General features: G+C 43.7%; 58 protein-coding genes, 1 tRNA gene and 3 pseudogenes (1 of these 62 running past the window's edge). 26 read left to right on the forward strand and 36 right to left on the reverse strand.

Annotated features, from left to right (window positions below):
• Window positions 1-28: 28 nt before the first annotated feature.
• The 5 genes from Aso01_RS11160 to rplM form a co-directional block, all read right to left on the reverse strand.
• The gene (locus Aso01_RS11160; protein WP_004941282.1) at window positions 29-685 is read right to left on the reverse strand and encodes a hypothetical protein; all 657 of its coding nucleotides are present in this window, start codon (window positions 683-685) and stop codon (window positions 29-31) included.
• Window positions 686-703: 18 nt separating this feature from the next.
• Window positions 704-1,138: a ClpXP protease specificity-enhancing factor gene (locus tag Aso01_RS11165; RefSeq protein ID WP_004941278.1), complete on the reverse strand. Its 435-nt coding sequence runs from the start codon at window positions 1,136-1,138 to the stop codon at window positions 704-706.
• An 11-nt stretch (window positions 1,139-1,149) separates the two neighbouring features.
• Window positions 1,150-1,800 (reverse strand): glutathione S-transferase N-terminal domain-containing protein, encoded by a 651-nt coding sequence (locus Aso01_RS11170; RefSeq protein WP_004941276.1) that lies wholly within the window; start codon window positions 1,798-1,800, stop codon window positions 1,150-1,152.
• A 195-nt stretch (window positions 1,801-1,995) separates the two neighbouring features.
• Window positions 1,996-2,382, reverse strand: a complete 387-nt coding sequence (gene rpsI, locus Aso01_RS11175) for a 30S ribosomal protein S9 (protein WP_002048725.1) — start codon at window positions 2,380-2,382, stop codon at window positions 1,996-1,998.
• A gap of 12 nt (window positions 2,383-2,394) precedes the next feature.
• Window positions 2,395-2,823: a 50S ribosomal protein L13 gene (gene rplM, locus Aso01_RS11180; protein ID WP_002117832.1), complete on the reverse strand. Its 429-nt coding sequence runs from the start codon at window positions 2,821-2,823 to the stop codon at window positions 2,395-2,397.
• Window positions 2,824-3,125: 302 nt separating this feature from the next.
• On the opposite strand from rplM, the gene pdxA reads away from it, so the two are divergent.
• Genes pdxA through Aso01_RS11195 form a run of 3 tightly spaced genes read left to right on the forward strand, consistent with a single transcriptional unit; the run spans window position 3,126 to window position 5,780 of the window.
• Window positions 3,126-4,094, forward strand: coding sequence for a 4-hydroxythreonine-4-phosphate dehydrogenase PdxA (gene pdxA / locus Aso01_RS11185; RefSeq protein ID WP_004941272.1), 969 nt, complete (start codon window positions 3,126-3,128; stop codon window positions 4,092-4,094).
• Between the two features lie 22 nt (window positions 4,095-4,116).
• Window positions 4,117-4,929: a 16S rRNA (adenine(1518)-N(6)/adenine(1519)-N(6))-dimethyltransferase RsmA gene (rsmA, locus tag Aso01_RS11190; RefSeq protein ID WP_004941269.1), complete on the forward strand. Its 813-nt coding sequence runs from the start codon at window positions 4,117-4,119 to the stop codon at window positions 4,927-4,929.
• Window positions 4,930-4,931: 2 nt separating this feature from the next.
• Complete coding sequence (locus Aso01_RS11195; RefSeq protein WP_004941267.1) at window positions 4,932-5,780, forward strand: symmetrical bis(5'-nucleosyl)-tetraphosphatase; 849 nt, start codon at window positions 4,932-4,934, stop codon at window positions 5,778-5,780.
• Between the two features lie 60 nt (window positions 5,781-5,840).
• On the opposite strand, the gene Aso01_RS11200 is transcribed toward Aso01_RS11195, so the two are convergent.
• From Aso01_RS11200 to Aso01_RS16035, 4 genes are all read right to left on the reverse strand, one after another.
• Window positions 5,841-6,512, reverse strand: coding sequence for an LrgB family protein (locus tag Aso01_RS11200; RefSeq protein WP_004941264.1), 672 nt, complete (start codon window positions 6,510-6,512; stop codon window positions 5,841-5,843).
• A gap of 15 nt (window positions 6,513-6,527) precedes the next feature.
• A complete protein-coding gene (locus Aso01_RS11205; protein ID WP_004941262.1) occupies window positions 6,528-6,899 on the reverse strand; it encodes a hypothetical protein in 372 nt (123 codons plus the stop codon).
• Between the two features lie 43 nt (window positions 6,900-6,942).
• Window positions 6,943-8,274, reverse strand: coding sequence for a ribosome rescue GTPase HflX (gene hflX, locus Aso01_RS11210; protein WP_004941259.1), 1,332 nt, complete (start codon window positions 8,272-8,274; stop codon window positions 6,943-6,945).
• A 96-nt stretch (window positions 8,275-8,370) separates the two neighbouring features.
• The gene (locus tag Aso01_RS16035; protein WP_004941256.1) at window positions 8,371-8,505 is read right to left on the reverse strand and encodes a hypothetical protein; all 135 of its coding nucleotides are present in this window, start codon (window positions 8,503-8,505) and stop codon (window positions 8,371-8,373) included.
• A gap of 162 nt (window positions 8,506-8,667) precedes the next feature.
• Here Aso01_RS16035 and Aso01_RS11215 point away from each other — a divergent pair, with 162 nt between their 5' ends.
• Complete coding sequence (locus Aso01_RS11215; protein ID WP_025094414.1) at window positions 8,668-9,486, forward strand: lysophospholipid acyltransferase family protein; 819 nt, start codon at window positions 8,668-8,670, stop codon at window positions 9,484-9,486.
• Here Aso01_RS11215 and Aso01_RS11220 read toward each other — a convergent pair.
• On the reverse strand, window positions 9,479-11,038 hold the full coding sequence (locus Aso01_RS11220) for a phospholipase D family protein (RefSeq protein WP_370685151.1): 1,560 nt from the start codon (window positions 11,036-11,038) through the stop codon (window positions 9,479-9,481). The genes Aso01_RS11215 and Aso01_RS11220 overlap by 8 nt on opposite strands.
• Window positions 11,039-11,218: 180 nt before the next feature.
• Here Aso01_RS11220 and Aso01_RS11225 point away from each other — a divergent pair, with 180 nt between their 5' ends.
• Window positions 11,219-12,229, forward strand: coding sequence for a metallophosphoesterase (locus Aso01_RS11225; RefSeq protein WP_004941247.1), 1,011 nt, complete (start codon window positions 11,219-11,221; stop codon window positions 12,227-12,229).
• A gap of 18 nt (window positions 12,230-12,247) precedes the next feature.
• Here Aso01_RS11225 and Aso01_RS11230 read toward each other — a convergent pair whose 3' ends face one another.
• The 3 genes from Aso01_RS11230 to trhA all read right to left on the reverse strand — a co-directional run bounded on the left by Aso01_RS11230 (window position 12,248) and on the right by trhA (window position 15,245).
• Entirely contained in the window at window positions 12,248-13,027 is a 780-nt protein-coding gene (locus tag Aso01_RS11230; RefSeq protein ID WP_004941244.1) for a hypothetical protein, read from the reverse strand.
• A 122-nt stretch (window positions 13,028-13,149) separates the two neighbouring features.
• The gene (locus Aso01_RS11235; RefSeq protein ID WP_004941241.1) at window positions 13,150-14,460 is read right to left on the reverse strand and encodes an MFS transporter; all 1,311 of its coding nucleotides are present in this window, start codon (window positions 14,458-14,460) and stop codon (window positions 13,150-13,152) included.
• A 143-nt stretch (window positions 14,461-14,603) separates the two neighbouring features.
• Window positions 14,604-15,245 carry a PAQR family membrane homeostasis protein TrhA gene (trhA, locus tag Aso01_RS11240; protein WP_004941239.1) on the reverse strand — a complete coding sequence of 214 codons (642 nt, stop codon included), beginning with the start codon at window positions 15,243-15,245 and terminating at the stop codon, window positions 14,604-14,606.
• Window positions 15,246-15,347: 102 nt separating this feature from the next.
• On the opposite strand from trhA, the gene Aso01_RS11245 reads away from it, so the two are divergent.
• Both Aso01_RS11245 and Aso01_RS11250 read left to right on the forward strand, forming a co-directional pair.
• Window positions 15,348-16,571, forward strand: coding sequence for a class I SAM-dependent methyltransferase (locus tag Aso01_RS11245; protein WP_004941237.1), 1,224 nt, complete (start codon window positions 15,348-15,350; stop codon window positions 16,569-16,571).
• A complete protein-coding gene (locus Aso01_RS11250) occupies window positions 16,572-17,021 on the forward strand; it encodes a GNAT family N-acetyltransferase (protein ID WP_004941233.1) in 450 nt (149 codons plus the stop codon). It abuts the gene before it with no gap.
• 145 nt (window positions 17,022-17,166) lie between these two features.
• On the opposite strand, the gene Aso01_RS11255 is transcribed toward Aso01_RS11250, so the two are convergent.
• The 5 genes from Aso01_RS11255 to Aso01_RS11275 all read right to left on the reverse strand — a co-directional run bounded on the left by Aso01_RS11255 (window position 17,167) and on the right by Aso01_RS11275 (window position 22,975).
• Window positions 17,167-18,024: a patatin-like phospholipase family protein gene (locus Aso01_RS11255; RefSeq protein WP_004941232.1), complete on the reverse strand. Its 858-nt coding sequence runs from the start codon at window positions 18,022-18,024 to the stop codon at window positions 17,167-17,169.
• A 16-nt stretch (window positions 18,025-18,040) separates the two neighbouring features.
• Window positions 18,041-18,271 (reverse strand): hypothetical protein, encoded by a 231-nt coding sequence (locus tag Aso01_RS11260; protein ID WP_004941230.1) that lies wholly within the window; start codon window positions 18,269-18,271, stop codon window positions 18,041-18,043.
• 141 nt (window positions 18,272-18,412) lie between these two features.
• Window positions 18,413-20,548: a 3-hydroxyacyl-CoA dehydrogenase NAD-binding domain-containing protein gene (locus Aso01_RS11265; RefSeq protein ID WP_004941228.1), complete on the reverse strand. Its 2,136-nt coding sequence runs from the start codon at window positions 20,546-20,548 to the stop codon at window positions 18,413-18,415.
• A gap of 10 nt (window positions 20,549-20,558) precedes the next feature.
• Window positions 20,559-21,764 carry an acetyl-CoA C-acetyltransferase gene (locus tag Aso01_RS11270; protein ID WP_004941226.1) on the reverse strand — a complete coding sequence of 402 codons (1,206 nt, stop codon included), beginning with the start codon at window positions 21,762-21,764 and terminating at the stop codon, window positions 20,559-20,561.
• 170 nt (window positions 21,765-21,934) lie between these two features.
• The gene (locus Aso01_RS11275) at window positions 21,935-22,975 is read right to left on the reverse strand and encodes an AraC family transcriptional regulator (protein WP_004941225.1); all 1,041 of its coding nucleotides are present in this window, start codon (window positions 22,973-22,975) and stop codon (window positions 21,935-21,937) included.
• 180 nt (window positions 22,976-23,155) lie between these two features.
• Between Aso01_RS11275 and Aso01_RS11280 the strand changes: the two genes are divergently transcribed.
• From Aso01_RS11280 to Aso01_RS11290, 3 genes are all read left to right on the forward strand, one after another.
• On the forward strand, window positions 23,156-24,277 hold the full coding sequence (locus Aso01_RS11280; RefSeq protein ID WP_004941223.1) for a CaiB/BaiF CoA transferase family protein: 1,122 nt from the start codon (window positions 23,156-23,158) through the stop codon (window positions 24,275-24,277).
• Between the two features lie 138 nt (window positions 24,278-24,415).
• Entirely contained in the window at window positions 24,416-25,660 is a 1,245-nt protein-coding gene (locus Aso01_RS11285; RefSeq protein ID WP_004941221.1) for a carbohydrate porin, read from the forward strand.
• Window positions 25,661-25,799: 139 nt separating this feature from the next.
• The gene (locus Aso01_RS11290) at window positions 25,800-28,202 is read left to right on the forward strand and encodes a glucose/quinate/shikimate family membrane-bound PQQ-dependent dehydrogenase (RefSeq protein ID WP_004941219.1); all 2,403 of its coding nucleotides are present in this window, start codon (window positions 25,800-25,802) and stop codon (window positions 28,200-28,202) included.
• 175 nt (window positions 28,203-28,377) lie between these two features.
• On the opposite strand, the gene Aso01_RS11295 is transcribed toward Aso01_RS11290, so the two are convergent.
• Genes Aso01_RS11295 through Aso01_RS11310 form a run of 4 tightly spaced genes read right to left on the reverse strand, consistent with a single transcriptional unit; the run spans window position 28,378 to window position 31,665 of the window.
• The gene (locus tag Aso01_RS11295) at window positions 28,378-29,259 is read right to left on the reverse strand and encodes a hypothetical protein (protein ID WP_004941217.1); all 882 of its coding nucleotides are present in this window, start codon (window positions 29,257-29,259) and stop codon (window positions 28,378-28,380) included.
• A gap of 24 nt (window positions 29,260-29,283) precedes the next feature.
• A complete protein-coding gene (locus Aso01_RS11300; protein WP_004941213.1) occupies window positions 29,284-30,174 on the reverse strand; it encodes a hypothetical protein in 891 nt (296 codons plus the stop codon).
• The gene (locus Aso01_RS11305; protein WP_004941212.1) at window positions 30,158-31,312 is read right to left on the reverse strand and encodes a DUF2515 family protein; all 1,155 of its coding nucleotides are present in this window, start codon (window positions 31,310-31,312) and stop codon (window positions 30,158-30,160) included. Before Aso01_RS11305 ends, Aso01_RS11300 begins: the two co-directional genes overlap by 17 nt.
• A gap of 5 nt (window positions 31,313-31,317) precedes the next feature.
• Window positions 31,318-31,665 (reverse strand): hypothetical protein, encoded by a 348-nt coding sequence (locus tag Aso01_RS11310; protein ID WP_004941209.1) that lies wholly within the window; start codon window positions 31,663-31,665, stop codon window positions 31,318-31,320.
• Between the two features lie 85 nt (window positions 31,666-31,750).
• Here Aso01_RS11310 and Aso01_RS11315 point away from each other — a divergent pair, with 85 nt between their 5' ends.
• From Aso01_RS11315 to Aso01_RS11325, 3 genes are all read left to right on the forward strand, one after another.
• Complete coding sequence (locus Aso01_RS11315; RefSeq protein ID WP_004941206.1) at window positions 31,751-32,455, forward strand: hypothetical protein; 705 nt, start codon at window positions 31,751-31,753, stop codon at window positions 32,453-32,455.
• 204 nt (window positions 32,456-32,659) lie between these two features.
• Window positions 32,660-34,303: a nitrite/sulfite reductase gene (locus Aso01_RS11320; protein ID WP_004941201.1), complete on the forward strand. Its 1,644-nt coding sequence runs from the start codon at window positions 32,660-32,662 to the stop codon at window positions 34,301-34,303.
• Window positions 34,296-34,781 (forward strand): DUF934 domain-containing protein, encoded by a 486-nt coding sequence (locus Aso01_RS11325; protein WP_004941198.1) that lies wholly within the window; start codon window positions 34,296-34,298, stop codon window positions 34,779-34,781. Before Aso01_RS11320 ends, Aso01_RS11325 begins: the two co-directional genes overlap by 8 nt.
• Window positions 34,782-34,898: 117 nt before the next feature.
• On the opposite strand, the gene Aso01_RS11330 is transcribed toward Aso01_RS11325, so the two are convergent.
• Window positions 34,899-35,528: a LysE family translocator gene (locus tag Aso01_RS11330; protein WP_004941195.1), complete on the reverse strand. Its 630-nt coding sequence runs from the start codon at window positions 35,526-35,528 to the stop codon at window positions 34,899-34,901.
• 137 nt (window positions 35,529-35,665) lie between these two features.
• Between Aso01_RS11330 and Aso01_RS11335 the strand changes: the two genes are divergently transcribed.
• The 8 genes and pseudogenes from Aso01_RS11335 (at window position 35,666) to Aso01_RS11365 (ending at window position 44,453) form a co-directional block, all read left to right on the forward strand.
• Window positions 35,666-36,118, forward strand: coding sequence for an Lrp/AsnC family transcriptional regulator (locus Aso01_RS11335; RefSeq protein ID WP_004929605.1), 453 nt, complete (start codon window positions 35,666-35,668; stop codon window positions 36,116-36,118).
• 210 nt (window positions 36,119-36,328) lie between these two features.
• Window positions 36,329-38,026, forward strand: coding sequence for a potassium-transporting ATPase subunit KdpA (gene kdpA, locus Aso01_RS11340; protein WP_212749827.1), 1,698 nt, complete (start codon window positions 36,329-36,331; stop codon window positions 38,024-38,026).
• A gap of 16 nt (window positions 38,027-38,042) precedes the next feature.
• Window positions 38,043-40,058 carry a potassium-transporting ATPase subunit KdpB gene (kdpB, locus tag Aso01_RS11345; protein ID WP_004929602.1) on the forward strand — a complete coding sequence of 672 codons (2,016 nt, stop codon included), beginning with the start codon at window positions 38,043-38,045 and terminating at the stop codon, window positions 40,056-40,058.
• A gap of 9 nt (window positions 40,059-40,067) precedes the next feature.
• On the forward strand, window positions 40,068-40,697 hold the full coding sequence (kdpC, locus tag Aso01_RS11350; RefSeq protein WP_004941189.1) for a potassium-transporting ATPase subunit KdpC: 630 nt from the start codon (window positions 40,068-40,070) through the stop codon (window positions 40,695-40,697).
• A gap of 10 nt (window positions 40,698-40,707) precedes the next feature.
• A pseudogene (locus Aso01_RS16160) lies at window positions 40,708-41,833 on the forward strand (histidine kinase); the annotation flags it as partial.
• A gap of 56 nt (window positions 41,834-41,889) precedes the next feature.
• Window positions 41,890-43,350 (forward strand): annotated as a pseudogene (locus Aso01_RS16165) (sensor histidine kinase); the annotation flags it as partial.
• Between the two features lie 9 nt (window positions 43,351-43,359).
• The gene (locus Aso01_RS11360; protein ID WP_004941182.1) at window positions 43,360-44,073 is read left to right on the forward strand and encodes a response regulator; all 714 of its coding nucleotides are present in this window, start codon (window positions 43,360-43,362) and stop codon (window positions 44,071-44,073) included.
• A gap of 116 nt (window positions 44,074-44,189) precedes the next feature.
• Complete coding sequence (locus Aso01_RS11365) at window positions 44,190-44,453, forward strand: TIGR03643 family protein (RefSeq protein ID WP_004941177.1); 264 nt, start codon at window positions 44,190-44,192, stop codon at window positions 44,451-44,453.
• Between the two features lie 9 nt (window positions 44,454-44,462).
• Here the strand turns inward: Aso01_RS11365 and Aso01_RS11370 are convergent, their stop codons facing one another.
• From Aso01_RS11370 to Aso01_RS11385, 4 genes are all read right to left on the reverse strand, one after another.
• Window positions 44,463-44,624 (reverse strand): DUF2256 domain-containing protein, encoded by a 162-nt coding sequence (locus Aso01_RS11370; protein ID WP_081401063.1) that lies wholly within the window; start codon window positions 44,622-44,624, stop codon window positions 44,463-44,465.
• A gap of 3 nt (window positions 44,625-44,627) precedes the next feature.
• The gene (locus Aso01_RS11375; RefSeq protein WP_004941175.1) at window positions 44,628-46,151 is read right to left on the reverse strand and encodes a cryptochrome/photolyase family protein; all 1,524 of its coding nucleotides are present in this window, start codon (window positions 46,149-46,151) and stop codon (window positions 44,628-44,630) included.
• 80 nt (window positions 46,152-46,231) lie between these two features.
• A complete protein-coding gene (locus tag Aso01_RS11380; RefSeq protein ID WP_004941170.1) occupies window positions 46,232-47,605 on the reverse strand; it encodes a heavy metal sensor histidine kinase in 1,374 nt (457 codons plus the stop codon).
• 1 nt (window position 47,606) lies between these two features.
• Complete coding sequence (locus Aso01_RS11385; RefSeq protein ID WP_039910149.1) at window positions 47,607-48,281, reverse strand: heavy metal response regulator transcription factor; 675 nt, start codon at window positions 48,279-48,281, stop codon at window positions 47,607-47,609.
• 102 nt (window positions 48,282-48,383) lie between these two features.
• Here Aso01_RS11385 and Aso01_RS11390 point away from each other — a divergent pair, with 102 nt between their 5' ends.
• The 4 genes from Aso01_RS11390 to Aso01_RS15880 all read left to right on the forward strand — a co-directional run bounded on the left by Aso01_RS11390 (window position 48,384) and on the right by Aso01_RS15880 (window position 50,249).
• Entirely contained in the window at window positions 48,384-48,869 is a 486-nt protein-coding gene (locus tag Aso01_RS11390; RefSeq protein WP_004941165.1) for a GlcG/HbpS family heme-binding protein, read from the forward strand.
• A 19-nt stretch (window positions 48,870-48,888) separates the two neighbouring features.
• Window positions 48,889-49,290, forward strand: a complete 402-nt coding sequence (gene uraH / locus Aso01_RS11395) for a hydroxyisourate hydrolase (RefSeq protein ID WP_004941162.1) — start codon at window positions 48,889-48,891, stop codon at window positions 49,288-49,290.
• Between the two features lie 186 nt (window positions 49,291-49,476).
• Complete coding sequence (locus Aso01_RS11400) at window positions 49,477-50,022, forward strand: GNAT family N-acetyltransferase (protein WP_004941159.1); 546 nt, start codon at window positions 49,477-49,479, stop codon at window positions 50,020-50,022.
• 83 nt (window positions 50,023-50,105) lie between these two features.
• The gene (locus tag Aso01_RS15880) at window positions 50,106-50,249 is read left to right on the forward strand and encodes a hypothetical protein (RefSeq protein ID WP_004941155.1); all 144 of its coding nucleotides are present in this window, start codon (window positions 50,106-50,108) and stop codon (window positions 50,247-50,249) included.
• On the opposite strand, the pseudogene Aso01_RS16170 reads toward Aso01_RS15880, so the two are convergent.
• The 6 genes and pseudogenes from Aso01_RS16170 to Aso01_RS11430 form a co-directional block, all read right to left on the reverse strand.
• Window positions 50,242-50,530 (reverse strand): annotated as a pseudogene (locus Aso01_RS16170) (transposase); the annotation flags it as partial. The gene Aso01_RS15880 and the pseudogene Aso01_RS16170 overlap by 8 nt on opposite strands.
• A gap of 227 nt (window positions 50,531-50,757) precedes the next feature.
• A complete protein-coding gene (locus tag Aso01_RS11410) occupies window positions 50,758-51,798 on the reverse strand; it encodes a hypothetical protein (protein ID WP_228128004.1) in 1,041 nt (346 codons plus the stop codon).
• Between the two features lie 46 nt (window positions 51,799-51,844).
• Window positions 51,845-52,057, reverse strand: a complete 213-nt coding sequence (locus Aso01_RS11415) for a hypothetical protein (RefSeq protein WP_039910142.1) — start codon at window positions 52,055-52,057, stop codon at window positions 51,845-51,847.
• 93 nt (window positions 52,058-52,150) lie between these two features.
• Entirely contained in the window at window positions 52,151-52,513 is a 363-nt protein-coding gene (locus Aso01_RS11420) for an amidase domain-containing protein (protein WP_162179355.1), read from the reverse strand.
• A 636-nt stretch (window positions 52,514-53,149) separates the two neighbouring features.
• Window positions 53,150-53,225 (reverse strand) — tRNA-Arg (locus Aso01_RS11425).
• A 73-nt stretch (window positions 53,226-53,298) separates the two neighbouring features.
• A complete protein-coding gene (locus Aso01_RS11430; protein WP_034440327.1) occupies window positions 53,299-54,657 on the reverse strand; it encodes an amino acid permease in 1,359 nt (452 codons plus the stop codon).
• A 286-nt stretch (window positions 54,658-54,943) separates the two neighbouring features.
• Here Aso01_RS11430 and Aso01_RS11435 point away from each other — a divergent pair, with 286 nt between their 5' ends.
• Complete coding sequence (locus tag Aso01_RS11435; protein ID WP_004941145.1) at window positions 54,944-55,852, forward strand: polyprenyl synthetase family protein; 909 nt, start codon at window positions 54,944-54,946, stop codon at window positions 55,850-55,852.
• 70 nt (window positions 55,853-55,922) lie between these two features.
• Here the strand turns inward: Aso01_RS11435 and Aso01_RS11440 are convergent, their stop codons facing one another.
• From Aso01_RS11440 to Aso01_RS11450, 3 genes are all read right to left on the reverse strand, one after another.
• Window positions 55,923-56,780, reverse strand: coding sequence for an SPFH domain-containing protein (locus Aso01_RS11440; RefSeq protein ID WP_004941142.1), 858 nt, complete (start codon window positions 56,778-56,780; stop codon window positions 55,923-55,925).
• A gap of 14 nt (window positions 56,781-56,794) precedes the next feature.
• Complete coding sequence (locus Aso01_RS11445; RefSeq protein WP_004941138.1) at window positions 56,795-57,262, reverse strand: NfeD family protein; 468 nt, start codon at window positions 57,260-57,262, stop codon at window positions 56,795-56,797.
• Window positions 57,263-57,360: 98 nt separating this feature from the next.
• A protein-coding gene (locus tag Aso01_RS11450; RefSeq protein WP_004941135.1) for a patatin-like phospholipase family protein crosses the window boundary here: on the reverse strand, window positions 57,361-57,671 show its 3' portion. 607 nt of this gene lie beyond the right edge of the window; only the last 311 of its 918 coding nucleotides appear in the window; its start codon lies off the right edge, out of view — the gene reads right to left on this strand; it ends in the stop codon at window positions 57,361-57,363.

Raw genomic sequence — 57,671 nt, forward strand, 5'->3', positions numbered from 1 at the left:
CTTTAACACTTAAATTTTAACAGCAAATTTAACCCACCAAATGTCCATATTGCACATAAAGAAAGATTAAAACAGCTAAAGCAACAAGTGGTGCTACGATTTTTGACCACGTTGGCACAACATCATGCACGACTTCGTTTACATCATGTTTGTCCGTGTCGTGGTGAGCAGTATGAACCATTTGATTGAATTCCTTCATTGTTTCGTCTAATGATACATCTTCTTCAATACTAGGTTTAGATCCTATCAATTCTGTTAGTTGGTTTGTTGACCAAACCCAATCATCGGCTTGCCCAGAAAGATGGTCAATTTGTCCGATCATCAGCTCATTTAAGCCTATTTTACCTAAATGACCCGTTTGCTCTAACTGTTTAAGCTCTGAAAGCTGTAATGCTAGAATTTCGCTGAGACTACTTTCAAGCTGTTGTTTAGACAATGTCGATTGGTTTTTAGGAGATGTTGTAAGATGCCTTGCAATCTCTTGAATATAAAGCGGGTTTTGATCCTGTATTTCAGTATAGAGCTTGTCACTATCCTTGCGCCACAATTGAATTAGCTTACCTAGTACCAATGCGTTCAATTCAAAAACTTGTTGTTGACGCGTTTGAACTGTACTGCCATTAAGTAAATTTGGGGATTGAAGCAAACTTTGTTCAGCAAAATAATGCACTAAATCAAACGCCATCTTACACTCCGTGATGATCTAATCTAAAAGTCTTAAATTTGGTTTCTTCTTGCTTGTTTCAGGTTCAGTTTTTTCTTGCTCTTCCGATTCTAGAGCATTTTCTGGCATCTGGATATTTGAATATTCACTAGGATCAAAGAAAAGTCCTTGTCCATTTTCACGTGCATATATGCCAACGACCGCGTAGATCGGTACATATATGTCACGTGAAACGCCACCAAAACGTGCTGAAAAGGTGATGGCATCATTGGTCATCTGAAACTGATGCACGGCATGTGGTGCAATATTTAATACGATTTGTCCATCTTGAATGAATTGTTCTGGAACAGAGGTGTAAGGCTGTGTCGCATCGACCAAGAGATAGGGTGTCAGCTGGTTATCGCAGATCCATTCATAAATTGCACGAGCCATATATGGGCGAGTTGGACTTAACGGTATTTCAGTTTCAGACATTGTGTACTCATCTATAGGTTAATTAAATTACTATAACGACTTTTTTCCTGCGCAGTCATCGATTTAACAAAAGCAGGACGACTAAAAACACGATTACAATACAACGTAATCGGGCGACTGCTGGTTTTAGGCAGCTCTACCCCCATGAGAGATAAGCGTATAAACATTGGGGCAAGCATGCAATCAAGAATGCTAAATGTTTCAGACATAAAATAGGGGAAATGTTGAAAGAGTGGCACTAGCGATAGCAGCGTATTGCGTAATTCTTTTTGTGCCTTCTGCTGTTGTTCAGGCTGCAATGTATCTGAATGGCGTAGCATGATGTCTGCGAGCTTAAACCAGTCATTTTCAAAACGCCAGATATATTGTCTTTGTTCTGCCCGTGCTGCTGGAGAATCGGCATAGAGCTTGTTTTGACGATATCGATCGTCGATGTATTCTGCAATAATCGAAGCTGAAAACAACTTTAAGTTATTTTCTAGCAGCATTGGCAGTTGATTGTAAGGGTTTAGACTGGCCAGATCTTCATCTTCATAATCAACGAAAACCGGATGATATTTGATTTGTTTCTCGGCCAATAAGAAGCGGATCCAGTGTGACCTGAAATCATCTGCATGACTGTACAATGTGATTCCTTGGACAGATGGATTTTCAACTGGCATAGCTTAAGATACTAAAAATTCTAAAGGTTGTAGGATACTAAACTTGGGTCTAAAAAGATAATGGCACGCGTATTAGTTATTTATTTTATAGCATAAAGCCTTCATTATTTTAACCCAAACTGTAATGATAGATGCTGCAAATAATCATAAAAAAACCTCGGAAATCCGAGGTTTTTTGTCCAATTCGTAAACGAATTAACGTTTAGAGAATTGAGGACGTTTACGAGCTTTACGTAAACCAAGTTTCTTACGTTCAACTTCACGAGCATCACGAGTAACGAAACCAGCTTGACGTAGAACAGGTTTTAAAGTTTCGTCAGCAGCGATGAGTGCACGAGTAATACCGTGACGGATCGCGCCAGCTTGACCACCGATACCACCACCTTTAACAGTGATGTAAAGGTCAAACTTTTCAGTAACTTCTAAAAGTTCTAAAGGTTGACGAACAACCATACGAGCAGTTTCACGACCGAAATATTGCTCTAAAGTACGGTTGTTAATAACGAGTTTGCCTGTACCAGCTGACAAGAAAACACGTGCAGTTGCGGTCTTACGGCGACCTGTACCATAATTAGTAGCCATGTGCTGTATCCCTTAGATGTCCAAAACTTGTGGCTGTTGAGCAGCATGCGGATGCTCAGTACCAGCGTACACTTTCATTTTTTTGATCATTGCATAACCAAGAGGACCTTTTGGTAACATGCCTTTAACTGCTTTTTCAAGAACAGCTTCAGGCTTGTGAGCGATTAACTTTTCGAAGTTAGTCTCACGGATACCACCAGGGAAACCAGTATGGCGATAGTATTTCTTATCAAGTGATTTTTTACCAGTCACTTGAACTTGTTCAGCATTAATCACAACGATGTAATCGCCAGTGTCAACGTGAGGAGTATAAGAAGTTTTATGCTTACCGCGTAAACGACGAGCGATTTCAGTCGCAAGGCGACCTAAAGTTTTGCCAGAAGCATCAACAACATACCAGTCGTGTTGAACTTCAGCTGGCTTAGCGCTGAGAGTTTTCATTAAACCACTACCTATTATAGTTGGTTTGGACTATGGAATCTGTCCAAACAAAAGGAGTGCAAATTCTATATGAATTTGGGTGGAATCACAATCAAAAAGTTCGCCAAAACCGAGAATTTCAGACTGTTTGCATACAAAATTGATCAAATGGCAGTTTAAGAAAAGTGATGTAGATGTAATCTTTCGCTTTCATTTTTTTAATTACACAGCCATGCATTGATATTTAATACAAATCCACTCAAATGGCTGTGTTGTCTGAGGCATCCATAGGTATACTCAGAGCTTAGCGGAGGATAAATACCATGATGCCCTTATATGTAACCTCAGGAGAGCCTGCAGGCATTGGCCCAGATATTTGCTTGAGTTTGAGTCGCCATCGGTTTGAACGACCTGTTGTGGTCTTGGCAGATCGATCGCTATTACAATCTCGCGCAACACAGCTCGGATATGAGGTTGAGTTACTAGATTATACAGGTCAGCCTGAAGCTGCGATGTCTGGACAGCTTTATGTGGAACATGTTCCGTTATTTAAACCTGTTCAAGCCGGACAGCTTGACTCTGCTAATGCAGCGTATGTGATTGAACAATTGACGCGCTCAGCCCGCTACGCAATCGAGCAAAAGAGTGTCGGCGTTGCAACAGCTCCCGTACAAAAATCGGTCATTAATGATGCTGGGATTGCATTTAGTGGGCATACTGAGTTTTATCAAGAAATGGCAGGGGTTCCACGCGTGGTCATGATGCTGGCAACGCATAGTTTGCGTGTTGCGCTGGCGACTACACATCTGGCTTTACGAGATGTTCCCGATGCCATTACTCAAGCGCGCTTGATTCAGGTGATTGATATCTTGCTGCACGATCTTCGTCGTAAATTTAAAATTGCCACACCACGAATTTTAGTCTGTGGTTTGAATCCTCATGCGGGCGAAGATGGTTATTTAGGCCGTGAAGAGATTGAAATTATCAATCCGGTTTTACAAGCCTACCGAGATCGAGGGATCGATTTAAGTTTGAGTCTGCCTGCCGATACTTTATTTACACCCGAATATTTAAAAGATGCAGATGCCGTGCTGGCGATGTATCACGATCAGGGATTGCCTGTGTTAAAATCACAAGGCTTTGGTGAAGCAGTGAACATTACACTCGGTTTGCCTTTTATTCGCACATCGGTTGATCATGGAACCGCGCTGTCTCTGGCCGGAACTGGATTGGCAAAAAGTACAAGTTTACATGTGGCGGTTGAGCTGGCTTTGGCGCTGGCACGTCAATAATCGAATTACGTTGGAAGTCTTTATGTATCAAATTAATGCCCTAAACCCCAAAGAAGAAGGGCATAAAGCTCGGAAACGTTTTGGTCAGAACTTCTTACACGACCAACGGGTTATTGCAAAAATCGTCCGTTCAGTCAATCCGCGCCCAGGTGATAATGTTGTCGAGATTGGGCCTGGTCTGGCAGCACTGACTTCACCTTTGATCGGTGAGTGTGACGCCCTCACAGTGGTCGAACTTGACCGCGACTTGGCGGCAGGCTTGCCTGAGCGTGTTCCACATCCAGAACGCTTAACAATCGTTGAAGCCGATGCACTCAAATATGATTTTAGTCAGTTAGCGACGCAAGAACGTCCACTTCGTGTGGTGGGTAACTTGCCGTATAACATCTCGACGCCTTTGTTGTTTCATCTGTTGGAATTCGGCGACAAAGTCAAAGATATGCATTTTATGCTACAAAAAGAAGTCGTTGATCGTATCACTGCTGAGCCTAATACCAAAGAATATGGTCGTTTATCGGTCATGATTCAGTATTTCTGTCAGCCTACGTTTTTATTTGAAGTGCCTGCTGGCGCATTTAACCCACCTCCAAAAGTCACCAGTGCGGTATTTCGTTTAGTGCCGTATAAAGAAAAACCGATTGTGGCCAAAGATGAAAAAGCATTGTCTCGTTTGGTTTCTCATGTATTTACGCAGCGTCGTAAAACCTTGCGAAATAGCCTAAAGGGTATGCTTGCAGACGACGCTTTTGATAAGGCGGGTATCGATCCGATGGCACGCCCAGAAACTTTAACGCTGGCACAATTTGTGGCATTGTCTGATCAAATGGTGCCGTAAGTATGACCACGCGCTACAACTATGTGATTGGTGATGTTCAGGGATGCTTTGAAGCGCTCAAAGCATTGCTCAAAGAAATTCAATTTGACCCAGATTTAGATAAACTTTGGTTTGCAGGCGACTTGGTAGCGCGTGGGGAAAACTCAGTCGGTGTACTGCGTTTTGTTAAGAAACTGGCCGAGCGTGGATGTGCTGAAACGGTTTTGGGAAATCATGATTTAACCTTGATTGCCTGCGCTCGTGGACACAAAAAAGTAAAAGCCAGAGACAATACCCAGCAAGTGCTTGATGCGATTGATGGCGATGAGCTCATAGATTGGTTGCGTCGCCAGCCACTGTGTCTGTTTCCTGATCGGCAGACAGTGATTACCCATGCTGGAATTCCGTGTATATGGACGGCTGAACAGGCATTTGACCTTGCATGTGAAGTGGAAACCTATATCGGACATGATGATCTGACTCAACTCGATGCCTTTTTATCTGAAATGTATGGTGAAGCGCCGACATTATGGTCAGATCAATTGACAGGTATGGACAGACTGCGTGCGATTACCAACTACTTAACCCGTATGCGTTTGACCGATGTGCATGGACGTCTGGAATTTAGTTTTAAAGATGAACTGACAGAACCCATGCCAAAAGGCTTTTTGCCGTGGTTTGATTTTGACTGTCCAGCGGCACATACACACCAGATCTTTTTTGGTCATTGGGCGGCCTTGCAAGGCATGACCATTAACGAGCGTATTCAAAACGTAGATGGTGGCTGTGTATGGGGGCGTCGACTCATCGCATACCGATTGGAAGATCAACGGGCTTTTAGCGTTCAAAACCCGCTTGCAGAAGATTGGTAATCAAGTATTGAGCCGCAGTGACAATCACTGCGGTCATTAATATAGTTAAGATGAATGTATTTAAGACTGTAGCGAGAGGACCAAGGTTGGTAACCAAAGGGCAGTAAATACGCCATTGAGTGCCATGCCAAAAGCGGCATAGCGCCCAGCAACAGGGCCTCGCTGCCATGCTTGAGCGGTGCCAATGGCATGTGCTGCAAGACCAAGTGCCAGCCCAGAAGCACGTTCATCATGAATATGTTTTAAAATCCATGGCGAGAAAGCAGCTCCAATCACCCCCGATAAAATCACAATTAAGGTAACCAGTGTCAGTGGTGCATGTAGAAGCGTCGCAATGTTCAGTGCAATCGGTGTAGTCACGGCACGGGTCATAAAGGCCAAAATCGTCGGATGCGACATATGTAGTAAATAAGCCAGACTCACGGGCAGGGCCACAGCACTAAAGCTGGCAAAGCATAAAATACCGATCAGTGATTTGAGTGGCAGATCATCGTAGCGCATGGCCGCCAACGGGATGGCCAATGCAACGGTGACATAGCCAAGCAAATGACTAAATAGTCCGTTTACGCTGTTCATATATTGCTCATAGGGCAGTCCAACCAATGCCAATAATGCAACCACAATAAACATTCCAAATACCAAGACCGGAATTTGAGGTACGCGCTTATTTAAGGGCTTGGCACATACATAGGCAATCAAGGTAATGATAAAGCCGTAAAGAATGGTGAACATGTATTGACGATCTCCTTACAGCCAATGTTTAGCCATTTTGGCATAAACCCAGAGCGGTAATAATGTACTGACGACTAACACAGCTAAAAATAACGGAATTTCACTGCCCATGTGGACCAGCATCATGAGAGAGCCGGCACAGATGGGTAAAAAAGCGAATCCGCTTTCTTTCATAATTTTATTGTTGGTATCGACCAGCCGCGGAGGTACTTTTTTGAATTTACGCCAGATCAGTAAAACAGCAAGTAGCCCGATTAGTCCCACTAGATTTCCCAGCTCGGGATGACCGAAATGTCCCATTCCCCATACCGAGCCTTCTCGAAACAAGATAATTAAGCCGAGCGTGCCGAACCATGCCAGCCAGTCAATCTGTTTTACCCAATCCATGTCACTGTTCTTTTTTGTCTTAATAACCCAAGTTTTAACCGATCTAGCGTTTGATTTCAAACTCTTCGAGTGGTCGTTTGAAACGCGTTGCCTGTTCACCCAGCACATCGTCTAGTGAAATATGCGCTTGGCGAATCAACTGTTCGAGTTTTTGCGGAGCAATCATGACCTGTAAATGTAAATGTCCTTCGTCATCGAAGGCTTCCGATCGAATTACATTCAGATTGTACAGTTGCGTTCGTAACTTGCCATGCGTGGGTTTGAGTGTAAGCTCAAACATCTGATGTTGACCCATCAGGCATTCTTTGACCGCATTTTGTAGTAAATCGATGCCTTGACCAGAATGCGCAGAGACATAAACCCGCTCTGGCTCATGCGGACGCGCATAAATCAGTTTAGGTTCCTCACCGCTGACATCAATTTTATTATAAACACGTAACACCGGAGCCTGTGCACCTATTTCTTTGAGTACACCTTCAACGGCCTCAATTTGTTCGAGCATGTCAGGGCTGCTACTATCGATCACATGCAGCAATAGCGTTGCCTCTAAAGTTTCTTCAAGTGTGGCTTTAAAAGATTCAATCAGATCGTGCTGCAAATTCCGCACAAAGCCCACGGTATCTGCCAACACCACGGTACCGATTCCATCCCAATCTAACCGTCGGAGCGTCGGATCGAGCGTGGCAAATAATTGATCGGCTGCATATACGTCGCTACTGGCCAAATGATTAAACAGGGTAGATTTGCCCGCATTGGTATAGCCCACTAAAGAGACCGTCGGAATGGCTGCTTTTTGACGCGCGGCACGGCCTTGCAACCGTGTTTGCTGTACTTTTTCCAGTTTGTCTTTGAGCTGGGTAATTCGAATACGGATCAGGCGACGGTCTGTTTCGAGCTGTGTTTCGCCGGGACCACGCAAGCCGATACCACCTTTTTGTTGTTCAAAACCAGCAGACCAGCCACGTACTAAACGGGTCGAGAGATGTTTAAGCTGAGCCAATTCAACTTGCAGCTTACCTTCGTGCGTACGTGCACGCTGCGCAAAAATATCCAGAATCAGCCCAGTGCGATCGATCACTCGGCATTTCATGATTTTTTCTAAATTTCGTTCTTGCGCAGGCGTGAGCGCGTGATCAAAAATCACCAGATTGGCCTCTAGCTCGTGTACTCGCTCGGCAATCTCTTCGGCTTTTCCGGAGCCAATAAACAGCTTCGGATCGGGTTTAACGCGCTGCGCAAAAACATGATCTAGTTGTTCTGCACCTGCAGACGATGCGAGTAATGCAAACTCATCGGCATCGAGATCGTCGAGGATATTGACGCTCACACTGACCAAGATGACGCGTTCTTTTTGATGCAGCTCCACAGATTCCACAGGCGCTTTAACTCATATAAATGGAAAAGGACTATTCTAGAATAATCCTTGAGATGTGGCGAATGAAATTGCATTTAGGCCTTTTAACCAGAGCATTTAAATCAGGCTATGAAATGCTTTTACCGCTAAAATAATCGCACCCGCATATAAAATGGTCCATCCAGCGATCATCTGTAAGATTGGGCCAGCATGAGTGTTGTGGTGATGCTGTTGCTGTTGAAGAGTATTCATATTGCTCTCCTTGTAATCTTAATTATCGATAAAAATATAATAGTTAATTGCTAAAAAGAATTGAAATTGAATTTATTTATGCTGACGTTCGGTTTTTATCATCAATACAAAATTTACCAGATCGGTATAGAATGTACCCAACCTGAATGCATCATGATCTTTATGACAGAACACACTGCTGACACACAATCATCATTAAACCCACTGACTCGCCTAGCGTTATACAGCAAAAAATTTGCGCTGGGTTTGGGCGTTGTTGGAGAAGGATTTTATCTGGTATACCGCCATGGTTTGTACAAGCATCCAAATGATCCCGCCAACACACGTTATGTGCAATATTTTTGTCGGCGCTTATGTAAGGTCTTTAATCTCGATGTGCGCGTGCATGGTGAAATCCCGCGTGAGCCGGCTTTATGGGTCAGTAATCATATCTCGTGGTTAGATATTGCAGTCTTGGGTTCTGGTGCGCGCGTCTTTTTTCTGTCTAAAGCAGAAGTGGAAAAGTGGCCGATACTGGGTCAACTCGCCAAAGGCGGTGGCACTTTGTTTATCAAACGTGGTTCGGGAGATTCGATTCGAATTCGCGAGCAAATTAGCGCATTTTTGAAAAAAGATATTCCGGTGCTGTTTTTTCCCGAGGCAACCACCACCGATGGTAAAACCATTAAACGCGTGCATGGCCGTATATTAGGTGCTGCACTTGAAGCACAAAAGCCAGTACAGATTTGTCTGATTTGCTATGTTAATCAGCACGGCGAGCTCGATACGGTGGCACCATTTATTGGTGATATGTCTTTTGTTGAACATGTGAAACGTGTATTGGAAATGCCAAAAGTCGTGGCGCATTTGATGGCACTGCCTGCCATTTCGGTAGAAGGGCATACACTTAAAAGCCTGACCGATGAAGTTCAGCACAAAATGCACGAAGGCCTTGAAGAATTACATCGGCTAACATTGAAGCAGACGCCACTGACTACATAAAGCCTTCGATCGGTAACCAAGAGACCAGCTTAATCCCCGCCTTTTGCCACCATTTCATACGAGGTTCCTTGGTATATACCTTGGTACCCGTCGGAGTTTGGCGATACCAGTTGATTTTATGGTTGGCATCGAGCACCAATTTATACGCATATTTGGTCAGTTGCTGATCCATGGTTTGATGTACTGCTTGTGCCAGCGGCGGGCTATTGAGTACAACACCAATTTCAGTGTTTAAGTACGATGAGCGTGGATCGAAATTAAATGAGCCAATAAACACCTGTTTTTGATCGACTTCCATTAATTTGGCGTGCAGGCTTGAGCGGCTCAAACCTTTCATGCTGACTTTGGCCTTCTTCACCAATTCATCGGTATATTTGTCCATGTCTTCTTTTTCAAGCGATGGCAAAAACTCGTATAATTGCACACCGTTTTCTAATAGCTGCTGACGGTATTTGGCATAAAAAGCATGCACTACGGGCACATCGTTGGCTTTAAATGAATTGGTCAGTACCCGAATTTTGATGCCTTCATTGGCCAGGTTGGTCAAACGCTTGGCGCCTTCTTTTTCAGGTACGAAGTACGCCGAAATCAAATCTAAATTTTCTTGCGGCTTTTCAATGTTCTTGATCAATTGAAAGTTGAGATGCTGTTCTTTCTTGGCCTTGGCCCGAATTTTATCTGGAGAGTCTTTCACAACAGTCGCTTTAACCCAGTCTAACTGGATATTGTTGTTGAGCCACTGGTCAAAAGCATGCGAACGAGTGGTGAGATCCAGATAGTTTTGTACACTGACCTTGCTAAAGTACTGATCGAGTTGCTGCTTTAAATCTGGATAGCGTAAACGGTGCTGATCTGAGTTGACAATATTTTGTACCGAGTAGGCGTATTTATCGTTCCAGTATTCGTCAAACGACGAGACAATATCATCCACGGCAGCGCCTACGAGCAATACGTCGACATCAGAAAACTGGTAGTTGTCGCTCACGTTATAATACTGATTGGTCATGTTGCGCCCGCCAATCAGTGCCACCTGATTATCGGCGATAAAGCTCTTGTTATGCATGCGTCGATTGATGCGCTTTAAATCTAGCACCATATCCATGGCGCGGTATTGACGAAAGCGGTAGGGATTAAACAGTTTTACGTTGATATTTTGGTGCTGCGACAGCGCCAGTAATACGCCTTCCATTTTTTTAGCATTGTTATCATCAATGAGTAAGCGTACTTTGACGCCACGATCGGCAGCACGAATTAAGGCATGTAGCGCCAGTGCACCAATTTTATCGTTATCCCAAATATAGTATTGTAGATCGAGAGACTTTTCAGCCTTGTCAATGAGTCTCAAGCGCGCAGCCAATGCCTCTAAGGGCTCGTACAGTACATGATAGCCTGTCAGATCTGGATTCTGCTGCTTAAGCGGCGTAATAATTTTTGAGAGTGTGGTGTCTGACGTATCTACTTGATTGGCATACTGAGCCACTTCTGGGCCTGGTTTGGGCAGTGTGCTACATCCACTCACTCCAAGCACACCAATGAAGGCGCAGGCAACCATAGCACGCGGTATTGCGTAACCGTGTGTCATGGATTTGAAACCTTGTACAGGAGTTTTAGATGATTTCGCCATAATACGTACAAACAAAAATCTGGGCTAGAGTATAATTATTCCATATCTAAAGATAAATAAATGAAATAAAGATGTCTGAGCACGATCTTATTTCCTTTGAGAGCAGGTATGTCGAATTCTAGTTCAATCATTTTTTACTTCTATATATGTTTTGTGCTGTTAGCAGTTTGGGCTATTGCACAGGCTTGGTTGAGTCAATCACGTACCGAGACTATTCATCCCTTTAAAGCGTTCGTTCATTTATTGGTGTTTTATCTGTCTTATCTCTTGTATCCCTTGGCGCTGTTTAGTACTTACGCGGGATGGACCGGATACTACAGTTCTCAGCAGGCAATTTTTATATGTGTCTTGAGCCTTGTATTGATTTACGCCCGTTTTATCGAGCCGCATTTTATTCATGTACATCACCATCAATATCGTCTTAATCCCGAGCAACCTTTTCATACACCCGTTAAGGTGGCACTGATTGCCGATTTGCATATTGGACTATTTTCTGGGCATGAACGTCAGCTGCGTACACTGGTGAAAAAGCTCAATCAGTTACAGCCAGACTTGGTGGTGGTCGCTGGCGACTGGACTTACGAACCTGAAAATACATTGGTAGAGGAGCTGAAAATACTCAGTGAAATTCAGGCACCCGTTTATTCGGTACCGGGTAATCATGATGAACAGTATCCTGGTCCTCCGATTCAGCAATTACTGAAAAATGCGCTTGAAAGTAATAATGTGATAGATATTGAAGGAAAAATTATCGATTTTGACGAATTTCGTTTGATTGGCATCGGTGATTTATGGGCCGGCAAAACCGACATGCGTGCCATGCCTGATTTGCCACAGGATAAACCGTGGTTAATTCTTTCGCATAATCCGGATACCGTCGATATGGTGCCAGCCTTGCCTACACGTCCTTTAATGCTTTCTGGGCATACCCACGGTGGTCAAATTGAATTGCCTTGGGTTACCAGCTACATTATGAAAAAAGTTTCGATTTTAGGCCACAAAAAGGGCCTATATACACACGAACATGCCGATGTTTTTGTGACAGTTGGCACCGGGATGGTGGGGATTCCGTTTCGTTTTCGGGTACCTCCAACCATCGATATGATTGAGTTAATTTAATGACTAAACACTCCTCAATTAAGTGATCCAGAATAGAATGGCGATAATAATCAGTCCAATGCAAAACAGCAAAACAAGCTTAGACATGTCTTTTTTCTTGGTCTGATCTTCAATGCCATGCATCTGATTGGGCATGACAGGCCGAGATGCGAATGTATTGGGATGACGACAGGTATTGTTGCTTTCTAACAAAGACGAAGAAGATGAACCTTCTACCTCATTTCGACGTTTGATCAAATCAATAAAACATGCATCTAGACTCGAGTAGGTGCGCCTATAAAATTGCTGCATGATTTGATTCCAATGAGGGTGCTGTTCATCAATCCGCTGTTTTTGACCATTTGAATCAATAACATGCATGGTGCGTTTGCTATAATCGACCTGTATTCTTTCATAACTTAAAGGTGAAGACGCTAAGGGGGGATTTGGCTCTAGCCAGTCATCCATTTGATCTGGATCTTGTTCGATCAGATCCACTGCTTGTTTGGCATCTTGCAAGGAGTAACCACCGTGATCAACCAGATATTTGATGGCTTTGATCTTGTCGCCGTTTTCAATGAGTCCGATCAGTTCATCTAACTGGGTTTCATTGAGCCTAGAGTCCAAGGCGATACTGGATGTTGTTGAGGGCGAAGAGAATAAAATTTCAGGCTGCTGCTCGATTTGATCTGCCAGCATTTTTGCTTGCTGCAAGGAGCAGTGTGTGTGATCCACTATGTATTTCACGGCAGCAACTTTCTGGCCGTGCTGGATCAACTTTGAAACATCTTGGCGTTGTTTTGGAGTAAGGGTTTGCATATTATTCTGATCATTATTGATGCGTTGATCTTATTGTTTAAAAGAATCATTTGGGAAAACAGTGGCTTTTTGTAGCGGTATAAAAAAACCAGCCTAAGCTGGTTTCTTAGAACGATAAACACTTAAATCTGATTGTTAACATCTTGGTCTTTGGTTTCACGAATCAGTAAAAAGGCAAGCAGAGACAGCAAAGATGCGGCAGACATATACCAACCAACTGCCTGTAAGCCATAACCTTCTGCAAGTTTTGTTGCAATGAGTGGCGCAAACGATGCACCAAAGATACCTGCAAGGTTAAAGGTGAGGGCAGAACCGGTATAACGAACGGATGTTGGGAATAATTCTGACAATACTGTACCAATCGGCCCGTAGGTCAGCCCCATAATTGAAAGACCTATGCACAAAAACAGGAACACAAAAAAAGTACTGCCCGATTCAAGCAACGGCGCAAACAATAGACCAAACACTGCTGCTGCCAAACAAATGCCAACCGATGTTTTTTTACGGCCAAATTTTTCGGCCATAACAGCAGAAATTGGAATAAACGCAGCAAAGCAAAGTGTTGCAATCAGTTGAAGCTCTAAAAATTCGCCTCGTGCATAGCCAAGTTTATTGGTGCCCCAATTCAGAGCAAATACGGTGGTTAAGTAAAACACCACAAAGGTACAAATGGCTGCAATAGTACCTAAAACCAGCTTAGAGAAATGTTTGGTAATAACTTCTTTAAATGGAATATTGACTTCTTTTTGCTTGTCGAGCACTTTTTGGAATGCAGGTGTTTCGTGTAGTTTCAAACGAATATACAAACCCACAAGCACCAAGACTGCACTGGCAATAAAGGGAATACGCCAGCCCCACTGCATAAAGGCAGCGTCCGACATAAAGGCACCCAAGGCCAAAAATGAGCCCGTGGCCAGAATAAAGCCGATTGGTGCGCCAAGCTGCGGGAACATGCCATACCATGCCCGTTTGCCTTCTGGTGCATTTTCGGTTGCCAGTAAGACTGCGCCACTCCACTCACCACCTAAACCCAGCCCTTGCCCTAAACGACACAGTGCCAGCAATAACGGTGCCACAATGCCGATTTGGGCATAGGTTGGCAGCAGGCCGATACAGACCGTAGAAATCCCCATCGTTAAGAGTGCAGCCACGAGCGTTGCCTTACGTCCAATTCGGTCGCCCAAATGACCGAACAAAGCCGCACCGATTGGGCGGGCAATAAAGGCAATTGCAAAGGTGGCCAGCGACTGCACGATGGCTGCACTGCCACTACTTGCTGGAAAGAACAAATGCGGAAAAATGATGACCGCGGCGGTGGCGTAAATATAGAAATCAAAAAATTCGATGGTGGTGCCCACAAGACTGGCGAATAAAACGCGAGTTTTAGAATTTGTGGCAATTTCAGGATTTGCTGTAGTTGTGGTTGACGACATAAATAACCTTACACTTCTTAAAATAAATTCGTTTTTTTGGAAGCGTAATTTTTTAAAAAAGCGATAATTTCTTAAAAAAGTAGCGACAGTTTGCTGCTGATAACGCAAGAAATCAGGGTCACTGAAATTTCAGGCTTTATCGGCTAAATCACGTACCAGTAGATCGCAAAGAAGTGTGATCCTGCACCTAACAGTACAAAAAGATGCCAGATGGCATGGGTATATCTTACCTTTTTTAAAGCATAAAACAATGCTCCAATCGTATAAGCCGCGCCACCAAAAATCAGTAAATTCAAGGCATCTGAACCAAGAAACTTGCGCATATCATCGACGACCAGTACAGCCAGCCAGCCCATCACCAAATAGGCTGCCAGCGAGATCTTTTGAAAACGATGAATAAACACCAACTTAAACAAAGTACCGATCAAGGCAATGATCCAAAGTGCAATTAGAAGATAGGTGGCTTTGGCTGTTGGAATCGCAATACTCAAAAAGGGCGTGTAGGTGCCCGCGATCAGATAATAAATGGCTGTATGATCGAGCTTTTTGTACCAGTGACGTTTTTCTTGGGTTTTAGCAAAGTGATACAGCGTGGAGCTACTAAACAGCAACACCAAGCTTAAGGCATAGACCAGCAGCCCGATCCATTGCGCTAAGGGTAAGCTGCTACCTTTGATCAGTAAAAAAACTGCTCCGATCACCGCGAGGCCTGCACCGAGTGCATGACTCCATGCATTGAGCTGTTCTTCAAGCGGATCGTAATCTTGCACAGGAGATTGAGCCATTCATTATTCTTTCTATTAAAAATACACTTGTATAGTAATTCAATTTTGTTTTTAAAGTAAGTCGATTTAAACTATGTTGCTTAACACACAAGGTTTTTGATTATGTCCGTTCAGGCTTCCGAAATATCATCGCAACAACAGTTCCTTGAACTCATTCAAGAATCGATTGAAAATCAAGAATTTGATCGTTTAATCTTGAGTCAGTATAAAGGTGATGAGCCTGAGCTGGAGAAAATTACGTGTCGTGTTGTGGAATTGCAACAACAAGTTAAACTCAATGTGCTTTACCATTACACCACCAAAGATGTGACCAAAAACTACCCGCTAGATGAAGCACTTGATTGTATCGAATCTTATTTGGCAGCGTGTAAGCAGGCGAATCTGTTTAGCTCGCGCGTAGATGCACAACTGAAAAAAAATAAAAAGAAGGCCATGCTCACCGTACAACAGCGTCAGCCAAACCGTACTCAACCTGCCACGACACTACAGCATAATCGAGAAAAACAGCGTTATATCGATGCCAGTGCACCGTTTTTACAGGGGCTCGGTATTAGTGACAGTCATGGCAAAATCATTCCGGCGATGGCCAGAAAATGGAAACAAATTAATAAATTTATTGAAATTTTTTCTCATGCCTATGAGCAAATTTCGCTGAAAGACAACACCATCAAGATTGTCGATTTTGGTTCAGGCAAGGGCTATCTAACGTTTGCTTTATATGATTATTTGCAACAGCAAACCCAGACTCAGCCACAGATTACAGGCGTTGAGTTACGTTCGGCTTTGGTCGAGTTTTGTGAACAGCTTGCACTAAAATCAGAATTTGATCATCTTGATTTTTTTGAAGGTGATGTACGAACCTATCAACCTGAACGCTTAGATGTAATGATCGCGCTGCATGCCTGTGACATCGCCACAGATTTTGCCATTCATACCGGTATTCGGCTCAATGCCTCGATGATCATGTGCGCACCTTGCTGTCATAAGGAAATCCGGCCGCAATTACAAAGCCCGAAAGTGCTTAAGCCGATGCTGCAATTTGGTATCCATGCGGGTCAGCAGGCCGAAATGCTCACTGATACCTTACGTGCCTTGTTGCTCAAGGCGCATGGCTATGACGTTAAGGTCTTTGAATTTGTTTCACTTGAGCATACCAGTAAAAACAAAATGATTTTGGCCACCAAGCGTGAACAGAATGAACAGCCAGATGCACACATCTTGGAACAGATTCAGGCATTAAAACAGATGTATGGTATAGAGAAACAAACCTTAGAATTGCTATTAAACGATCAGATCGCGATTGAAAATGTAGGATGTAAATGTTAAATGACTGAAAACGTTACATCAAACTTGCAACTTGATCTTCAAATCGGAGATTGGCGCAGCCTCAAACAGGATGCCAAATATATTCGGACACTGGTATTTATTGAGGAGCAACATATTCCTGAACAAGAGGAATGGGATGATCAAGATCAGGTTTCGCAGCATTTTGTGATCTATCACGATGGTCAGCCAATTGCCACAGCGCGCTTGCTTCCAGATCGTAGTATTGGGCGCGTGGCGGTTTTAAAAGCGTATCGCAGTATGAAGATTGGACAGCAGCTTATGCAGGCCATGATTGATTATGCAAGGCAGCATAACTTGCCTGATTTAAAACTTTCTGCGCAAGTCTATGCAACAGGTTTTTACACACGTTTGGGCTTCGTTCAACGCGGTGAAACTTATGACGATTGCGGAATCGAACATATTGAGATGTTTTTATCTTTAACTACATAGACATTAAGTAGCGCTTGGGTGTGATGGTTCCTTGGGGAAATCAGGAATTAAGCATCCATGATCTATTGTCCAATCGGTTAGTCGGTTAGTATTTTGGAAAGATCAGAACGAATTGATCTGATCTCAACCGAGTTAAGCCATCCCTTTATTTAAGCGATTGCCATGCTTCCATGGCGGCGTAGCCAGTTTCTTGACCCACCCGATAAGTATATTCGAGTTTTTTACGATCTTTACAGAGTCGACTGGCCAAGCCTTTTTTGTTGGGAACACACACCTCCAAAATACGCTGCTCGTTTGGCTGACGTAAAAAGTTCACTGAGTCGTTATAGCGTAAACAGCGCGCTTGGAGACTTGAGGCAAAACCATGGTGGTGTTTGAGCATGTACTTGGCCAAGAACTGATCGCCCTTACTGCTGGTTTTGGCATAATGTTGCGGCCGTGTACGAATCACCATGAGTGCATTGACATTGTGTTGTTGCGCGGCCCATTGAACTGGTAGGGCATCGGCCACACCGCCATCAAAATACGGTTCACCCATAATGTCGACAGGCTGTCGGGTGAGCACAGGAATGGTACTTGAGGCACGAAGGGCGCTGAGCAGATTGTCCTTTCCTGCACGTAGATATTCGGCACGACCACTTCGTGCATGCGTCAGCACCATATAAAAGTCGGGATTTTGGGCAAAGAGTGTCTGCTGATCGAGTGGGCGTTCTGCTTCACCCACCTGCCACATCCATTCAAGATCGATTAAATCGCCGCCCTTTAAAAAGCGTTTATAGCTGATAAATTCTGGACGCAAAGAATGATCGATATAAAACTGAAGCGTGCGACCGTGTTGACCAGCCAAATAGTTGGCCAGATTGGTCGAGCCTGATGACACCCCGACATACAGATCAAAGGGATTAAACTGTTTTTCTAAAAAGGCATCGAGTACACCTGCGGTAAAGGCACCGCGCATACCGCCGCCTTCAACGATAAGTGCTTGACGTTGGGGAGTAGACACAATAAAAACTCAAAAATTAGGGTTGTTGCGAAGCGGGAGCATGGGTATTTTGGGGTGCAACAGGCGCAACTGACGCATGGGAAGTATCGTGCTTTTGGCGTTGCTGACTAGGCATGTAATCGGGTTCGCTGCTCATGGCGAAATATAAAAAAGTGAAAAAAATGGTGGTAATTACCCCCACAATCATAACGAATTTCCAGCCTAATCCGGTAGATTCCGCATCATTAGAATGATTTGTTCGGTTCATACTTAGCCGTCCACATGCAGAGCATAATGAAAACAGCGTTATAGCATATTTTGCTGATGTGAACTGTGTTAAATCATCATACTTCAGCCATACAAGTACGCCTTGTCTATACAGACAAGGCGTACTGCGCATAACCGATCATTACTGAATGGGCTGATTGGTAGCCGCTTTTTCTTTCAACAGCGCAGGTGGTGTGAAGCGTGCTCCATAATGCGCCTCTAATTGTTGCGCACGCTCTAAAGCCTGTGCGGTTCCGTGCTGATTTAAAAACTGAATAGCACCGCCTGTCCATGCAGCAAAGCCAATACCAAAAATTGACCCCACATTGGCATCGATTACCGATTCAAGGACGCCTTCTTCGTAGCAACGTAAGGTGTCGAGTGCCTGAACAAACAAGAAACGATCAATCATGTCTTGTTCAGAAAGGGAATGCGGTTTTTTCCAGCGGGAAAGTCCTGGCCACAAAAACTTTTTATCATTTTCAGGATATTCATAAAATCCTGCACCGGCCGCCTTACCTTTGCGGTCGAGCTCATGAATCATGCAATGAATCAGATCATCAACTGGAGATTCAGGTAAGGTTTTTCCTTCTGCTTGTAAGGCACGACGGGTTTCTTGGGTAATGTGTTCTGTCAGCGTAAGTGACACTTCGTCTTGTATGGCCAGCGGACCAACAGGCATACCTGCTTTGAGGGCTGCCATTTCAATCTGTGCTGGATGTACGCCCTCGGCCAGTAAACGCATTCCTTCATTGATAAATGTGCCAAAAACCCGACTGGTAAAAAAGCCACGACTGTCGTTGACCACAATTGGAATTTTACCAATCTGCTGGACAAAATCGTAGGCTTTGGCCAGCGTTTCAGCAGATGTGCGTTGGCCTTTGATAATTTCGACCAATTGCATTTTATCGACCGGGCTAAAAAAATGTAGGCCGATAAATTTTTCTGGATCTTGACTGGCTTGGGCCAAGCCACTAATTGGCAGTGTAGAGGTGTTCGATGCAAAGATACCCTCTTGAGCCAAATAAGGTTCTGCCTCTTGAGTCACTTGTGCCTTAAGTGTTTGGTTTTCAAAGACTGCTTCAATGATCAGATCACAGTCGTGTAAATCTGCCACAGTTGCGGTTGGCACAATTAAGGCAAGAATCTGATCGCGTTTTTCTGCGGTCAGGCGTCCTTGTTGAACGCGCTTATCTAAAAGCTTGTGCGAGTAAGCTTTGCCTTTTTCAGCATTTTCAAGAGAGATGTCTTTAAGGACAACAGCAATGCCTTTTGTGGCTGTAGCGTATGCAATGCCGGCTCCCATCATGCCTGCACCTAAGATGCCTACTTTTTTGGCCTGCCACTTGGCGATGTCTGCGGGCCGACTTGCACCAGATTTGATGGCATTTAACCCATGCCAGAAAGTACCAATCATGTTTTTGGATATTTGCCCGGTGGCCAGTTGAGTGAAGTAGCGCGACTCAATGCGAAGGGCGGTATCGACATCGACCTGAGCACCTTCAACTGCTGCTGCCATAATCGCTTCCGGTGCTGGATAGCATCCCTTGGTTTTGTCGCGGAGCATGGCAGGGGCAATCGCTAAGATCTGAGCCACAGCAGGGGTTTTGGGGTCTCCGCCGGGAATCTTGTAGCCTTTTACATCAAACGGTTGCTGACTTTTCGTGTTGGCTTTGACCCACGTCATGGCTTTTTCTAACAGCGCTGATTCATTTTCAGCAGTATCGTGTACGAGGCCAAGAGATTTTGCTTGCTCGACACCAAATTGTTTGCCTTCCATCAAGTAAGGAAATGCAGTTTGTAAGCCCAACAGCCTCACCATGCGAACAATCCCTCCACCACCGGGAAGTAAGCCCAAGGTCACTTCAGGCAAACCAAATTTGGTTTTTGGGTCGGTGAGCGCAATTCGGTAGTGACAGCCGAGTGCTATTTCCCAGCCGCCGCCGAGTGCGGTGCCATTTAACGCCGCTACAACAGGCACGCCTAGCGTTTCAATGGTGCGTAAATTCGCTTTCAGTGCTTCAATCATTTGAAAAAAGTCGCTGGCCTGTTCGGGCTGAACCTGAATCAGTTCGTCTAGATCACCGCCAGCAAAAAAGGTTTTCTTGGCCGAGCGAAAGATAATGCCTTTCAGATCCGTTTCGGCTTTGAGCTTTTGAGTGATTTCATCCAGTGAATCACGAAATTCTGCATTCATGGTGTTGGCAGATTGCCCTGTAGAATCGAGTGTGAGAATCACAATCTGATCTGCATTTTTTTCGTAGTGAATTGCGCTCATGAGATTCTCCTTACACTCGTTCAATGATCGTCGCGATACCCATCCCACCGCCAACACACAAGGTGGCCAGCCCGCGTTTTTTATCTTGACGCTCTAGTTCGTCTAGCAGTGTGCCCAAAATCATAGCACCCGTTGCACCCAGTGGGTGACCCATGGCAATTGCACCACCATTCACATTCACTTTATCTTCTGGCACCTGTAGTTCATTGATAAAACGCATCACTACAGCCGCAAAGGCTTCATTAACTTCAAATAGGTCGATATCGTCAATAGTTAAGCCGGCTTTTTGTAAGGCTTTGCGGGCTGCAGGCGCAGGCCCAGTCAGCATAATGGTTGGATCTGTACCGACCAGCGCGGTTGCCAGTACTTTAGCGCGTGGTTTTAACCCTTGCTCTTTGACTGCTTTTTCAGAGGCAATAAGTACAACGGCTGCACCGTCTACAATACCGGATGAATTTCCCGCATGATGGACATGATGAATTTTTTGCGCTTCTGGATATTTTTGTAGGGCTACGGCATCGAAACCCATTTGCCCCATCATTTCAAAGCTGGCATTGAGTTTGGCTAAACCTTCTAGCGTGGTTTGACCTTTGATAAATTCATCTTTTTCTAAAATCATGACGCCTGAATGATCTTTTACAGGCACGACAGATTTATCGAAATAACCTTGCGCTTGCGCCGCAGCGGCCTTTTGTTGTGAACCGACTGCAAATGCATCGACATCTGCACGAGTATATCCATCGAGGGTTGCAATCAAGTCTGCGCCAATGCCTTGTGGCACAAAAGACGATTTTAAGTTGGTTTCTGGATCGAGCGCCCACGGGCCGCCATCTGATCCCATTGGAATACGTGACATCGACTCTACACCGCCAGCCACCACAACATCTTCCCAGCCCGAGCGGACTTTTTGTGCTGCCAGATTCACAGCCTCCAAGCCTGAAGCGCAAAAGCGGTTGATTTGCACTCCAGCCACATTATCGCTCCAACCAGCGGCAATTGCAGCGGTCTTGGCAATATCGCCACCCTGATCACCCACTGGCGTTACACAGCCCAAAACAATATCATCCACTTTGGCTGTATCGAGCTGATGGCGTTGTTTAAGTTCATTGAGTAAGGTTGTGAGCAAGGTGATAGGTTTTACTTCATAAAGTGAGCCATCTTTTTTTCCTTTTCCACGTGGCGTGCGGATGGCATCGATGATGTAGGCTTCGCTCATCAGTGTTCCTTCTTTTGATCGTCAATATTGTTATGTTTTGCAGTGTAATGGATTTTACCTGCAAGACAATGACGAGAAGGTCATCTGGTCAGTGATGGTTTTTGCCAACGCCATAAAAAAACGTCTGGATTAATCCAGACGTTTGAAGAGACAGAATGCTCAGTGACTTCTTAATGATAGCCGTGCAACTGACGATACAGACCCGGTGTAACTCCAGTCCATTTTTTAAATGCACGGTGGAAGGTACTGGTTTCACTAAAGCCGACTTGTTGTGCGACATCTTCAAGCGTCAAATCTGGATTGAGCAGCAAATGAATTGCGGCGTCACGACGTAACGCATCTTTAACCCCCTGATAGCTCTTGCCTTCGGCTGCCAGACGACGACGTAAGGTTTGTGGCGACAGATATAGCATCGAGGCCACATCATTGAGTGTCAGCATTTCTTCGCCAATTTGGCTCTTGAGCACCTCACGAATCCGAGAGGTAAGCGAATTGGTATTTTTAAACTTGATCAGGAGCTGTGCAGGGGCGGCCTTTAAAAACTCTTCAAGGGTTTTTTCGTCTTGGCGAATAGGTAAATCCAGATAATCCGCAGCAAACGTAATTTCGGTGCGTGGAGCATCAAACTGCATGACCGGTGCAAAAAACAGTGCATCGTATTCGTCTGCATGTGCCGGACGCGGATAGCTAAAGTGGACGCGTTCTAACGGCAGGCGACGTTCGATCAGCCATGATGCCAGACCGTGCCAGATCATCAGCATACTCTCGGTAATAAAATGATCGGGATCGAGTGTTTTGGGAATAAGAGGCACCAGACGTGCTTCGTGTTTGTCGCGTTCAAGCGTCACCGACCATTCATCGCCAAAAAGTTTATAAAACTGAGACGATAGCTCAAGCGCTTGGCCGAGAGTTTTGGCATGAATAATCAGTTGGCACATAATGGCAAAGGTTCCCAGACGACGCGGCTGCACATCAAAACCGACATGCTCATCTTGAGTGACCATCCACAGCATTTTGATAAAGCGTGTGTATTGTTCTGGGGAAATACGGGCTTTAGGCTGGCGTAATAATTCTGCCTCGATTCCAACGTGGGACAGTAAGGTTTCGACATCCATGCCTAGGCGTTTTACGCCTGTTAACGCCGCATTCACAAAGTGGATACTAATGGTATCGCGGTTTACGTTTAATCCTTCGGTCTCTTTGATGTTCACTTGCAGTTGGCCTAAATGACTTTAAAAAATATTGGATTGGCGATTTACAACACTGGTAAATCATTTTCTTTATGTTAAATTGCCGAAATGATCAAGGTAAATGGCTGAACATGACATTGTGTCCTTTGTTTTACATTTTTATGATGAAGTAAAATAGTCAAAAAGAGTGATAACAAGATCATGAATACCCCATTAGCTGGACTGCGCGTTCTGGATTTTTCAACGTTATTGCCCGGACCATTTGCCACCTTATATTTAGCAGATTTAGGTGCAGATGTCATACATATTGAGTCACCGACACGTCCAGATTTGGTTCGAATTATGCCACCGTATGCCAATGGGCAGGCCACAGCACACAGTTACCTAAATCGAAATAAACAATCGATTACGTTAGATTTAAAAGACCGTGCAAGTATCGAGAAAATTTACGCCAAAATTCAGGAGGTTGATATTGTCGTTGAACAATTTCGGCCCGGCGTCATGACGCGTTTGGGGTTAGATTATGCAACCTTAAGTACGCTCAATCCGGCTTTAATTTACTGCTCAATTACCGGCTATGGGCAAACTGGAACATATCGGGATCGTGCCGGACATGACATTAACTATGTGGCGTTATCTGGTATTGCTGGATATGGGGGACGTAAGGCATCGGGGCCACCCCCAATGGGCATACAAATTGCCGATGTGGCCGGCGGCTCATTGCACGCCGTGATTGGCATTTTAACTGCCGTGATTGAACGGTCAAAAAGTGGGCTAGGTCAGCATGTCGATATTTCAATGACCGACTGTGCTGCTGGGCTAAATGCCATGAGTGCCGCAGCGACATTGGCAGCAGAGGAGCCATCCCGTGCAGAAAGTGAGGTCCTCAATGGAGGCAGCTTTTATGACTATTATGAAACCGCTGATGGACGATACTTCTCGATTGGCGGGCTAGAGCCGCAATTTATACAGGCGCTGGCGGTGGCTTTGGACTTACCGATTCTGGCGCAAAAAGCTGCATCGTTTCTCGATGACGATCGTCTCGCGGTTAAAGCGGCATTAAAAGATAAAATAAAAAGTAAAACTTGGGAGCAATGGCGAGAGATTTTTGCTTCGCTGGATGTTTGTGCCGAGCCCGTTTTATATTTAGAAGAAGCCTTAAATTCAGAATTGGCCGTTGAGCGAAATTGGTCAGTTGAGGTGCCTTTGGCATCGGATTCAGAAAAGGTCGAACGACAACTGGCCTGCCCAATTAAATTTTCACGTTCTGAGGCTCAGTATCGGTTTACCGGGCAGACTTTGGGGGCTGGTCGCTGGGATTGAAGCACCAAAAATGACCACTTGTTAGTTTTTTTTCATAAAAGTTGTAAAAAATGAAGCAAAAGTTACTTTTTTGATGGGCGATTGATTAAAATAATTCGTAACACAATCTCACACAACCACATAAAAGGTTACGTAACAATGAAATTAGGGACAACATTCGCTGTTTCTTGTCTCTCAGTGTTATCACTGAGTATCTGGACGCAACAAGCTGTAGCCGCTTCTGCGTTTGATTCATCAAGCCCATGGATGCTAGGGGACTGGAACGGCAAACGTACCGAATTACAACAAAAAGGCTATGACTTCAGCATGGGGTACACTGGGGAAGTGGCGACCGTACTGGATTCTAAAGATACTTCAAGCCACGGTACAGAATATTCAGGCCAACTGGCACTCGGCACCCACTTTGATTTACAAAAGCTTTTGGGTTGGCAAGATACCGAAGCACAAATTACCCTGACCTATCGTGATGGTCGAAACCTGACCAATACAGCGCCTGCGCTAGCAGGACAGGTGAGTTCGGTTCAGGAAGTTTGGGGACGCGGTCAAACTTGGCGTTTGACAGATTTGTGGATCAAAAAGAAATTTTTTGATCAAGCATTGGATGTGAAAGTCGGTCGTTTTGGTGAAGCTGAAGATTTCAACAGCTTTGCCTGTGATTTTCAAAACCTTGCACTGTGTGGTTCACAAATGGGCAACTGGGCCGGCGATCAGTGGTACAATTGGCCTGTTAGCCAATGGGCGGCACGTGTAAAATACCAAGTGACCCCTGAAGTCTATGCACAAGTGGGCGTATTCGAATATAATCCTGAAAACTTAAAGCGCAGTAAAGGCTTTAATTTAAGTACAGATGGCTCACACGGTGCCTTAATTCCGGCAGAGCTTGTCTGGACACCAAAACTCGGTGCAAACCAATTGAAAGGTGAGTATCGCGCGGGCTATTATTATAGTACTGCTGATGCCAATAAACTGGACGATCAAGGTAATGCACTTGCTGAAACCGGTCACAAACAAGGTGGCTGGATCACGGTAAGACAACAAGTGACTGCTCATCAGGGCAATACAGAACGCGGCTTGTCGATTTGGGCAAATGCCGCATTCTTTGATGACAAAACGAATGCAATCAGTGATGTGCAAAACATCGCGCTCAGCTACATTGGCGCCTTCGATTCGCGTCCAAAAGATGAAATTGCACTTGGTTTTGCCCGTATTCATAAAGAAATCGACGGTTTCGATAATGAATACAATGCAGAGCTTTACTACGGTATTCATGCTGCAAATTGGTTAACGATTCGACCAAACGTACAATATGTACGTCATGTCGGTGCAATCAAAGATGGAAATAATGCTTGGGTTGGCGGCATCAAATTCCAGACAGTATTTTAATTTGAAATTGTATTAACCAAATTTCTGTTGAGACGCAATATCGTTGTGACTCAGCAGAAATTCAGTCGTTATACGAAGTATATGCCCCTCATATACTTCCTATAACAGATTAAAAAAACAATTTATTCGAGGTGGTATTATGTCTCAACCATCTTCAAATTCAGGATTACGAACCTTGACCGTAGTGATAGCTGCGGTGATTGGCCTATTCCTGCTCGTTGGAGGTATCTGGCTCACTGTACTCGGTGGGTCAATTTATTACGTGATCGCGGGTCTTGCATTACTGGTTTTTGCATGGCTATTACGCAAGCGTTCAACAGCTTCATATTGGTTGTATGCCGCATTAATGCTCGGCACAACTATATGGGGTGTGTGGGAAGCTGGAACAGATTTCTGGGCTTTGGCACCACGTTTAGACATTCTGGGTGTATTGGGTCTTTGGATTTTAATTCCAGCGATCAGCCGTGGCATGGACAATGCCAAATCGGGCAAAATTGCGCTATCGTCGACGCTTGCAATTGCAATCGTCGTGATGGTTTATGCCATTTTTAACGATCCGCAAGAAATCAATGGTGTGATCAAGACTGAACAACCTAAAACTGCACAAGCAGTTGAAGGTGTTGATCCTGCCGATTGGCCTGCGTATGGTCGTACCCAAGGCGGTGTGCGTTATTCACCTTTGACTCAGATCAATGATCAAAACGTGAAAGACTTGAAAGTGGCATGGACTTTCCGTACAGGCGATCTCAAAAAAGAGGGCGATTCTGGCGAAACCACCAACCAAGTCACGCCAATCAAAATTGGCAACAACATGTATATGTGTACCACACACCAGTGGTTGATTGCACTTGATCCTGCGACAGGTAAAGAAAAATGGCGTTTTGATCCGAAACTTAAAGCGGATAAAACCTTCCAGCACTTAACCTGCCGTGGCGTGATGTACTACGATGCCAACAATACCACCGAGTTTGCAACCAGCTTAAAGGCGAAGCAACCGACAGTATCGGCTGAGTGTCCACGTAAAGTGATTTTGCCTGTAAATGACGGCCGTTTGGTTGCAGTAAATGCAGACACCGGTAAAAAATGTACAGACTTTGGTGTAAATGGTGAAATTGATTTACAAAAATCAATGCCATACGCCTATCCGGGTGGTTATAACCCAACTTCACCAGGCATTGTATCGGGTACCACCATTGTGATGGCTGGTTCTGTGACTGACAACTTCTCGACCAAAGAACCATCAGGTGTATTACGTGGTTATGACGTAAATACAGGTAAGTTGGTTTGGGCGTTTGACACAGGTTCAAAAAATCCGAACGCGATTCCTGAGCATCCTGAAGAGTTTGTCAATAACTCACCGAATGCATGGGCACCGTTGGCATACGATCCAAAACTCGATATCGTTTATGTACCAACAGGTGTCGGCACACCAGATATCTGGGGTGGCGACCGTTCTGAGTTAAAAGAGCGTTATGCAAACTCGATGTTGGCCATTAATGCAACAACAGGTCAAATTGTCTGGAATTTCCAGACCACACATCACGATTTGTGGGATATGGACGTACCGTCACAGCCATCATTGATGGATGTTAAAGTAAAATCGGGCGAAACGATTCCTGCGATTTATGTGTTGACCAAAACTGGTAACGTGTTTGTACTTGACCGTCGTAATGGTAAGCCGATTGTACCCGTGACTGAAAAACCTGTACCACAAACGGTTCAGCGTGGTCCACAAACTAAAGGTGAACGTTATTCTGCAACTCAACCTTTCTCTGAGTTGAACCTTGCGCCAAAAGACAAATTGACCGACAAACAAATGTGGGGTGCCACGATGTTTGACCAGTTAATGTGTCGTGTATCATTTAAACGCTTGAATTATGATGGCATTTATACGCCACCATCTGAAAACGGTACTTTGGTATTCCCGGGTAACCTTGGTGTATTTGAATGGGGCGGTATGTCGGTCAACCAAGATCGTCAGGTTGCAGTCATGAATCCATTGGCACTTCCATTTGTGAGCCGTTTGATCCCGATGGATCCAAACCGTCCACAAAAAGCCAAAGGTGCCGGCACGGAGCATGGTATTCAGCCAATGTACGGTACGCCGTATGGTGTTGAAATCAGTGCTTTCCTTTCTCCATTTGGTTTGCCGTGTAAGCAACCAGGCTGGGGTTATGTGGCAGGTGTCGATTTGAATACCCATGAAGTGGTTTGGAAAAAGCGTATCGGAACCATCCGTGACAGCTTACCAAATCTATTCCAGTTACCACCTTTGAAAATTGGTGTACCTGGTTTGGGTGGAACGATTTCAACTGCTGGAAACGTGATGTTTGTTGCCGCAACACAAGACAACTACATCCGTGCATTTAATGTTAGCAATGGTGAAAAATTATGGGAAGCGCGTTTACCAGCCGGTGGACAAGCAACGCCAATGACCTATGAAATCAACGGTAAGCAATATATCGTGATCATGGCTGGTGGTCATGGTTCATTCGGAACCAAGATGGGTGACTATCTTGTGGCCTATGCATTGCCTAACTAAAAGCTAAGATTTCAATCTGATTTGCAAAGAAAGGTGTATTCGCTTCGGCGAGTACACCTTTTTTATTTTCAATGTTGGGTGAATAAACTAACTGATTATGGGTTAAAGCTCATTAGAGTAAAATAATGATAAGAGTTCATTAAACTAAAAAAAGGCAATAAGCTTAGTATTACGATTATTTCACAAAAGGCCAGACATCTGGATCAACATAATCCTGATCGATTCGATAACCATTTTCAATGGCCTCTTTTTCGTCCATTTCTCTGGACTTTTTAGCTCGTAAAACTTCTTGTTTAAATGCTTGCTCTAGCTCTTGTGGGGTCATTTTGTAAGCATCTGATATCATATTTCTTTCGGCATAGCGAATAGTTTCAAACGCATAGCGAACGATATATTGTTCTTTACCGTCTTCTGTTTTTTTAGTTTGTTTTAATCTAATGCTGACAAAAATACCATTGGTATATAGACGATATCCAATCGAGTTTCCAACGCTTTTACTTATAATTTTTTGCCACTCTTCGTAACTAAAGATATAACCAGGATCGATAACATAACCCGATTCCATTAAATATCGAAGATTATTTTCTTTTGCGATGCGCGGTGTACCTTTTATAAAATAATTTTTCCATCCAGCCTGATTGATTCGTTTCATTAATTCGACATAACCTTGGTAAGCGTGTTCGGGCGTTACAAACTCTTCTTTATTCAAACCTGAGTTAATGCGAAGTTTTTGAATCCCATCTTCTGGATTAAATGAAGTGCCTAAAACGGAAAAGACGTGATCAATCACCAAGCTATTGACACCATTTTCAATCTTGATCTTTCCTAAGTTTGGGGGAATAAAATCTAATTCTTTAAATCCTGCGCCAGAAGGGTGGCTTTCGGAACGGCTAAGCTGATGCTGAGCAAAATCTTTAAATCCTTGTGGGCCGAAATGTAAAGAATAAGGCGGTTGATGGACGAAATTTTTATTGGATTCATCTAAAGTGGGTTGGCAGGCGCATAGAAGTAAACCAAAGAGCACAAAAGTGAGATAACAGATTCGATTTGTACTCATGGCATTCTCATCACTGAAAATTAATTATTTCACAAAAGGCCAAACATCTGGATCAACATAATCCTGATCGATTCGATAGCCATTTTCAATGGCCTCTTTTTCAGCCATTTCTCTAGCATTCTGGTTTTGTAAAAGCTGTTGTTTAAATGCTTGCTCTAGCTCTTTTGAGGTGATTTCGTAACCATTAGGAATAGAGTTTCTTTCATCATACCGAATGGTTTCCAATGCATAGCGAACGATATATTGCTCTTTACCATCTTCTGTTTTTTTAGTTTGATCAATATCAAGGTTCAAAAGAATACCCTTGGCATATAGACGATATCCAATCGAGTTTCCAACGCTTTCACTTATAATTTTTTGCCACTCTTCGTAACTGAAGATATAACTAGGGTCGATAACATAACCAGATTCCATTAAATATCGAAGATTATCTTCTTTTGCGATGCGCGGCATACTTTTTATAAAATAATTTTTCCATCCAGCCTGATTGATTCGTTTCATTAATTCGACATAACCTTGATAAGCCTGTTCGGGCGTTACAAACTCTTCTTTGTTGAGGCCTGTATCAATATCAAGACCCTGAATCCCATCTTCTGGATTAAATGAAGTGCCTAAAACAGAAAAGACGTGATCAATCATCAAACTATTTCCACCGTTTTCAATCCTGATCTTTCCTAAGTCTGGTGGTGTAAACTTTAACGTTTTAAATCCTGCGCCAGAGGGATGGCTTTCGGAACGGTTAAGCTGATGCTGAGCAAAATCTTTAAATCCTTGTGGGCCGAAATGTAAAGAATAAGACGGTTGATTCATGGAATTTTTCTCTAGTTTTTTGGGATCTGGTTGACAAGCAGTGACAAGTAAACTGATGAGTAAACTTATAATGAAACAAATAATTCGATTAAATCTTTCCATCATTACTGTCCTTGTCCACTTTAAAATCTGCTTGACTGTTGCCCCAGCCTGCAATAATTCCCAGTTCCTTTTCTAAAAAAGAACGACCATGCTCATTGAGCATTAATCGATGGTATTTCTTTGCAGCCTCATTAATCCATTCCATACGGCTATCATAATTTTCAACTTTTGTATGCGGTAATGGTTCGCTATAGACCGACTCGGGTAATTCATCAATTACACCATTATGGCGTCCTTGGTAGACTCGTTTCATGCTTTGCATATTGTATGTACTTGGCAAAATAGTTTGAGACACTCTGACGGATTTAACTGCCCCAGCACAGTAATCGCTTGAAAGCACTAAGGTACTATCTGGTAGTCTTGTAACACGTTGAAAGATGGCTTGTTTTTCTACTTTCCAGTCATTCCAGACTAATTTTTGCAAAATGTTGAATTGTTCTTGCACAGCGATCGCCATCAAATGCTTGAATAAAATACCTTTTGATACTTTAAAATTTTCCTGTCTACTTGTTCCTTTTCTCTTAAAAATAGCCTCTATTTTGGGCAGATACCCAAATGCATCTATTATTTCATTGGTGCACTTTAACTGCTCAATGATCGGTAAACAGCCTGACCAAGGAATATTATAAACTTGAGATTTAATATGGGTAAATTGAGAAACATTTCTTAGTTTTTTACAGCTTTGAAACGTGGCTGGCGACATGCTCCAAGCATAGTGCCAAGGTGCAATGTCCATAAATAACCATAAATTGCCTTTGGCAAAAGAGTGAATAGGATCTCGTACTAGACCAATAGGAAACCATTTATAACCCCATGTTGTTAATCCATGTTTAAAAATTGCAGCGACTGTTTTTGAAGCAAATGCGCCAAGCCCCATCCAATAGTAACGACCAATCAACTGCTTATTGCCATGTATCTCTTGCTCAAGATAAATCTTTGCATAAACGGAGGCGATTCGCCGTGCTCTCGCTTCATATCCAGGTTCTAATTTATATAAATTTTTATTTTTATCTTTTAAGTTAGAAACACGTTTTATTGCTACTTGTTGGTGGATTTCCCAGAAGGTTAAGCAATCGCATTGAAGGGTTTTGCAGCTGTTTTCTTGGGTGTTGGTATTTCCTTCCCAATTCAAAGTTCCCATTCGCTTTAATCTCCTTCGTCTTCAACTTCTAAAGAAATCCAGTTTAAATCAACACGCAAATTTTCTTCCGCTGGAGTATTAATACGTTTTGATAAGCCTTTTCGATCTGTTGTAGAGACAAAACTTTGTTCTTGACTGGAAACACGATATTCCACATCTGACATTTCTTCACCAGATGGTAAAGTTAATTTAAATTTTTCGTTGTAAGGTTCAAATGAAGGCAAACCTTGAATATCCACTCCAACTTCTGAACCCTGTTGAAACAGATGCTGGCCAGCTTTAGCCTCAAACTTTGAAGGTGTAATAATGGTGATACCATTTTTATTAATGATGATTTGAGAACCACCTGCCATAGCTTTACCTATTTTTTATTAATTTATAAAAATAGCCCAATGTGGACTAATATAAGAAAAATAAATCAGTATTTTCGAGTAGAAAATGACATTTATCATCGCGATTCAATTAAATGATAGCATTATTGTTGCAGCAGACAATAAGAAAGTTGTAGTCGAAAACTCAGATGAATTACGATTTCGTTCAATTCACGCGACCAAAATTCGAATGTGGGAAAATGGGATAATTACTGGAGCTGGAGAAGATATTGTCATACATAGAGCGGTTGAACTCTTTAAAAGTATTGCAAATCAAAATTTAGATAAATTACCTCTATGCTTGAATGTATCCAGAGAAATCAGAGAGTTAGAGATTGGTTCAAATCACGATCAGGTTGAAAATACAAAGTTACTTCATTCGAGTTATTCAGAAAAAGGCGCTCAGCTTTATATCACTCAAAGATTTGAATCCAGTCAACCCTATATAATGAGCACTGTAGAATCGATGGAGATTATTGTTTGGCTATTTGACCCCAATATTGAGAAAATTCATTACGATTTACAACAACTACAACAAAATTTAAGAGACTTCACTACATTTTCCACGCAAATAGAGTGGGTGCATTATTATCTTCGCTATTTATGTCCAATTTTTAAAAAACAAAGTCGACAAGATTCATGGATGAGTCAAAGTTTTGATTTCTTTTTTCAAACAAAAGAGGATTATTTAATAGGTCATATTCCCAATACTCAAATTTCAGATTTAGATATTGAATTCAAAGAAATTACACCAGCTAGCGTATCGATATAAGACAGGTCATTTAGCTTATAGCCCGAACAAAAAGATTTACGATAAAAAGATTCATCGCAAGAGTGTGTACTTAAGATGAGATGTAAAACCGCACAGTACTCTTATCAATAAAACCGTTATTAAATATCCAAAAAAAGCATTTTGTTGATGAATCAAAGCTCGTTATGCTAGACGCCTTTATAATGAATCTACTAGCCATACGCCATGTATTTATATACTGATTTCGATCAACAGTTGATTAATGAACGCGTTGCTCAGTTCCGTGATCAAACCGAACGCTACTTAGCTGGAAAGCTCACCGAAGATGAATACCGTCCATTGCGTTTGCAAAATGGTCTTTACGTACAGCGTTATGCACCGATGCTGCGTATCGCGGTGCCGTATGGCTTGATGAATTCAAAACAATTACGCAAAATTGCAGAAATTTCAAAAGAATATGACCGTGGATATGCACACGTTTCTACGCGTCAAAATATTCAGTTGAACTGGCCAGCACTTGAAAATGTACCCGATATATTGGCAGAGCTTGCTACAGTACAAATGCATGCCATTCAAACCAGTGGTAACTGTATTCGTAATACCACTACAGATCAGTATGCGGGTGTTGTTGCAGGTGAAATTGCCGATCCGCGCCCGACCTGTGAATTGATTCGTCAGTGGAGTACATTCCATCCAGAATTTGCGTTTTTACCACGTAAATTCAAAATTGCGGTGTCTGCACTTGAAGAGAAAGATCGTGCTGCAACGTCGTTTCATGACATTGGTGTCTATATTGTCAAAAACGATGCAGGTGAGATCGGCTATAAAATTAAAGTAGGTGGTGGTTTAGGCCGTACCCCAATTATTGGAAGTGTCATTCGTGAGTTTTTACCACGTGAAGACCTCATTGCCTATTTAGATGCCGTCCTTCGCGTATACAACTTACACGGCCGTCGTGATAACAAATATAAAGCACGTATCAAAATTTTGGTCAAAGCTTTAACACCTGCGGTATTTGCTGAGAAAGTAGAAGCCGAGTTTGCACAAATCCGCGAATCTTTAAAAATTCAGCCTGAAGTGTTAAATAAACTGGATCAGGTGTTCACACCATTTACTTATCAAGCGTTGAACGACGAAGATTTCAGTACAGTGTTTGCCGAGCATCCAAAATTCAAGCAGTGGTACAACATCAATACCAATGCCCATAAAGTCAAAGGCTATCGTATTGTAAACATTAGCTTGAAGCGTGCAGGGGTTGCGCCAGGCGATATGACCACAGAAGAAATGAATTTGATTGCGGATCTGGCAGACCAATATACCTTTGGTGAGCTACGTACCACACACGAACAAAATATTTCACTGGTCGATGTGCCTCAAAAAGATTTGTTTGCCTTGTGGCAAACGCTTGAGCAGCACAATATGGCCCGTGCGCATATTGGCTTCCTGACCGACATTATTTGCTGTCCGGGGGGTGATTTCTGTTCATTGGCAAATGCGAAATCGATTCCAATTTCAGAAGCCATTACGCGTCGTTTTGAAGATCTCGATACCATCTATAACTTGGGTGAGCTTGATCTGAATATTTCAGGCTGTATGAATGCCTGCGGTCATCACCATGTCGGTAATATTGGTATTTTAGGCGTAGATAAAAAAGGCGCAGAATTTTACCAGATCACGCTCGGCGGTAACGCAGATCACGATGCTTCGATTGGCGACATCTTGGGGCCATCATTTGCAGCCGATGCCGTACCTGATGTGGTAGAAGAAATTTTAAATACCTATCTGGATTTACGTCAGGATCAAGAACGTTTTATTGATACCTATCGCCGTGTTGGCATTCAACCTTTTAAGGAGCGCGCATATGCTTAATCCAGCATTACAGGTGCTTGCTAAAGACGGCAGCATTGCAGATAACACCTATCAACCGATTGCCGAAGACGGTGTGATTCCGGCAGGGGATGTGGTGGTGACCACTGCACAACTGGATCAACTTACCGCGATCCAAGGCAAAAAAGCGCTATACATCACGGTGAATGACTCACCAGAAACGCATCAATTTCCGCTGGATCAGCTCGATGCGATTTTTATTGAGTTTGCAGGTTTCAATGATGGCCGTGGTTATTCATTTGCTGCATTGTTGCGCCGTCAGGGTTATCAAGGTGAACTACGTGCAGTCGGTGATATTTTCAAAGATGTACTGAACTACTTAAAACGTTCTGGCTTTGATACGTTTGTCATTAAAGAAGGCAAAGACATTCAGGAAGCTGCTGCGGGCTTAAATGACTTCCGTCAACCGTATCAGGCTTCTACAGCCGTTCCTCAGGCCGACTATCAAACTGGGGCTTAAACCAGTTGACATTAAAAAAGCGGGCTTAAGCCCGCTTTTTTAATTGCTGACAAATGTGTTCGGGCCATTTAAATCAGATCATGGTGTATGTGAGTGGCGCGTTCTATATCAGCTAATTTAAACCAAATGATGAGATTGATCGATTAAAAGTAAGCTCGCAATGATGATCATCAATGTACCCGAAACTTGGCTGATACGCTGTGCCGCATATGGCCGGGTTTTGAGCAGTGCATGAGAACCAATACCCACCGCATAATAAATCACGCTACATGTTGCCAGATGAATCATCCCCAGCACTAAAATTTGGGTTGTAACAGTAAAACCAGAAGATAAATCTATAAATTGTGGCAGCAAAGCAAAAAACAATAAAAATACTTTCGGATTTAACCCGCTAATGCACAGACCTTTAACCAACCAGTGCCGTGTCTGACTCGTGGTAGTGAGTAACGCGGAAGAATGACGAAGCTCAGCGGGATTTTTGAGTAAGCCGACTCCGAGCCAGAGTAAATACAGTGCGCCTGCTGCTGTTAATACCTGAAGCAATAGAGGTGAACCATTCACAATCGCACCAATGCCTGTGGCGACAAGGAGTGTACTCAATGCATGCCCGAGCAGCAGTCCAAACACAGCAGGAATCACCACTCGTCCACGGATCCCCGCTGTGATGGCATAAGCCCAATCGGCGCCGGGAGTTAAAATAAACAACGCGGAAACACCCCAAAATGTCAGCAAGGTATTCGTATTCATTGTCATCTTCCTAAATTGAATAAGTACAAGCGGGCGTATAAGAGCGTAACGGTATGTAGAAAAGCATAGCCAGAACAGATTAGAATGTGCTGTTAAAGACTTGCTCAAAAAATGATAAAAAGGAGAGTTTCTTCTAAATGGATAAGATAGATAAGAAGATTCTTGCGGAACTTCAGCAAAATGGACGATTATCCTTGACCGAGCTGGCTGAAAAAATTGGTTTGAGCCTGTCGCCGTGCCATCGTCGTGTACGCGCACTCGAAGAATCGGGTGTAATTCGGGGGTACCGTGCCCAGCTTGAACCTGCACTGATTGGATTACAATTTGCCACCATTGTGTTTGTCACGCTACGCGATGGTGACAAAGCCTCGGTGAGCGCATTTGAAGAAGCGGTGATCGAGATTCCACAAATTGTGCAGGCGCAGCGCCTCTTTGGAGATCCTGATTACATGCTGCATGTGGTAACTAAGGATTTGCTGAGTTTTCAAAAACTCTACGATGAGCGCCTTTCAGCTATGCCGAATGTACAGCGTTTAATTTCGACCATGGTCATGAAAAATGTGGTTACCGATCGTTTGTATCCTATTTAGTCAGGTTATGTGGTCTTCATTTGAGTTGATCGATGAATTCGCATTGATAGCTACCAAAAAACGATGTGTAATCTGCTTTAAAAAGAGAAATATCAAAGCGGTTATTAAAAAATTTACGCAAAATTTACGCCCTGTGTTTTTTGATATATAGAGAATTTACGCGTTAAATTTCCATACTAATGTCAACGTATTTAAACGATGGCATTTGCAATGTGGGAATTTATAACCGTGTTTGTGCTTGCGCTGATTTTGGCCTATCCGCTCGGTCATTATCTTGCCGATGTGATGCAAGCCAAACCGATGAAAAGCGATCGTCTGTTTCGTTGGATCGAACAGCCTCTCTATCGAACACTCGGCGTTCGGCAAACTGGAATGAACTGGCGGCAATATCTGGGCGCGTTCGTAATAAGTAACGTGGTGTTGCTTGTAGTGAGTGTAGTGATCCTCATGACGCAGGCATGGCTTCCACTCAATCCAGACCATGTTCCCAATATGAAATGGGATTTGGCCTTACATACCACCATTTCTTTTTTAACCAATACCAACCAGCAGCATTATTCGGGTCAGGCACAGCTCTCTTATTTGTCACAAATGACCGTGATTGTGGGCATGCAGTTTTTATCACCGATCATTGGTTTGGCCTTGCTGACGGCTATGCTGCGTGCACTTTTCTTACAATCGGGTAAAACTCAAAGCAAAGACAAACAACATTGGCAAGAGATTAATCTTGGCAATTACTGGCTGGATTTGATTCGTCCATTACTGCGCTTCTTTTTGCCTTTAGCTTTTGTTTTTTCATTGCTGCTGACATGGCAAGGTGTGCCTGCGACATTATCGGGCGGGCCGGTTGTGCAAAATCTGGATCAAAGTGTCGAAGTCAAAACACAGCATATTCCATTAGGGCCAGTCGCGCCGATGGTGGCGATCAAACAGTTGGGCAGTAATGGCGGAGGCTGGTATGGCCCAAACAGCAGTGTGCCACTTGAAAATCCAACGCCGTTTTCCAACGTGATTGAAATGCTGGCGATCTTACTGATTCCATTGTCTGTGGTGTTTATGATCGGACGCTTTGTACAGCGCCGTAAACTGATGTGGATGATTTTTGGCACCATGCTTCTGATGTCGTTGGCATCTACCATGTTGTCGATGTGGACCGAAAAATTTTCACTCTTGCCCAATGTGGCACAAATGGAAGGTAAAGAAGTCCGCTTTGGGGTGGAAGCATCTGCGCTATGGAGTAGTTTGACCACGCAGGTGAATAATGGCTCGGTCAACATGATGCACGACTCGTCTTCACCCCTAAACGGTTTGGTGCAGCTCTGTAACATGTTGATCAATGCCATTTGGGGTGGTATTGGCTGTGGCGTGTTGCAGTTCTTTATTTACCTGCTTCTTGCAGTGTTCATTGCAGGATTAATGACGGGACGTACCCCCGAGATTTTCGGCAGAAAAATTGAAGTCACCGAAATTAAATTACTCGCTTTTGTGATCTTGCTGCAACCCGTCGTCATTTTAGGGCTTACCGCACTCGCCATTGCTTTTCCGTCATTGACGGCCAACTCCAATCCGGCCTTTCACGGCATCAGCCAAGTGTTTTATGAATATGTTTCGGCCTTTGCCAATAACGGTTCTGGTTTTGAAGGTCTGGGCGACAACACGGTGTGGTGGAATTTAAGTGCAAGTGTCGCGCTATTGGCCGGCCGCTATAGCGTGCTCATTGTGCCTGTATTAATCGCGGTCAGCTTGGCCACCAAGCCTAAAGCCACAGAAGGTAAAGGCTCATTGCATATCGAGTCACCCACCTTTGCCCTCACACTGATTGGCATTGTACTGATCTTAACGGTATTGCAGTTTATGCCAGTACTGGTTTTAGGCCCAATCGCAGACTATCTGTCGGTCCATATTTAACGCTGGAGCACGCATTATGAACTCGTCTCATGCGAACAAAATGACGATCTTGAATAAAGAAATTATTCAACAAACTTTTTATAAACTGCTCCCGCAGCATGCATTTCGAAATCCGGTCATGGCGTGTGTGTGGGTCGGTACAGTGCTTACCGTCGTGGCGACACTTATGGGCAGTACCAGTCTGGGCTTTGGTTTGCTTTTGACACTGATCTTGCTGGTCACGGTGCTATTTGCCAACTACGCCGAAGCAGTTGCAGAAGCCAAAGGGCGCGGGCAGGCTGCATCATTGCGTCAAGCACGTGAAAATCTGATGGCGAACAAACTCACCGATCTTGATTCATCTCAGACACCTGAGCTGATATCGGCCAATCTACTTAAAAAAGAGGATTTGGTACTGATCAAAGCGGGCGAGATTATACCCGCCGATGGTGAGATTGTGCGCGGCTTTGCCACCATTAATGAGTCGGCGGTGACGGGTGAATCTGCGCCTGTACTGCGTGAAGCCAATACTGATCGCTCTGGTGTGATTGCGGGCACGAAAGTGCTGACCGATCAGATTGTCGTGCGTGTGAGCAATGAAGCAGGCCATAGCTTTCTCGATAAAATGATCGCACTGGTCGAAGGAGCAAACCGTCAGAAAACGCCGAACGAAATTGCATTGGGAATTTTATTAAATATCATGACCATCACCTTTATTGTGGTGGTGGTGACCTTGCCTTTTATTGGCTCAATGGTAGGCATCAAGATCAGTGTGGTTTTACTGGTGGCTTTATTGGTCTGCCTTATTCCGACCACCATTGGCGGTTTGTTACCTGCAATCGGGATTGCCGGCATGAACCGTGCCCTAAAAGCCAATGTATTGGCTAAATCGGGTAAAGCGGTTGAAGTCGCTGGTGATATTGATGTGTTACTGCTAGATAAAACAGGCACGATTACTTATGGCGATCGGCAGGCCACGGCGTTTTATCCGCTCACTGGTATCGGGATGAGTGAACTGCGTCAGGCAGCCATGATGACCTCTTTTGCCGACCCGACACCAGAAGGGAAGTCGGTGGTGAGTTTAGCCAGAGAAATGGGCGAAACTGTACAAGAACCCGAACAGGCAGCGTTTATTCAGTTTAGTGCAGCAACTCGTTTATCCGGTGTCGATCTGGCCGATGGTCATCAAATTCGTAAAGGCGCGCTTGATGCAATTTTAGGATTCACCGAGCAAGATATTCGCAACAATATCGAGCTAAAAACCCGCGTAGAGCAAGTGGCATCTAAGGGTGCTACGCCGCTGGTGGTTGCCGCCAATCATACGATTTTAGGTGTGATTGAATTATCGGATGTGATCAAGCAAGGTATTAAAGAGCGTTTTGCTTTACTGCGCGAAATGGGCATCAAAACCATTATGGTGACAGGTGATAACCCACTGACCGCAGCCGCGATTGCCGCAGAAGCGGGAGTCGACGACTACATTGCCGAAGCCAGACCGGAAGACAAGCTGGCCTGTATCCGAAATGAACAAGCCGAAGGAAAACTGGTGGCCATGGTTGGCGATGGTACCAACGATGCACCTGCACTGGCACAGGCCGATATTGGGCTGGCCATGAACTCGGGGACTCAGGCGGCCAAAGAAGCCGGCAACATGGTCGATCTGGATTCAGACCCAACCAAACTGTTGGATGTGGTTGAAATTGGTAAACAGCAACTGATTACCCGTGGCGCATTAACCACCTTTTCATTGGCCAACGATGTTTCTAAATACTTCGTGATTTTACCGGCCTTGTTTGCTGTTGCGGTACCGCAGCTTGAGGTTTTAAACATTTTGCACTTGGGTAGCCCAAAAAGTGCCGTGATTTCGGCATTGATTTTTAATGCCTTGATTATTCCAATGTTGATTCCGCTGGCACTCCGTGGCGTCAAGTTTAAACCTGCCAGTGCATTGCAACTGCTACGCCGTAATATGCTGATCTACGGCGTGGGAGGTGTCGTGTTCCCGTTTATTGCCATCAAACTGATTGATCTTGTGGTCGCGGTGTGGATTTAGGAGCCAACGATGAATACTTTATTGAATCATCCAGATTTAAATACAACTGCTGTGGAATCATCGACTTCGTTATGGCGAGCCAGTATCGGGCTGGTCGTGGTGGGTTTTGGGCTGTCGGGTGCTCTCTATTCGACAGCCAGTGTCTCGGTTGCACAGCTTATTTTTCCTGAACAGGCCAACGGTAGTCTGATTGAACGTGACGGCAAAATTATAGGATCGAGCTTGGTGGGGCAGCAGGTTAAAAGTGCAGCCTATTTTCAGCCACGCCCGAGTGCCAGTAATTACAGTGTCGATGGGATGTCGGGAAGTAATCTGGCAGTATCTAATCCGCAACTGCAAAAGCAGATTCGTGAGCGTAGCATTGCTTTTGCTCAAAGCAATCAGATTGGTGGTGCTCAGGTGCCAGATGATATGATCACCGCATCGGGCAGTGGAATAGATCCGGATATTTCTCCTGAAGCTGCCCAGCTACAGATTAAACGCGTTGCACAGCAACGTCGTTTGGGTGAGCAGGAGGTTCGTCAACTGGTGATGCAATATACCCAAACGCCGCAATTTGGACTATATGGAGAGCCGCGTGTGAATGTACTCAAGCTGAATCTGGCACTGGATCAACGCTCGACCCAACCCGCTCGATAGGACAGAACTGATGCAGATTGACCGCAATGAAAAAGCCGATGCTTGGTTGGCGCATACGCAACGTGAGCAATCTGGGCGTCTTACCATTTTTTTAGGTGCTGCACCCGGCGTGGGTAAAACCTATGCCATGCTCACGCGGGCGCATGAGCTGATGCAGCAGGGCAAACAGGTCGTTGTGGGGGTGGTAGAAACTCACGGTCGTGCCGATACAGCGCGGTTGATTGCGGGTTTAAATGTGATTCCACGTCGAGTGGTCGAGTATCAAGACCGTAAACTTGAGGAAATGGATTTAGACCAGATTCTTCACATTAAGCCTGAAATTGTGCTGGTCGATGAACTGGCCCATCGTAATGTGCCAGGCAGTCGGCATGAATATCGCTGGCAAGATGTCAATGAAATTCTGGATGCCGGAATCAACGTTTATAGCACCCTCAATATTCAGCACTTAGAAAGCCTAAACGATGTGGTGTATCAGATTACCGGCATTCGCGTGACCGAAACTGTGCCCGATGCGTTACTCAAGCGATTGAAAGATATTCGTTTGGTCGATTTGCCTGTGCCTGAACTGCTTGAGCGCATGAAACATGGCAAAATTTATCTAGAGGATATGGCACCGCATGCCTTGCAGGGCTTTTTTAAACCTGCACATTTAACTGCACTGCGTGATCTGGCGATTCAGACTGTGGCGGGGCAGGTCGAAATTGATTATCGGGAAAAATCTGTGGCGCAGGGGCGCATCGTCCCGATTCAGAATCATGTGATGCTGGCCATCGATGGTTCTGTCTTTGCTGAGGATCTGGTGCGCCGTGCTCACCGCATTGCCGAGCGCCGCAATGCAACGTGGAGTGTAATTTCAATTCAAAAAAGCAAAACCTCCTCGGCGCAAAGTCTGGCCGTGAGCAAAGCATTTAATCTGGCACGTAAACTGGGTGCCGACACCTATTTGCTTTACAGTCATCAGATTGCGCCAACCATTTTGCAGGCGGCCTATGATTATGGTGCCTCAAATATTTTGCTGGGAAAAAGCCCCAAAAAAACATTTCTTGAGCGTATTCGCTCCGAGCATATTGCCGATCAGCTCCTCGACAAGCAGCACCCCTTTGAAATTACCTTTGTACAACCACTCAAAGCAACATCGTATTCGGCACAGGCTGCTGTGCCCGATCAAACATGGCTGCAACAGTACACCCATTTTCAAGCACGAGAACTGATCGAAAGCATTTTGATTGTATTGGCAGGATTTATTATCGCGGCCATCAGTGATCATTTTATTGGCTATACCGAGCTGGCACTGATTTTTGTGGTGACGGTGCTGGTGGTGGCCATGCGTGCCCGAATGCTCATGACCTTGCTGAGTGTTTTCGTTTGTTTTTTACTGTACAACTACTTTTTTATTGAACCCCGCTTTACCTTTAGGATTAGCGCAGAGCGTGGTGTGATTACCATCGTGATTTTTATTTTATCGGCTTTACTGGTTGGGCGTCTGGCCAATCAGTTACGCGCACAGGTACTGAGTTTAAGGGTGGCCAATAGTGTATCGCTGCAACTGCAAGAGCTTGAGCGTAAACTCTCGACGTGCGTAGATATTGCACAGGTGCTTGGTGTATCTAAACAGCATCTGGAGAGTGCACTGAAAGCCACGGCATGGTTAAGAGTGGGCGAACTTGAGGCGGGTGATCGGAGTCAGTTAAATCATAAAGACCACATTGCAGCCGACTGGACACAAAAAAATGGTCAGCCCTGTGGGCGTTTTACCAATACCCTGACCCAATCTGAGTGGTGGTTTAATCCGCTCAATCTGGCGGGGGAGCATGGTGTGATTGCACTGCGCTTTCATCCCGATTTAGACGTGATCAGTTTTGAGCAGCAGCGTTTGGCCGAACTGATGATTGAAGATATTGCACAAACGCTGGCGCGGGTTTTACTGTCATTTCAGCTCGAAAACTCACGGGTGGTAGCCGAAACCGAGAAACTGCGATCAGCGCTCTTGTCGTCGGTATCGCATGACTTACGTTCACCTTTGGCCGCCATGATTGGCTCAGCAGATACGCTAAAATATTACAGTGCGCAATTGTCAGATACAGATCGGGACAGCCTGCTCGACACCATTCACATCGAGGGCGAACGGCTTGATCGTTATATCCAAAATCTACTCGATATGACGCGTTTGGGCCATCAGGGGCTGACGTTAAGCCGTGCATGGATCAGTATCGATGAGTTGATAGGCTCGGCGACCCAGCGTTTAAAACGCTATCAACCCAATATTCAGATAGACACAAACATCGCGCCGAATTTACCCGCTTTGTATGTACATCCGGCATTAATTGAACAGGCATTATTTAATGTGCTTGAAAATGCAGCCAAGTTTTCACCTGATGCTGTTCCCATTCAGGTGAAGATCAGTGCAGTCGATGAGCAGTTTCAGATTGATATCATCGATCTGGGCATCGGGATTCCCGAGCAGGAGCGTGAGCAAATTTTTGATATGTTTTATACCATGCAGCGTGGTGATCGCGGTAAAACCGGCACTGGGCTTGGGCTTGCCATCGTAAAAGCCATTATCGGAGCACATATGGGGAGCATTGAAGCAATGGCTGGGCCGTATGGTCAAGGCACCCAAATTCGAATACGATTACCTCAACACCAAGAATAACGATGATTTATGTCGCACAGCTTTAATACACAGGCCTCGATTTTGATTATCGACGATGAGCCACAAATTCGTAAATTTCTCGATATTGCCTTACGCGCGCAGGGTTATGCGGTGCATGTGGCTGAAACTGGCATGAAAGGGCTGGAAATTTTGGCCTCTCAAGGGGCAGATCTGCTGATTTTAGATTTGGGCCTACCCGACATGGATGGTGCAGAGGTATTAAAAGAGATGCGGCAATGGTCGCAAATTCCGGTCATCGTACTCTCTGCACGTCCAGACGAGCAGCAAAAAATTAAATTGCTCGATGCGGGTGCCAATGACTATGTGACCAAACCATTTAGTATTCAGGAATTATGTGCCCGGATTCGGGTGATGTTTCGTCAGCAGCCGAGTCAAAGTGAGCATAATCTGGTCTTTAATGATGGACAGCTTTTTGTCGATGTCGCGGAGCATAGTGTGAAACTGGCTGGAGACGACGTGGTACTCACCAAAAAAGAGTTTCAGCTACTGGCCTTACTCATTCGGCATCAGGGTAAAATTGTGACCCAAAAGCAGATATTGTCGGAGCTTTGGGGCATTACACATGAAGAGGACACGCATTATTTGCGTATTTTGGTCAAAAAACTCAGAACCAAGCTAGGCGACTCAGCGCTACAACCGCATTATATTTTTACGGTTGCGGGCATTGGTTTGCGCTTTCAAAGTGATGTTGGCAGCGCTTAACGAGATGAGACCAAGGCGTCTGACATCACAAATTCTTCACCTTCATTTCGCTAAAGTGATGCACTAAAATCGCTGTGTTGTCTTAGCAACCCCTAGTCAATATCAATGGTGAACGTGTGACCCAGACCCGTGAATATCAAGATGATGAGATTTCCCGTATTATTGAAATGGCGTGGGAAGACCGCACGCCGTTTGAAGCGATTGAGCGAGAGTTTGGCTTAAATGAGTCGGCTGTGATTCGTCTGATGCGCCAGCATATGAAATCGAGCAGCTTCAAGTTATGGCGTGAGCGAGTCACTGGGCGCAAAACCAAACATTTGCAACTGCGTTCACCCGATGTAATTCGTGGTTACTGCACTCGCCAGTATAAACATCATTAAGCCTTGAATTTAGTGCGCTGTTGATGCCTTGGCGCGCTCACGCTTGGCTTCACGTTTGCAGCGCTCTGAGCAATAGCGCACTTCGTCCCAGCAGCGTTCCCATTTTTTACGCCATGTATAACTGCGCTGACAATATTCACAAACTTTTTCAGGAAGATGTTGTTTTTTCATGGCTTATAACTGATCCAGATGTGAAAGTAAGTGTTCTGCATGCGCCAGTACTTTGTCCTGATCTTGCATTTTGTCTAGACTACGATAGACCATGTGCATGCGTGCATTAGAACGAAAAAATGTTTCATGGCGCTTTACAAAGTGCCAGTACAGACTGTTAAACGGACAACTGTCGTGGTCTGTTTTGGTTTTAACGTTATAGTGACAGTGCTTGCAGTAATCAGACATCTTGTTGATATAGTTTCCCGAGGCGGCATAGGGCTTACTGGCCATCAAACCCCCATCTGCATGCATCACCATTCCAAGTGTATTGGGCAGTTCGACCCATTCATAGGCATCGGCATACACTGCCAGATACCATTCACAAATTTCTTCAGGTTTTATTCCAGTTAAAAGTGCAAAGTTGCCTGTCACCATGAGACGTTGAATATGGTGCGCATAGGCATGCTCTAGCGTATTGCGGATACACTCGGACATACAGGCCATTTTGGTTTTTCCAGTCCAGTAATAGGCAGGCAAGGCACGGGTATTATTGAGCGCATTTTCTTGAGCGTAATCGGGCATGTTCAGCCAGTAAATACCCCGAATGTATTCGCGCCAACCCAAGATTTGCCGGATAAAACCTTCTACAGCATTGAGCGGGGCTTTGCCTGCATGATAAGCCGCTTCGGCCGCTTCACAGACTTCTTCCGGCGAAAGCAACCCACAATTGAGATAGGGAGATAGCAGGCTATGAAACATAAAATCGCTTCCATAGACCATGGCATCTTGGTAATCGCCAAAATCATTGAGCATATGTTCAATAAAATGTGCCAACGCTTTTTGAGCATCACTGCGGGTGGTGGCCCAGCGAAAGTCATCTAGGCTACCCAAATGATCTTTGAATTCACGTTTGACCAGTGCAATCACATCGTCATCGATAGTATCACGCTTAAACTGCAAACGTTCAGGCAGTGGGGTTTTACCCGACCATGGCTTACGGTTGGAATGATCGTAGTTCCATTTTCCACCTTCGGGCGAATCGTGCTGCATCAGGTAACCCGTTTTTTTGCGCATCTCTCGGTAAAAGTACTCCATGCGCAAGACTTTATAGCGAGCAGCCCAGTGCCGAAACTCGTTTAATCCACAAAAAAAGCGATCATCTTCTAAGCACTCAACGGGCACCTGTAGTTTTTTGGGCCATTCCTGCTCGATCTGTTGCTGTAAACGGTATTCGCCGCAGTGTGTGACCACAACCGCCTCTGCGTTTAAGCGCTTTTGCTGCTGCGCTACATAATCGAGTAATGACCGAATAGGGCTTTTGGCATCGTAGACATGATACTGGATTTTCCAGCCATCTTGCTTAAGTGCCTTGGCAAAGTGGCGCATGGCACTAAACAACAGTGCAATTTTTTGTACATGATGCTGAACATAAGTGGCTTCATCGACCACTTCTGCCATCAGAATCACGTCTTGCTCACGATCCAGAGCCTTTAAGGTGGCCAGTTGCTGGCTGAGCTGGTCTCCCAAAATCAAACCAAGTCGCATGCGCAGTCCATGAACTAAATGAGTTAGTTTTAGCCTAAAAGAATGGCGATCAATTTTTTGTGAATTTGTGCAATCTTAATTTAGTTCATCGGAAAATCCAGCGTAAAACATACGCCATTTTCGCTTTGATGTACGCTTGCTCGTCCATTATGAAGCTGCATGATCGACGCGACAATGGACAGACCCAAACCACCGGAACGGCCTTGTTGATGGCGTGAAGATTCGCACTGATAAAAGCGTTCAAATACATGCGGCAAATACTGTGCCTCAATCTGAACGCCCTGCGTCAATACGGTAATCTCGACATATGTACGCGTATCTAAAACATGCTGCTGTACTTTAACTTCTATTTTACCGTGCTCAACGCCATGTAAAATCGCATTTTCAATCAGATTTGAGACAGCGCGCTGAAACAGTTGATGATCTGCCACAACTGAGTTGGCTTCAAGTTGTGCACTGATCTCGATGTGTTTTTCGCTGGCCATTAAATCGTAAAAGCTCAGTAAATCTTCTAAGGCATCCTGCACATTGAGCTGTTCTGTGTGCAGTTGGATTTGCTGTTGATCGGCCCGAGCCAGGAATAACATGCTGTCAATCATACGTTTTAAACGTGCATATTCTTCCAGATGAGACACCAACAGATCTTCATAATCATGTGAAGTACGAGATTCTGAGAGTAAAATTTCGGTTTGCCCGACCAGATTGTTTAGTGGTGTGCGAAACTCATGCGCAATATTTTCAGAGAATCGATTTAACTGCTGATACCCAGCCTCGATACGTTGCAACATATGATTGATTGCATCGGTTAAAAGTTGCACTTCACTGCTTTGATGCGCCACCTGAATCCGATGTTGTAAAGACTGAATATCGATTTGCCGGGTTTGCTCGGTCAGCTCGCGAAGCCCTCTTAAGCCAAAGCGGCACAACAGCCAGCATAGAAAACTCACCATCGCGACGCCAAGCAGCAAGTACTTGATCAGATCATCGCGAAATGAATATAAAATACCTAAGCGTTCCGACCACTGCTTGCCTGCAATGAGCTGATACGAAACACCATTTAGACTAAAATTTTTCCATGCCAGACGCGTTGCATTACCCGTCTGATGAACATTTAAAAAAGCAATCTGTTGGCTCGCTTGCAACTTTGGAATTGGGATATTCAGCGGGTTGATATCGATGAGTTTTTGTTGACCCTGAATCAGAATAAATAAGTTGTCCTGATTGCCGAGCATATTTTGATAAATTTTAGGTTTGGCTACAATTTGCTGTACGTTGTCGCTGTCTTGAATCAACACCTCCAAACGTTCAATACGTGAAGCTAAAGCCTGATCTTGCTCGCGCACCAAAATACGGTCTATACCCAAATAGGTCAGCACGCCCACCAGACACAAAATGAGTGCACATGCCGTGGTGACCAGTAAGGTAAGCCTAAATTCGAGTGAGCGAACGTTCATTTTAAGGAGTCTCTTCTGAAAGCTTATAACCCAAACCACGAATGGTATGAATCAGTTTGAGGTTGCTGGCATCGTCGACCTTACTGCGTAAGCGGCGGATGGCAACGTCAATAAAATTGGTATCGGTATCGAAATTGATATGCCAGACCTCAGAGGCAATTTGCCGGCGAGACACGATTTGGTTGGCGTGCTGCAACATAAAGCGCAGCAGTTCAAACTCTTTTTTGCTCAGATCAATCGGTTGATCTGCCCGATACGCTTTGTGCTGTAATAAATCCAGACTGAGGTCGGCTAATTTCAGCACATTCTCGGGCTGTATGTTTTGCCGACGCAGCAAACTGCGAACCCGCGCCAGTAACTCAACATACGAAAAAGGTTTGGCCAGATAATCGTCTGCACCAAGTTCTAAGCCTTTCACGCGGTCGGGAATCTGGTCTTTAGCGGTCAAAAAAATCACCGGCACTTGCGAAAACTGACGCAAGATTGTCAAGACCGACCAGCCATCCAGATCGGGCAGCATCACATCCAGAATCACCAAATGAAAAGACGCTTGTCTCAATCGCTCCAAAGCTTCGAGTCCAGTATGTACACATTCGGCCTGATATCCCGATTCGACAAAGCCCTGAACCAGATAGCGCGCGATTTTGACTTCATCTTCTACGACAAGAATACGCATCATGCGACGTTCCATTTCTAAAATGACAAGACTGTAATCCAACTGTCATGTTGCAGCTGAAGGGAATCTCTAGAATAACCACAGTATAGAGAGGGCGAATCAATGAAAAAAGTGATTGCAGGGCTGACATTGGCCTTAAGTATGAGTTCTTACAGTTTTGCAGAGAATGTGCAACTGGCAAAACAATATAGTCTGGATTTAAACACCGCAGAAAAACTGGCCAGCAATGCCGAACAAGCCTGCCAGCAAATAAACAAACATCTGGCTGTGGTCGTGCTAGACCGTGGTGGGCAGCCGCTGATAATCAAACGCCATGAAACCGTGGGGCCACATAATGCGCTGGCTGCACAGAAAAAAGCTTTTACGGCACTGTCGACCAAAACCCCGACCACAGTATTTAGTCAAAATGCCCGACAAAATATTGAATCACAAAATCTCACGTCATTTTCAGAATTATTGCTGCTTGGAGGTGGTTTTCCGGTGCTTTATCAAAATGAAGTGGTCGGTGCGATTGGTATAGCTGGCTCTGGTGGTTCAAAGAATGATGACTGGTGTGCCGAACAGGCCATCAAAATGACTTTTAAGTAAAATCGAGGAGTAATTTGAAATGATCAAACAATGTGTATTTGCCGCCGGTATGACCTTAAGTGCATGGGCAATGGCAGCAGACAATCCTTTAAGCGTGCATGTACTGAACTTACAAACCGGTTTGCCATCATCCGATGTTGCGGTGGTGCTTGAGCAAAACCAAAAAGGGCAGTGGGTTAAGCTCAATGAAAAAGTGACCAATGAAAACGGACGTATTCCGGCTTTGTATCCAGACAATAAAAAACTGGAGCAGGGAGTATACCGTGTGACCTTTAAAACTGGAGATTGGTTTAAGAAACATAACGAAAGCAGCTTCTTTCCAGAAGTACCCGTCATTTTTAATGTAGATGGTGCGGTAAAGCATTACCATATTCCACTACTTCTTAGCCCGTATGGTTACTCGACGTACCGTGGTAACTAAGTACTGAAAGATTAAATCAAATCTCGGGCAGCACATTATAAACTCGGCGTGTTGCTCGAGTTTTTTAGCTATTCAATTGATCACATTTGATCTTGTAATATGAAGCTTACACATCTCTGTGGAGGTACTGAACTACCTGTAGTAGAGTTTGATCAATTTTAAGATCACCAGTGAATAAACCAGACCATGTTAGAGACTTCTCGATTGATTCTTAGACCATGGCAAGAATCCGATATTGCGCCGTTTATACAGATGGGCCTCGATCGCGATGTCATGCATTATTTTCCGTCTACCTTAAGTCCCGATCAGAGCCGTGACTTTATCAAAAGCATCAGATTGAAGTTTGATGAGCATCCATCATGGGGACTATGGGCAGTGGAGCTTAAACAGAATCAATCTTTTATTGGATATATTGGTTTAAATGCTCAGCCATCACAATTTGATTTTTCACCCTGTATAGAAATCAGTTGGAGACTTGCGAAAGCCGCTTGGAGACAGGGATATGCCTTTGAAGGAGCAAAAGCCGTATTAGATTATGCGTTTGAGCAGTTAAAGCTTGAGCGAGTGGTTGCCTTTACAGCGGCTGTCAATATGCCTTCAGAAGCATTAATGAAAAAGTTAAACATGACAAAAGTTAAAGCATTTGATCATCCTAAATTAGCAGCAGAGCATTTGCTTGCACGGCATGTGCTTTATGAGATTCGCGCTGAGGATTTTTCTAATTTAATTTAGGATTGTATCCAAATGTTAAACTTAATGAAATATTAAATCGTATAAGATTTTGATAAATAATAAAACTAAGTAAAGAGTTTGAAATGCGTTTTACTGCAACTGGTTCAAATATTCCAAATGAACTTATAGATGCTCAAAAGCGTGGAGAGTTGCTATTTTTTTGTGGTGCAGGAGTGTCTGTTTCAGTCAATAAGCAGTTTGATAGAACTTTCAGTGCTCTGTTTTAATCTTAAATTGATGGCTGTATTCAAGGATGAATTGATATTTCACTCGGGCAGGCTTGCAAAGCGGCGTGAAAGCAGTGCTTTCACTTTAAGATATCCCGCTCTTCTTCAGTTTGCTTAAGCTGACTTTTAAGGCGTAGGATTTCTTTCTTTGCTTCAAGCAGTTCATGTTCATCATGATTGTTGTGTAATGGATGTACAGCTTTAAGCCATTTATAGATGCTGTGTTGTGATACACCTAAACGTTCTGCCACAACAGTGACAGAATATCCACGTTCAGTAATTCATTTAACAGTTTCATCTTTATATTCTGGGGTATAGCGTTGTCCACTCATAATGTTCTCTCCTATGCAAAAAGAATAGACGATATTTGTCTAGGAGAGTGGTGGCAGTCCAATATCTAATTGAAAAGGTGTCTACAAAATCGGTGGCTATTTAGTCATCAGTAAATAAGACCATGTTAGAAACTTCTCGATTGATTCTTAGACCATGGCAAGAATCCGATATTCTATTACTTTTGACTTAATAATTTAGAAACTGCAATTTGAACCTGTTGTAAATCTCTATTGTCGCCTGATTTCTCATTGACGGCAGTCGCTAGATATTGATTCAAAACGGCCAACGATTTTTGATCTATCGTACTTAGCTGAACTGATCCATTTTCTTTAAGATTAAACGCAATAGAATGATTCAAATCTTCTTTTGTGCTTTGAGACATATTACTTTGAAGAAGACTTTGTAAATGATTCGAGTCTGTATCGGTAATGGCTAATTTAAAGAGGCTGTTCATGTAACTAAGACTTGCTTGAGAATTATTGTTGGCTGCTCTAACAACATCTTGGATAATATTAGAATCGCTGGCTTTACTATAATTGTAGAGCAAAGTTATAGCCATATCGCTTAAATTCTGGGCCTCATTTCTACTATTAATTGATCTTAGATCAGTACTTAAAGTATCAATAACATTCTGATTAGCTGAAATTTTTGAATCTATATCTATAGAATTTAATATTTCTAGTAGATCATGACGAGCATTTGCGCTTTTTTCACCTAACTTTGCAATATCGCTATATGTACTTGTAATATCTGGAATTAAATTCGGATTTTTTAAGTACATCAAATGATCTTTGATAATAGCCTTAAATGCGTTATCTTCGCCGCGCCAATTATATTCTTTAAATATTTCCCATAGTATTCTTGATTTTTCATCGTTAGTTAAGTTATTATTATTCATAATGTTAATATCTACTAATTTAGAAAAATCACTTAAATACTTTTGAATATTTTCCGAATTTCTAGTTAATATGGCATGTGTATCTTCCTGACGAAATGGAGCTTTATCAATAAAGTCTGTAAGGGACTGAATATACGATTTGATATTGTTATTGATATCGGAATTATTTGAATTTTGTTTTTGTTTCAATTCATTATTACTTAATCTCCCATTTTGCTGAAGTTCAGCAATTGAGTAATTCTTGGTGGGTTTAAAATATAAATATAAGGAAATAAGACTCGCCAGACACAGCACAACAACAATTATTAACTTTTTCAAAATTAACTCCAGTATCATCTACTCAATGTAGATGATACTTTTTCAATTAAATATAATGATTTATCCAAACAAAAGGACGGTACACATAGATAGCTTTTGCATCCATATCACCCAAACCTTTATTCGTTACGTTATTAGATTGATACGTCAATTTTACATTGTTGTACTTCATTTTATCTGTAACATCATACCAAGATTCTGGATTCACCGCGGTTACAACTGCAGTATGATCTACAGAATTATTTGCGCCACCTGCCACGTAATCAAAATCTAAGTATACGATATCTCCTACTCTGATTTTTGATATATCAAGAGAAGTTAGACTTCCATTAACTAATGCTGTTTTTGTAGCTTAATTTAACCTCACACCACTTGATTGTAAGGTAGTACTATTCGCCGAATAGGAAAACATTGATTGAGCACCACGCCAAGCGATAGTCTGACAAGCATTACTCACACTGTTGCATTTATAAAAAATACTTGTGTTTTGAGTTGCTTTAACAGCTGATGATTGAGAGATTAGGTTTTGATTTAACGTTTTCGAATTGGTGCTTCCAAGCAATCCGCCAGATATTGATTGATTGGCAAAATTGGTGCAGTTTCCCCCAACGCCTGAAACATTTATAAATGGGTTACCATTTGAAGAGTAAGCAATATTGTAATTATTTACTGCATAACTAACTGCGATAGATGGTACATAAGCTGCATTAGCCAAACTACTAATGAGGAGCAAAGTACAAATTTTTAAAATATATAATTTTTTTATGAGATATCTCTAATTTTAATATTGAGCGGGCATTATACATATTATCAAATTAAATCCAAAGAAAATATATTATAATTATCTCTTTTATTATTTGTTAATCATTGAATTTAAAAATATTAGATGTTAAAAAGTATTATAAAAATTATGACTGCTATCGGGAAAATTAAAAAAAGGCTGTGTATATATTCTAATTTTGGCCTTATACCATAATGATATGCCTTCAAGTTCAACAGATATAAAGATGAACATAATGATCAAGATATGATGATTTTAAGCGCATCAAAATTAAAGAATAATAACTAAAGCTATATCAGCAGCTTCTAATCGCTACTGTTATCACGGATGATGAAATGCAATGGTCAATAGAAAATGGTCGTGATGCTTTATTAAAGAAACTAATGGATGCACGGATAGGGCAGATCAGTGACCGACAAAGACCATCAATTATGATGGTAGATTTTGTACTGTGCACTTTTATAGTCAAATCTTACTATAGCGTACAGTCAGTTTAATCATTTACTACTTAATTGATTGTAAATAATCCTCAAGTACTCATTATCTCTATGTGCCATATTCACTGTGTAATGGTACGCCCTGCGGGACTCGAACCCACGTCGGTCGCTTAGGAGGCAACTGCTCTATCCAGTTAAGCTAAGGGCGCATCGAGATGTGAGTATAAACAAAAAAAGTTATTACCGAGGTAATAACTTTTTTAATTTCATCTATTTTGCAGCTTAAGTGTTATCTTTTTTGGTCAGCAAATGAAACAGACCAAACATCAACACAATCCAGACCGGAATCATAATCACCGATTCTTTAAAGCCCTGTTGCCACATGATAAACAGCACCAGCGCAATAAAAATCAGCACCAAATAGTTACTCACCGGCGCCCATAGGGCTGGGAACGTTACATTCAGTTTGAGCTTTTTCACCGCAGCTTTAAACTTCAAATGCGTCAAGCTGATCATGGCCCAGTTAAGTACCAAAGCACCTACCACCACGTACATCAAATGACCCAGTGCATCTTCTGGTACAAAGTAATTTAAAAGTACGCAGCCAAAAATCAACAATGCAGAGAACAATACCGCAGGAATAGGAACACCCTGTTTATTCACTTTAGTAAAGATTTTTGGCGCATTACCTTGTTGTGCCAGACCAAACAGCATGCGGCTGTTGGCAAACATACCGCTGTTATAAACCGATAGTGCAGCAGTTAAAATAATAAAGTTCAGCAGATGTGCAGCCCAACCAATACCCAACTGACTAAAAATCATCACAAATGGACTTTTGTCCAGACCACCCAAATCCAGTTGATTCCAAGGCACCAAAGATAACAAGATGGTGAGTGAGCCCACATAAAACACTAAAATACGAAAAACCACCTGATTAATCGCTTTAGGAATGGTTTTTTGAGGGTTTTCAGCTTCAGCTGCTGCCATCCCGATCAGTTCGATACCGCCAAAGGCAAACATCAAAAAGGCCAGCATATAAAACAGGCCTTCAAAACCGTTTGGAAAGAAACCACCATGTGTCCATAAGTTGCTAAACGATGCGGTCGAGCTTGAATCGGCTGTAAAGAGCAGATACAGACCAAACACAATCATGGAAATGACGGCGGTGACCTTGATAATCGCCAACCAAAACTCGGATTCTCCGTAAAATTTTACATTGGTCAGGTTTACGAGTGTAATGACCACAAAGAAAAACAATACCGAAACCCATGCAGGAATATGAGGCCACCAGTAATTGATATACTTCGCAACCGCTGTCAATTCAGTCATCGCGACTAAAATATACAGCACCCAGTAGTTCCAGCCAGCCAAAAAGCCCGGAAATTTACCCCAATATTTGTACGCAAAGTGACTGAACGAACCTGCTACAGGCTCATGGACAATCATTTCCCCTAATTGACGCATGATTAAAAAAGCGATGAGTCCACCGATTGCATACCCAAGAATGATCGATGGCCCAGCGGATTGAATGACTTGTGCAGATCCTAAAAATAAACCAGTCCCAATTGCGCCGCCCATGGCAATTAATTGGATATGACGGTTTTTTAAGCCCCGCTGAAGTTTTGAAGAATCGTTGTTCAAAGGACTTCACCCGACCAGAAATAAGCGTTTTATTCTAAAGGATAGATAGAATTTAGCCTAGTCGAGTGCAGCACAAAGCCGTGCTAAATCATTGAACTTCTTGGTTCACAAATTTTATACAGTTTGCTGGCGATTAAAACTTGGTAAAGATTCTCATCCCATAAGAATATCGTGATGTAAATGAATAAATAAGTGAGAAATCAGTCCTATCATGGTAAATTAGGCAGCATGTCATGAGCGGTCTGTTCAGACCTTTTTTCGCTCCCATTCAAGATTCGAGGCAATTGTGACATCGATTTCCCCTGTGAATAGCAACATCTTATCTACAGCTCAAGAACGAATTCAGCAAGATTTGCAGATGGCACTCGATGCCTTTGCACTGCCAGAGCCACTCAAGTCGGCGGTGCATCATGCCGTCATGTTGGGTGGCAAGCGGGTGCGTCCAGCATTGTGCTATGCCGTGGCTGCATTGGCAGAGAATCCCAATTATGCGGCGGCACGCCGTGCTGCGGTGGCGGTTGAACTGATTCATTGTTATTCACTCGCACATGATGATTTGCCTTGCATGGACAACGATTTGCTACGCCGCGGACAACCGACGTGTCATGTGGCATTTGGCGAAGATACTGCATTGCTGGCGGGTGATATCTTGCAATCGATGGCATTTGAGGTGCTGGGCAGTCGTTTGTTTGATCAGCAAAATAGCGTCGATGCCTCGATTGTACTCAGACAAATGCAAATTCTGGCCACCTCTAGCTCTAAGATGGTTTGTGGACAGGTGCTCGATTTACAGGCCGAAGGCAAAAGTATCGATCAGGCTGCACTTGAAAATATTCACCGCAATAAAACGGGCGCACTGATTCAGGCTGCCATTCTGATGGCGGCCGTGACCTTATTTAAAGGAACAGATCCCGCTTTGGTGCAATTACGTCAGTTTGGTCAAAGTTTAGGGCTGGCGTTTCAGGTACAAGACGATATTCTCGATATTATCTCCAGTACCGAAACCCTAGGTAAAACCGCAGGTAAAGACCAGCAAGTACAAAAGTCGACTTATCCTGCGCTTATGGGCCTTGAAGCGGCACAGGCTTATGCCAAAAGCTTGCACGATCAGGCACTGGCTGCACTGACGCATTTCTCAGGTGCAGCAACGGATCTTGAACAAATCACCCAGTTTTTATTGCGCAGAAAAAACTAAGCTCACTTGAATAAAAAAAAGCGATTTGCTTAAAGTGCACATCGCTTTTTTTATGTTAATTCAAAGAGATCTAGTTGGGCTGACGTCCCATTACACCCCGAATGGTACTAAGTACATCGGCAGGAATCACCACGGTTTTGGCATTGTTGGATTTTGCCATTTCTTGCATGGACTTGATGTACTGTTCACCAAGCAAATACGCAACTGGAATTTCCTGTTCGCCTACCGCAGAGGTGATCATTTCAATGGCTTTTTGTGAGGCCTCAGCCAAAACCACTTGCGCTTCGGCATCTCGACGCGATGCTTCAAGACGACCATCGGCTTCTAAAATCGCTGCCTGCTTTTCGCCGTCGGCACGGGTCACTGTCGCACGGCGCTGACGCTCGGCAGCAGCCTGCGCTTCCATCGCGGCTTGCATGGTGGTCGATGGCTGGATATCCTGAATCTCGACCGTTTTTAAGGTAATGCCCCAGTCTGAAATATCATCGGAAATGGCGGCTTTCAATTTGGCCTTGATATGATCACGAGATGACAGGGCATCGTCTAGATCCATCTCGCCCACGATTGAGCGTAACGACGTTTGCACCAGATTTTGAATAGCCCAAGTGTAGTTTTCAATTCCATACACCGCTTTTTCCGGTGTGGTCAAATTGATATACGCGACCGCATTCATAAGTAGCACGGCATTGTCACGTGTAATCACTTCTTGCGAAGGAATATCAAGCACAATATCTTTAGTCGTGACTTTGTATGCGATTTCATCGACATACGGAATCACGAAGTTTAATCCTGGATTTAAAGTGGAGTGATATTTTCCTAAGCGCTGTACAATCCATTTATAGCCTTGCGGCACAATGCGTACACCCTTAAAAATCGTCACGCCAACAAAGACAAGAAAGGCTAAGCCAATAATTAAACCCACTGACATAAGTGTGTCCTCATTTATTGTTTATTGGGGTTATGGGGTTGAACAACCAGATTATTGCCCATGATGTCGACCACGCACACGCGATCGCCCACGCTCACCGGAGCCAAACTGCGACAGTTCCATTCATCGGTTCCCATCACAGGCAAGGAAAAACGTACCAGTACCTGTTCATGCGACATACCCACACGAATCACCATGCCCACCTGACCAATCGTGGCTTCGCGGGATAAGCCTGCCTTGGTTTTATCGATGGACAATGGCTTGATAAATTTGAACCATAAAAAGGTACACAGTATCGATAAGATTACCCAAGTGATCAGCTGTGTGGGAATGCCCATCATTGGAAACAACCAGAGTAAAACACTCACCATGATGGCGGCAACACCGAACCAAAGAGCGGCAAAAGCGGTAAAAACAAGTTCCGAAAGCATTAACACAATGCCCAGAACAAACCAGTGCCAAGGTTCTAATACAAATTCCATAGCAATGCTCAAAATGTTGTTATAAAAAAGGTGCAATCGAAATACACGATTGCACCTTCACTGTAGCAGAACTTGGCAGGGCTGAGTAAAAAATGACTTTAGAATTTGGCCCGAGGTGGTGGCTGAAGGGCAGCAGGTGATTTTTTAAATTGATCAATCGCGCTTTGAATAGCACGAATTTTAAGTTGTGCTGCTTTTTCACCTTCCAAAATAGCATCATTACTGGCTTTTAAATCCAGTGCGCCAAGATGACCGACTTTAGGCTGAATCACCACAGTGGCCTGCTTTAACTCTTCATTAATGCTTTGCTGACCCATGATGTTGATGGTTTGATCGAGCAACCCCAACATGCTGCTGGCCTGAGTACCTGCCGGACGCGCAGAAATATCGACCGCAATCACAATATCGG

The sequence above is a fragment of the Acinetobacter soli genome (assembly GCF_000760595.1).
GTDB lineage: Bacteria > Pseudomonadota > Gammaproteobacteria > Pseudomonadales > Moraxellaceae > Acinetobacter > Acinetobacter soli.

Coding starts and splice junctions, on each gene's coding strand:
- Aso01_RS11290 (WP_004941219.1), top strand. CDS start 25,800: ATGTCTCAACCATCTTCAAATTCAGGATTACGAACCTTGACCGTAGTG.
- Aso01_RS11445 (WP_004941138.1), bottom strand. CDS start 57,262: ATGGAATTTGTATTAGAACCTTGGCACTGGTTTGTTCTGGGCATTGTG.
- Aso01_RS11335 (WP_004929605.1), top strand. CDS start 35,666: ATGGATAAGATAGATAAGAAGATTCTTGCGGAACTTCAGCAAAATGGA.
- Aso01_RS11280 (WP_004941223.1), top strand. CDS start 23,156: ATGAATACCCCATTAGCTGGACTGCGCGTTCTGGATTTTTCAACGTTA.
- kdpA (WP_212749827.1), top strand. CDS start 36,329: ATGTGGGAATTTATAACCGTGTTTGTGCTTGCGCTGATTTTGGCCTAT.
- rpsI (WP_002048725.1), bottom strand. CDS start 2,382: ATGGCTACTAATTATGGTACAGGTCGCCGTAAGACCGCAACTGCACGT.
- Aso01_RS11375 (WP_004941175.1), bottom strand. CDS start 46,151: ATGCGACTTGGTTTGATTTTGGGAGACCAGCTCAGCCAGCAACTGGCC.
- Aso01_RS11400 (WP_004941159.1), top strand. CDS start 49,477: ATGTTAGAGACTTCTCGATTGATTCTTAGACCATGGCAAGAATCCGAT.
- Aso01_RS11320 (WP_004941201.1), top strand. CDS start 32,660: ATGTATTTATATACTGATTTCGATCAACAGTTGATTAATGAACGCGTT.
- Aso01_RS11215 (WP_025094414.1), top strand. CDS start 8,668: ATGACAGAACACACTGCTGACACACAATCATCATTAAACCCACTGACT.
- Aso01_RS11160 (WP_004941282.1), bottom strand. CDS start 685: ATGGCGTTTGATTTAGTGCATTATTTTGCTGAACAAAGTTTGCTTCAA.
- Aso01_RS11250 (WP_004941233.1), top strand. CDS start 16,572: ATGACTGAAAACGTTACATCAAACTTGCAACTTGATCTTCAAATCGGA.
- Aso01_RS11200 (WP_004941264.1), bottom strand. CDS start 6,512: ATGTTCACCATTCTTTACGGCTTTATCATTACCTTGATTGCCTATGTA.
- Aso01_RS11390 (WP_004941165.1), top strand. CDS start 48,384: ATGAAAAAAGTGATTGCAGGGCTGACATTGGCCTTAAGTATGAGTTCT.
- Aso01_RS11370 (WP_081401063.1), bottom strand. CDS start 44,624: ATGAAAAAACAACATCTTCCTGAAAAAGTTTGTGAATATTGTCAGCGC.
- pdxA (WP_004941272.1), top strand. CDS start 3,126: ATGATGCCCTTATATGTAACCTCAGGAGAGCCTGCAGGCATTGGCCCA.
- Aso01_RS11440 (WP_004941142.1), bottom strand. CDS start 56,780: ATGTCAGTGGGTTTAATTATTGGCTTAGCCTTTCTTGTCTTTGTTGGC.
- Aso01_RS11165 (WP_004941278.1), bottom strand. CDS start 1,138: ATGTCTGAAACTGAAATACCGTTAAGTCCAACTCGCCCATATATGGCT.
- Aso01_RS11225 (WP_004941247.1), top strand. CDS start 11,219: ATGTCGAATTCTAGTTCAATCATTTTTTACTTCTATATATGTTTTGTG.
- kdpB (WP_004929602.1), top strand. CDS start 38,043: ATGAACTCGTCTCATGCGAACAAAATGACGATCTTGAATAAAGAAATT.
- Aso01_RS11295 (WP_004941217.1), bottom strand. CDS start 29,259: ATGAGTACAAATCGAATCTGTTATCTCACTTTTGTGCTCTTTGGTTTA.
- Aso01_RS15880 (WP_004941155.1), top strand. CDS start 50,106: ATGCGTTTTACTGCAACTGGTTCAAATATTCCAAATGAACTTATAGAT.
- Aso01_RS11325 (WP_004941198.1), top strand. CDS start 34,296: ATGCTTAATCCAGCATTACAGGTGCTTGCTAAAGACGGCAGCATTGCA.
- Aso01_RS16035 (WP_004941256.1), bottom strand. CDS start 8,505: ATGAATACTCTTCAACAGCAACAGCATCACCACAACACTCATGCTGGC.
- Aso01_RS11385 (WP_039910149.1), bottom strand. CDS start 48,281: ATGCGTATTCTTGTCGTAGAAGATGAAGTCAAAATCGCGCGCTATCTG.
- Aso01_RS11195 (WP_004941267.1), top strand. CDS start 4,932: ATGACCACGCGCTACAACTATGTGATTGGTGATGTTCAGGGATGCTTT.
- Aso01_RS11285 (WP_004941221.1), top strand. CDS start 24,416: ATGAAATTAGGGACAACATTCGCTGTTTCTTGTCTCTCAGTGTTATCA.
- Aso01_RS11315 (WP_004941206.1), top strand. CDS start 31,751: ATGACATTTATCATCGCGATTCAATTAAATGATAGCATTATTGTTGCA.
- Aso01_RS11360 (WP_004941182.1), top strand. CDS start 43,360: ATGTCGCACAGCTTTAATACACAGGCCTCGATTTTGATTATCGACGAT.
- Aso01_RS11170 (WP_004941276.1), bottom strand. CDS start 1,800: ATGCCAGTTGAAAATCCATCTGTCCAAGGAATCACATTGTACAGTCAT.
- rsmA (WP_004941269.1), top strand. CDS start 4,117: ATGTATCAAATTAATGCCCTAAACCCCAAAGAAGAAGGGCATAAAGCT.
- Aso01_RS11380 (WP_004941170.1), bottom strand. CDS start 47,605: ATGAACGTTCGCTCACTCGAATTTAGGCTTACCTTACTGGTCACCACG.
- Aso01_RS11310 (WP_004941209.1), bottom strand. CDS start 31,665: ATGGCAGGTGGTTCTCAAATCATCATTAATAAAAATGGTATCACCATT.
- Aso01_RS11330 (WP_004941195.1), bottom strand. CDS start 35,528: ATGAATACGAATACCTTGCTGACATTTTGGGGTGTTTCCGCGTTGTTT.
- Aso01_RS11270 (WP_004941226.1), bottom strand. CDS start 21,764: ATGAGCGAAGCCTACATCATCGATGCCATCCGCACGCCACGTGGAAAA.
- Aso01_RS11305 (WP_004941212.1), bottom strand. CDS start 31,312: ATGGGAACTTTGAATTGGGAAGGAAATACCAACACCCAAGAAAACAGC.
- Aso01_RS11300 (WP_004941213.1), bottom strand. CDS start 30,174: ATGATGGAAAGATTTAATCGAATTATTTGTTTCATTATAAGTTTACTC.
- Aso01_RS11260 (WP_004941230.1), bottom strand. CDS start 18,271: ATGAACCGAACAAATCATTCTAATGATGCGGAATCTACCGGATTAGGC.
- Aso01_RS11230 (WP_004941244.1), bottom strand. CDS start 13,027: ATGCAAACCCTTACTCCAAAACAACGCCAAGATGTTTCAAAGTTGATC.
- Aso01_RS11265 (WP_004941228.1), bottom strand. CDS start 20,548: ATGAGCGCAATTCACTACGAAAAAAATGCAGATCAGATTGTGATTCTC.
- uraH (WP_004941162.1), top strand. CDS start 48,889: ATGATCAAACAATGTGTATTTGCCGCCGGTATGACCTTAAGTGCATGG.
- Aso01_RS11235 (WP_004941241.1), bottom strand. CDS start 14,460: ATGTCGTCAACCACAACTACAGCAAATCCTGAAATTGCCACAAATTCT.
- kdpC (WP_004941189.1), top strand. CDS start 40,068: ATGAATACTTTATTGAATCATCCAGATTTAAATACAACTGCTGTGGAA.
- rplM (WP_002117832.1), bottom strand. CDS start 2,823: ATGAAAACTCTCAGCGCTAAGCCAGCTGAAGTTCAACACGACTGGTAT.
- Aso01_RS11245 (WP_004941237.1), top strand. CDS start 15,348: ATGTCCGTTCAGGCTTCCGAAATATCATCGCAACAACAGTTCCTTGAA.
- Aso01_RS11205 (WP_004941262.1), bottom strand. CDS start 6,899: ATGGATTGGGTAAAACAGATTGACTGGCTGGCATGGTTCGGCACGCTC.
- Aso01_RS11220 (WP_370685151.1), bottom strand. CDS start 11,038: ATGGTTGCCTGCGCCTTCATTGGTGTGCTTGGAGTGAGTGGATGTAGC.
- trhA (WP_004941239.1), bottom strand. CDS start 15,245: ATGGCTCAATCTCCTGTGCAAGATTACGATCCGCTTGAAGAACAGCTC.